This is a genomic window from Kitasatospora cinereorecta (assembly GCF_024172095.1).
GTDB classification, from domain to species: domain Bacteria; phylum Actinomycetota; class Actinomycetes; order Streptomycetales; family Streptomycetaceae; genus Kitasatospora; species Kitasatospora cinereorecta.
The window spans coordinates 449,293-500,000 of sequence record NZ_JAMZDX010000003.1; the positions used below are offsets into that span (position 1 = coordinate 449,293).

Sequence of the window (50,708 nt, forward strand, 5' to 3'; positions counted from 1 at the left end):
AGGGGCGCGAGGAACTGCGCGCGGCGGAAGGCTTCGACGTGTGCCCTCCCGCTGCGCGCAGTTCCTCGCGCCCCTGGGTTGACCAATCCTGAAGGATCACCCAGTTGAGCCTCCTCATCACCAACGTCGGCAGCCTGGTCACCAACGACCCCTCCCACGGCACCGGCCCGCTGGGCCTCCTCGCCGACGCCGCCGTGGTCGTCGAGGGCGAGCGGATCGCGTGGGTCGGCCCCGCCGCGTCCGCGCCCGCCGCGGACGAGCGGTTCGACGCCGCGGGCCGGGCGCTGCTGCCCGGCTTCGTCGACTCGCACGCCCACCTGGTCTTCGCCGGCGACCGCACCGCCGAGTTCAACGCCCGGATGTCCGGCCAGGCGTACACCGCCGGCGGTATCCGTACGACGGTGGCGGCCACCCGCGCCGCCACCGACGCCGAGCTGGACGCCAATGTGCTCCGGTTCGTCACCGAGGCGCTGCGCCAGGGCACCACCACCGTGGAGTGCAAGTCCGGCTACGGCCTCACCGTCGAGGACGAGGCCCGCGCGCTGCGGATCGCGGCCGCGCACACCCCGGAGACCACGTACCTGGGCGCGCACGTGGTCGCCCCCGAGTTCGCCGACGACCCGGCGGGGTACGTCGACCTGGTGACCGGCGCGATGCTGGACGCGTGCGCCCCGCACGCCCGCTGGGTGGACGTGTTCTGCGAGCGCGGCGCCTTCGACGGCGACCAGGCGCGGGCCGTGCTGACGGCCGGCGCGAAGCGCGGCCTGCTGCCGCGGGTGCACGCCAACCAGCTGTCGTACGGCCCCGGCGTGCAACTGGCGGTCGAGCTGGGCGCGGCGTCGGCGGACCACTGCACCCACCTGACCGACGAGGACGTGGCGGCACTCGCGGGCAGTGACACGGTGGCGACCCTGCTGCCCGGCGCCGAGTTCTCCACCCGGGCCGCGTACCCCGACGCCCGGCGGCTGCTGGACGCGGGGGCGACGGTGGCGCTGTCCACCGACTGCAACCCGGGCTCCAGCTTCACCACCTCGATGGCGTTCTGCCTGGCGGTGGCCGTCCGCGAGATGGGGATGACCCCGGACGAGGCGGTGCACGCGGCCACCGCCGGCGGCGCCCGCGCGCTGCGCCGGACCGATGTCGGCACGCTCGCCCCCGGCGCCCGCGCCGACCTGCTGCTGCTGGACGCGCCGTCGCACGTCCACCTGGCCTACCGTCCGGGCGTCCCGCTCACCGCGGCGGTCTGGCGCGCGGGCGTCCGCGCCGTCTGAGCGGTCCGCACCGAACGCGACGGGAACGGCCCGGCACCCACCAGGGGTGCCGGGCCGTTCCCGTCATGCGTCGTGGTGCGTCAGTGCACGTCGCCCATCAGCTTGACGACGCGCTTGCGGTACATCGCGAGGCCGACGCCGGCGAGGATCGCCATCACGCCCTGGACGGCGAAGTACCAGGTCGAGCCGACCACGCTGTCGCCGAGGCCGAGCTGGAAGATGGCCGCGACGCAGTCGCCGGCGGTGACGGCGAGGAACCAGACACCCATCATCTGGCTGGCGTACTTGGCCGGGGCCAGCTTGGTGGTGACGGAGAGGCCGACCGGGGAGAGGGTCAGCTCGCCGACGGTCTGGATCAGGTAGACCAGCGCCAGCCACAGCGGGGTGACCTTGGTGCCACCGGCGGCGGCGGCCATCGCCAGCATCATGACCAGGAAGGAGCCGCCGATCATCAGCAGGCCGAAGGCGAACTTCATGGTGGTGCTGGGGTTCTTGCCGCGGCGGGCGAGCGCCACCCACAGCCAGGCGAAGACCGGGGCCAGCGCCATGATGTAGAGCGGGTTCAGCGACTGGAACCAGGTGGACGGGAAGTGGATCCCGGCCAGGGTGGACGCGGTGTTGTTGTCCGCGAACAGGCTCAGCGTCGAACCGGACTGGTCGTAGATCATCCAGAACACGGCGGCGGCCACGAAGAACCAGATGTAGCCGCTCATCTTGGACTGCTCGGCCTGGTCGAGGTCCTTGTCGCGCTTCACCTTGGCGAAGACGAAGATCGGGATCGCGATGCCTGCGATGGACAGCGGCCAGATCGCCCAGTTGATGGTGAAGTGGCCGGTCAGGGCGACGATGCCGTAGAAGACCACGGCCAGCGCCAGCCAGAGGCCCGCCTTGCGGAACACGGCGCGCTTCTCGGCGGCCGGGATCGGCGAGGTGACCACGTCGCTCTGCGGGCTGAGGTGGCGGGTGCCGAACAGGAACTGGGTCAGGCCGAGCGCCATGCCGATGCCGGCGAGGGCGAAGCCGAGGTGCCAGTTCACGCTCTGGCCGACGGTGCCGATGACCAGCGGAGCGGCGAAGGCACCGAGGTTGATGCCCATGTAGAAGATGGTGAAGCCACCGTCGCGGCGCGGGTCGTTCGGGCCGTCGTAGAGGTGGCCGACCATGGTGGAGATGTTGGCCTTGAGCAGGCCGGAGCCGACGGCGATGAACGCCAGGCCGACGAAGAACGACACGCTCATCGGCACGGCCAGCATGAAGTGGCCGGCCATGATGATCACGCCGCCGACGGCGACGGTCTTGCGCGCGCCGAGGAAGCGGTCCGCGATCCAGCCGCCCGGCAGGGCGAGCAGGTAGACCATGGCGGTGTACACGCTGTACACGGCTGCGGCGACGGCCGCCTTCATGCCGAGCCCGCCGTCCGCGACGGCCGCGGTCATGTAGAGCACCAGCAGGGCACGCATGCCGTAGTAGCTGAAGCGCTCCCACATCTCGCTCATGAAGAGAGTGGCGAGGCCCCGGGGGTGCCCGAGGAAGGTCTTGCCGCTGGCGGGGGCCGGCTTGAGGCCGGGCTCCAGGGTCGTAGACGCCATGTGTAGTGGTTCCTTGCCTGACTTCGTCCGCCAAGGGGGGTGGAGGCGGACGGGGACTCAGCCACTGTACGTGTCGTGTTTGCCTGACATGTGCCGACAAAAGGCACAATTTAGGTAAAGCACCCCAATGGGCGAGTGTGACATTCGTTGGCCGGAGAGCGAATCTTCCTTCGAACCAAAGGCCCAACGCTAACATTTTCACCCGAGGGCCTCGCAAACCGGCTTCGGCGCGGACCTGGCAGCCCGTGGATAACGATCACGCTCTGTGAACTACTTCACAGCATCACTCGGCCGCCCGGGGCCCCTCGCCACCCCCGCAGGTCATGCGGAGGTCAAGGCCGCCATCGCCCTCTGATCAGGGACGGCGCGGCGGTCTACCATCCCCCTTATGACCTGTGTGCTGCTGGCCGAGGACGACCCGGCAATCTCCGAACCGCTGGCCCGCGCCCTGCGCCGCGAGGGCTATGAGGTGCTCGTCCGCGAGGACGGCCCGGCCGCCCTGGGGGCCGGCCTCAGCGAGGACGTCGACCTGATCGTCCTCGACCTCGGCCTGCCCGAGATGGACGGCCTGGAGGTCTGCCGCCGCCTGCGGGCGGACGGCAAGAGCTTCCCGGTGCTGGTCCTCACCGCCCGGGCCGACGAGGTCGACACCGTGGTCGGCCTGGACGCCGGCGCCGACGACTACGTCACCAAGCCCTTCCGCCTTGCCGAACTGCTCGCCCGCGTCCGGGCCCTGCTCCGCCGCGGCAACGTCGACCAGCTCACCACCGGTGCGCACGGCGTGAAGATCGACATCGAGTCGCACCGCGCCTGGCTCGGCGACGAGGAGCTCACCCTCTCCGCCAAGGAGTTCGAGCTGCTCCGGGTCCTGGTCCGGGACGCCGGGCGGGTGGTCACCCGCGAGGAGATCATGCGCCAGGTCTGGGACACCACCTGGTGGACCTCCACCAAGACCCTCGACATGCACATCTCCTGGCTGCGCAAGAAGCTCGGCGACGACGCGGCCAACCCCCGCTACATCGCCACCGTGCGCGGCGTGGGCTTCCGCTTCGAGAAGAACTAGGCACCACCGGCGTGAAGCGCAGGATGATCAACTCACTGCTGGGCGTCGTCCTGGTGGTGGTCGCGGTGTTCTGCGTACCGCTGGCCCTGATCGAGAAGCAGTCCATCGTCAACGCGGCCAACGACCGGGTCGACGCCGCCGCCGTCCGGGTGCTCGGCCTGGTCGAGAGCCGGCTCGCCGCGGGGGAGCCGGTCACCGGGGAGAAGTTCGCCGCCCAGGTCACCGACGGCTCCTTTGTCACCGTCGACATCCCCGGCCAGCCGCTGATCGCGGCCGGCCGGCCGGTCGACGGACCGGCGCTGACCGCCACCGAGGAGGGCGCCAGCGGGGAGACGGTCACCGTCTCGCAGTCCCGCACCGACGTCGACCACGAGATCGGCAACATGCTGCTGCTGCTCGGCGTGGTTGCGCTGCTCGCCGTCCAGGCCGCGGTGGCCCTCGCGGTCTGGCAGGCCAAGCGCCTCGCCCGGCCGCTCACCGACCTCGCCGAGACCGCCGAACGGCTCGGCTCCGGCGACCCCCGCCCGCAGGGCCGCCGCTACGACGTCCCCGAACTCGACCGGATCGCCGAGGTGCTGGACACCAGCGCCGAACGGATCGCCCGGATGCTCACCGCCGAGCGCCGGCTCGCCGCCGACGCCTCCCACCAGCTGCGCACCCCGCTCACCGCGCTCTCCATGCGCCTGGAGGAGATCACCGCGCTCGCCGAGGAGCCGGACACCGTCCGCGAGGAGGCCACCATCGGTCTCCAGCAGGTCGAGCGGCTCACCGACGTGGTCCAGCGGCTGCTCACCAACCAGCGCGACCCCAACAGCCCGACCGCAGTCACCTTCCAGCTCGACGACGTGATCAAGCAGCAGGTGGAGGAGTGGGGGCCGACCCTGCGCGAGGGCGGCCGCCGGCTGGTGATCGAGGGGCTGCAGGGCGCCGAGGTGATCGGCACCCCCGGGACGGTCGCCCAGGTGCTGGCCACCCTGATCGAGAACTCGCTCATGCACGGCGACGGCACCATCACCGTCCGGGTCCGCCGCTCGGGCACCTCGGTGGTCACCGAGGTCCAGGACGAGGGCGCCGGCGTCCCGCCCGCGCTCGGCAACCGGGTCTTCGAACGCGCGGTCAGCGGCCGCAACTCCACCGGCATCGGCCTCGCCGTCGCCCGCGACCTCGCCGAGGCCGACGGCGGGCGCCTGGAACTGCTCTCGCTGCACCCGCCGGTCTTCGCCCTGTTCGTGGCGCACAGCCGCGAGGACGACTGAGCGACTGGCTGCGGCAGGCCCGCCGGGCTCAGTTGGTGTACGCGGGCCGGTCCTCGGCGGCCAGCAGCAGCTCGGCCTCGGCCACGATCTCCGGCTCCTCCAGGTCGGGCAGCGCCTTGAACACCCAGGTGCGGTAGGAGACGAACCGGAAGACCGTGGCCACCGCCAGGCCGGCCACCTTGGCGCCCAGCTGCTCGTAGTGCGAGTCCAGGCCGAGCACGTACACCGAGAAGCCCAGCACACCGGTCTCGATCAGCATGCCGATGCCGCTGAACAGCAGGAACAGCGTGATCTCGCGCTTGCGGGAGGCTGCGTCGCGGTCCTTGTACAGCCAGTAGCGGTAGCCGAGGTAGTTGGTGGCGATCGCCACCACGGTCGCCGCGATGTTGGAGCGCAGCGACGCCAGGCCCAGCCCGTTGACGCAGATCCAGAACACCGCGAAGTTGACGACCACGCCGGAGAGGCCGATCAGGGCGAAGCCGACCGCCTCCAGGGAGACGCCTCGCATCCGCTGGTTCAACGAGGGGCGCGGCTCCGTGCTGGTCGTCATCGCGGCGGTCTCCGTATCGGCGCAGGAACGGGAGAGCGGAAATTCCGGCTCGGCCAACCAGGCTACCCGCGTGGATACGGCACCTCCTACCCGCCCGGATATCCTGGGCTGCGTGACTCACCCGGGCAACACAACCTTTCCAGTGGTCGGCATGATCGGCGGCGGGCAGCTCGCCCGCATGGCACACCAGGCGGGGATCCCGCTCGGCATCCGGTTCAAGCTCCTCGCGGACACCCCCCAGGACTCCGCCTCGCAGGTCGTCGGCGACACCGTCCTCGGCGACTACCGCGACCTCGACACCCTCCGCCGCTTCGCGTCCGGCTGCGACGTGGTCACCTTCGACCACGAGCACGTACCGACCGAGCACCTGCGCGCGCTCCAGGCCGAGGGCATCGCCGTCCGGCCCGGCCCCGACGCGCTGGTCAACGCCCAGGACAAGGGCGTGATGCGGGCCAGGCTGGACTCCATCGGCGTCCCCTGCCCCCGGCACCGGATCGTCGCCGACCCGGCCGACGTCACCGCCTTCGCCGAGGAGGGCACCGGCTACCCGGTGGTCCTGAAGACCGTCCGCGGCGGCTACGACGGCAAGGGCGTCTGGGTGATCGACAGCGAGGCCGAGGCCCACGCCCCCTTCCTGGCCGGCGTCCCCGTGCTCGCCGAGGAGAAGGTCGACTTCGTCCGCGAGCTGGCCGCCAACGTGGTCCGCTCGCCCAGCGGCCAGGCCGTCGCCTACCCCGTGGTGGAGAGCGTCCAGGAGAACGGCGTCTGCGCCGAGGTCACCGCGCCCGCCCCCGACCTGGACCCGGCGCTGTCCGACGAGGCCCAGCAGCTCGCCCTGCGGATCGCCGGCGACCTCGACATCACCGGCCACCTCGCGGTCGAGCTGTTCCAGACCCGCGACGGCCGGATCCTGGTCAACGAGCTGGCCATGCGGCCGCACAACTCCGGTCACTGGACCCAGGACGGCGCGGTCACCTCGCAGTTCGAGAACCACCTGCGGGCCGTCCTCGACCTCCCGCTCGGCGACCCCCGCCCGCGCGCCAAGTGGACCGTGATGGTCAACGTGCTCGGCGGCGACTACCCCGACATGTACCACGCCTTCCTGCACTGCATGGCCCGCGACCCGGGCCTGAAGATCCACATGTACGGGAAGGACGTGAAGCCCGGCCGCAAGGTCGGCCACGTCAACGTCTTCGGGGACGACCTCGACGACGTCCGCGAGCGCGCCCGTCACGCGGCCGCCTACCTGCGAGGAACCATCACCGAATGACCACTCCCCTTATCGGCATCGTCATGGGCTCGGACTCCGACTGGCCCGTGATGGAGGCGGCCGCCCAGGCCCTCGACGAGTTCGAGGTCCCCTACGAGGTGGACGTGGTCTCCGCCCACCGGATGCCCCGCGAGATGGTCGCCTACGGCGAGCAGGCCCACGCCCGCGGCCTCAAGGCGATCATCGCCGGCGCCGGCGGCGCCGCCCACCTGCCGGGCATGCTCGCCTCGGTGACCCCGCTGCCGGTCATCGGCGTCCCCGTCCCGCTGCGCTACCTCGACGGCATGGACAGCCTGATGTCGATCGTGCAGATGCCCGCCGGCGTGCCGGTGGCCACCGTCTCGATCGCCGGCGCCCGCAACGCCGGCCTGCTCGCGGTCCGGATGCTCGCCGCCTTCGACCGCGAACTCGCCGAGAAGATGGTCGAGTTCCAGGCCGAGCTGAACAACCAGGCCACCGAGAAGGGCCGCAAGCTGCGCGCCAAGGTCGCGGGCAGCTCCTTCGGCTTCGGCAAGTAGCTTCAGCGCGTCGTCCGGCGCGTAGTAGAACGGGGGCATGACCCCCGAACTGCTCGACCGCGCCAGGGCCGTCCTCCGCAACACCCCCGTGGTGGACGGCCACAACGACCTCCCCTGGGCGATGCGCGCCCAGGCCGGCTACGACCTCGACGCCGTCGACCTGACGGCCGACCAGAGCAGCCGACTGCACACCGACTTCGCCCGCCTCACCGCCGGCGGGGTCGGTGCGCAGTTCTGGTCGGTGTACGTCCCGGCCGAGTTGGCCGGCGACCACGCGGTCAGCGCCACGCTGGAGCAGATCGACTTCGTCCGGATGCTCACCGAGCGCTACCCCGACCGGCTGCGCCTCGCCCTCACCGCCGACGACCTGGAGCAGGCCCGCGCCGAGGGCCGGATCGCCTCCCTGATGGGCGCCGAGGGCGGCCACTCCATCGACTGCTCGCTCGCCACCCTGCGCGCACTCCACCGGCTCGGCGTCCGCTACCTGACGCTCACCCACAACTCCAACCTCCCCTGGGCCGACTCCGCCACCGACGAACCCGTCGCCGGCGGGCTCACCGCCTTCGGCGAGGAGGTCGTCCGGGAGATGAACCGGCTCGGCATGCTGGTCGACCTCTCGCACGTCTCCGCCGACACCATGCGGGCCGCCCTGCGGGTCAGCGAGGCCCCGGTGGTCTTCTCCCACTCCTCCGCCCGCGCCGTCTGCGACCACCCGCGGAACATCCCCGACGACGTACTCGCCCAACTCCCCGCCAACGGCGGCGTGGCGATGGCGACCTTCGTCCCCAAGTTCATCCTGCCCGCCGCCATCGAGTGGACCCTCGCCGCCGACGCCAACATGCGGGCCAACGGCTTCCACCCGCTGGAGACCACGCCCGCCGCGATGGACGTCCAGCGCGCGTACGAAGCCGCCCACCCCCGCCCGCTGGCCACCGCCGCCACCGTCGCCGACCACCTCGACCACATGCGCGACGTCGCCGGCATCGACCACATCGGCATCGGCGGCGACTACGACGGCACCGCCTTCACCCCGGCCGGCCTCGACGACGTCGCCGGCTACCCCAACCTGATCGCCGAACTCCTCCACCGCGGCTGGTCCGAGACCGACCTGGGGAAGCTCACCTGGCACAACGCCGTCCGCGTCCTGCGCGACGCGGAGACGGTCGCGGCGCGCCTGCAGGCGACGCGGCGGCCCTCGATCATGAAGGGCTGACTCCGGCCCGTGTACGTCTTGACCTTGACCCTGGGGGAGACGGGAGCGTGAACGTCGTGGAGGACGACGAACTCCTGGCCATCGGCGCGTTCGCCCGCCGGGCCAGGCTCTCGCAGAAGGCCCTGCGCCTGTACGACCGCCAGGGCCTGCTGCCGCCCGACCGGGTCGATCCGGTCACCGGCTACCGGTACTACCGGGCGAGCCGGTTGGCCGAGGCACGCCTGATCGTGCGGTTGCGCGGGCTGGACATGCCGCTGGCCACCGTCGCCGAGGTGCTGGCCCTGCCGGGCGAGCAGGCGGCGGAGGCGGTCGCCGGGTACTGGGAGTCCGTCGAACGGCGGCTCGCCGCACAGCGCGAGCTCGCCGCCTACCTCCGCATCCAACTGTCAGGTGATGAGGGGATGATGGACATGTACGAGATCCAGCAGCGCGAGGTGCGGGAGCAGCTGGTGCTGATCGAGCAGCGCAACGCCAGGCCGGAGGACCTGCCGACGTGGATCCCGGCGGCGACCGACCGGCTGGTGGCGCTCGCGGCGCAGCACGGGGGAGTGTTCGACCACCCGTTCGTGGTCTACCACGGCGAGGTGACCGAGGACAGCGACGGTCCGGTGGAGGTGTGCGTGCCGATCGACCCGGCGCGGGCGGCCGAGGTGACGGCGGCGCACCGGATCGAGCCGGCGCACCGCGAGGCGTACACCCGGATCACCAAGGCGCAGGTCCAGTACCCGCAGATCCTGGCCGCCTACGACGCCGTCCACCACTGGATCGGCAAGCAGGGCCTCGACGTCGGGGCCGATCCCCGCGAGGTCTACTTCGCCGACTGGGGCCCGGCCGGCCCGGCCGACGAGGTCTGCGACATCGCCTTCCCGATCGGCGTGCAGCCCTAGCGGACCCTAGAGCAGCGGCAGCTCGATCGCCGGGCACTTGTCCATGACCATGTCGAGTCCGGCGTCGGTGGTGCGCTGGTAGGCGGCCTCGTCGATCACGTCGAGCTGGAACCAGACCGCCTTGGCGCCCACCGCCACGGCCTGGTCGGCGATGTCGCCGGCCAGGTCGGAGTTGACGAAGACGTCGACCACGTCGACGGGGAAGGGGATGTCGGCCAGGGTGGCGTACCCGGGCTCGCCGAGGACGGTCTCCGCCTTCGGGTGCACCGGGACCACCCGCTTGCCGGCCCGCTGCAGCACCCGGGCGACGCCGTGCGCGGCGCGCCGGGTGTTGTTGGACAGCCCGACCACCGCCCAGGTGTCGCCCGTCTCCTTGAGGATCCGCCGGACCGTCGCGTCGTTGCCGTAGCTCATGGACGGTTCAACGACCCGGCGGCCCGGCTCATTCCGGGCCGGTCACTCCCCGGGGCGGCCCATCGCCCGGTAGCTCCAGCCGGCGGCGCGCCAGCGGGGGCCGTCGAGCACGTTGCGCCCGTCGAGCAGCCGGCGCTCGGCGACCACGGCGCCGACCTCGGCCGGGTCGAGGTCGCGGAACTCCTGCCACTCGGTCAGGTGCAGCACGACATGGGCGCCCTCGCAGGCCTCCAGCGCGCTGTCCGCGTACGCGAGGCTGGGGAACATCTTGCGGGCGTTGTCCACGGCCTTGGGGTCGTAGACGGTGACCTGGGCGCCCTGGAGCTGGATCTGCCCGGCGACGTTGAGCGCCGGCGAGTCGCGGATGTCGTCCGAGTTGGGCTTGAAGGCGGCGCCGAGCACGGCCACCCGGCGGCCGAGGAAGCCGCCGCCGCACTGCTCGCGGGCCAGCTCGACCATCCGGGAGCGGCGCCGCATGTTGATCGAGTCCACCTCGCGCAGGAAGGTGAGCGCCTGGTCGGCGCCGAGCTCGCCGGCCCGGGCCATGAAGGCACGGATGTCCTTGGGCAGGCAGCCGCCGCCGAAGCCGAGGCCGGCGTTCAGGAACTTGCCGCCGATCCGCTCGTCGTAGGAGAGCGCCTTGCTGAGCTGGACCACGTCCGCGCCGGCGCTCTCGCAGACCTCGGCCATCGCGTTGATGAATGAGATCTTGGTGGCCAGGAAGGAATTGGCGGCGGCCTTCACCAGCTCGGCGGTGGCGAAGTCGGTGACGACGAACGGGACGCCCTCGGCGACCGGGGTCGCGTACACCTCGCGCAGCAGCTGCTCGGCCCGCTCGCTGCGGACGCCGACCACCAGCCGGTCGGGGTGCAGGGTGTCGCCGACGGCGTAGCCCTCGCGCAGGAACTCGGGGTTCCAGGCCAGCTCGGCGCCCTCGCCGGCCGGGGCCAGCACGGCGAGCCGCTCGGCCAGCCGACCCGCGCTGCCGACCGGCACGGTGGACTTGCCGACCACCAGGGTGGGCCGGGCCAGGTGCGGGGCGAGCGAGTCCAGGGCCGCCTCGACGTAACTCATGTCGGCGGCGAACTCGCCCTTGCGCTGCGGGGTGTTCACACAGATGAAGTGGACGTCGCCGAACTCCGCGACCTCCTCGTAGGAGGTGGTGAAGCGCAGCCGGCCGGTCGAGCCCTCGTGCCCCGGGACGTGCTTCACCAGCAGTTCGGCCAGTCCGGGCTCGTACATCGGGACCCGGCCCGCGGAGAGCATGGCGATCTTCTCCGGGTCGATGTCCAGGCCGAGCACCTCGAAGCCCAGCTCGGCCATGCACGCGGCGTGCGTCGCGCCGAGGTAGCCGGTACCGATCACGGTGATGCGGAGGGCCACGTGCTTCCCCTTGTCGCTCGGGTGGTCGGGCCGCCTGTGGGTGCCGGCGACCGCAGCCACCGATGGTATCCGCCCGCCAGGGCGCTGCGAAGGCGCGCGGGATGCACCGGGGGCGCCCATCGGTGGTCCGGCGGATAACGAATCGGGGTACGGAGCGTTTCGGCCGCGTCCGGAGTTTGCCAAGCCGCCGGTGGGCGGCGGCCTTCGGCGGAACAATGCCGCACATGGATGCGAAGGAGCACGAGGACGAACCGACCGGACTGAGCCTCTTCGACGACCCGGACGATCCGGACGACCCCGACGAGGACGGCTCCGACGGCTCCGACGGCCCCGAGGGGTCGGACGGCTCCGAGCAGGCCGAGACGCGCCGCAGGCGCCGTAGCCGCCGCCTGCTGGTGTGGACCCTGGCGGTGCTGCTGGTCCTGCTCGGGGGCGGTGTCGGCGGCCTCTACTGGACGGCCGAGCACTACGCGTCCTCGGTCGAACGCATCCCGAACGCGTTCCCCACCGTGCCGGAGTCCGAGCAGCCGAAGCCGGTCCCGCACGCCGGTCAGACCTTCCTGCTGGTGGGCCTGGATGCCCGCTCGGACGTCCCCACCACCGGCGCCACCGCCAAGGCCCCGGCGTGGAAGGAGGGTGCCCAGCGCAGCGACACCATGATGCTGATGCACATATCGGCCGACCGGAAGAGCGTCGCGGTGGTCTCGATCGCCCGTGACACCTGGGTGGACATCCCCGGCCACGGCAAGTCGAAGATCAACGCCGCCTACTCCTGGGGCGGTCCGCCGCTGATGGTGCAGACCGTGCAGAACCTCACCGGCATCCGGATCGACCACGTCGCGGTGATCGACTGGAACGGTTTCAAGGCGCTCACCGACGCCGTCGGCGGAGTCGACATCACCATTCCCAAGACCATCGAGGCGCGCGGCGACGCCCGCCAGTGGGACCAGGGCACCCACCACATGGACGGCGCCGAGGCCCTGCTGTACGTCCGCGAGCGGCACGGCCTGCCCAACGGCGACCTGGACCGCACCAAGCGCCAGCAGAACTTCCTGCGCGCGCTGATGAACCAGACCATGAACTCCGGCACCCTCTCCAACCCGAGCCGCCTCGCCGGCCTGCTGCAGAGCGTCGGCGACGTGGTCAGCGTCGACGACCGGCTGAGCAACACCGACCTGTACGACCTGGGCTGGAGCATGCGCGACCTGCGGGCGGACGGCGTCCGCTTCATGAACGCGCCGTTCGGCGGCTACGGCGACGAGGGCGGCCAGGCCGTGGTCTACCTGGACAGCGGCGCGGCCGACCCGCTCTGGGCGGCGATGCGAAATGACCGGATGGACGACTACCTCGCCCAGCACGCGACCAGCAGCGACACCCTCGGCGAGTCGGTCCGCTGACCCGGGTCGGGTCCCGAAACGCCCGGCCGGTCCCTATATTGGATCTACTTAACGGTAATTAACCTGAGGGGCGAGACAGATGGCGGGCAACTCCGGAGCGGACTTCGACCTTTTCCGTCTCTCCGAGGAGCACGAGATGCTCCGGGAGTCGGTGCGTTCGCTGGCGGAGGCGAAGATCGCGCCGTTCGCCGCGGAGGTGGACGAGCAGGGCCGCTTCCCGCAGGAGGCGCTGGACGCGCTGCAGGGCAACGACCTGCACGCGGTGCACGTGCCGGAGGAGTACGGCGGCGCGGGCGCGGACGCGCTGGCCACCGTGCTGGTGATCGAGGAGGTCGCCCGGGTGTGCGCCTCGTCCTCGCTGATCCCCGCGGTCAACAAGCTCGGCTCGCTGCCGGTCCAGCTGTCCGGCTCGGAGGAGCTGAAGGCCAAGTACCTGGGCGCGCTCGCCCGCGGCGAGGGCATGTTCTCCTACTGCCTGTCCGAGCCCGAGGCCGGCTCCGACGCCGCCGGGATGAAGACCCGCGCGGTGCGCGACGGCGACTTCTGGGTCCTCAACGGCGTCAAGCGGTGGATCACCAACGCCGGCGTCTCCGAGTACTACACCGTCATGGCCGTCACCGACCCCGAGCTGCGCTCGCGCGGCATCTCCGCGTTCGTGGTCGAGAAGGCCGACGAGGGCGTGTCCTTCGGCGCCCCGGAGAAGAAGCTCGGCATCAAGGGCTCGCCGACCCGCGAGGTCTACTTCGACAACGTCCGGATCCCCGCCGACCGCATGATCGGCGCCGAGGGCACCGGCTTCGCCACCGCGATGAAGACCCTCGACCACACCCGCGTCACCATCGCCGCCCAGGCCATCGGCATCGCCCAGGGCGCCCTCGACTACGCCAAGGGCTACGTCAAGGAGCGCAAGCAGTTCGGCAAGGCCATCGCCGAGTTCCAGGGCGTCCAGTTCATGCTCGCCGACATGGCCATGAAGCTGGAGGCCGCCCGCCAGCTCACCTACGCCGCCGCCGCGCGCTCCGAACGAGTGTCGAGGGCCCAGCGCACCGACGGCGACCTGACCTTCTTCGGCGCCGCGGCCAAGTGCTTCGCCTCGGACGTGGCGATGGAGATCACCACCGACGCCGTCCAGCTGCTCGGCGGCTACGGCTACACCCGCGACTACCCGGTCGAGCGGATGATGCGCGACGCCAAGATCACCCAGATCTACGAGGGCACCAACCAGGTCCAGCGCATCGTCATGGCCCGCAACCTCCCGTAGTCTCCCGCAGCCCCGACCGGGCCGCACTGCGCGACGAAGACCGCCCCTCCGGATGTGTGTCCGGAGGGGCGGTCTTCGTCGCGCGGGCCTCACTTGGTGTCGGGCACCGCCGTGTCGTTCTTCAGCGCGTCGAAGACCGCCTTCGACTTGGTCGGGTCCCACTTCACCGCGGACTCGCCGGTCGGGGTGTGGAAGTCCGGGTTGCCGATCGGCACCGTGATGGACTTCCCGTCGCCGCTGGTGACGCCCTTCATCGACAGGAACAGCGAGCCGAGGTCGGTCAGGCCGGCGTCGTCGTCCACGATCAGGGTGCCGAGGCCGGAGGAGACCATCGGGTAGAAGGTGAACGGGTCGAGCAGGGCGGCCGGGGAGGCGGCCTGCTTCGCCAGTGCGCTGAGGAACTTCTGCTGGTTGCGCATCCGGCCCAGGTCCTGGTCGGCCATCTGGTGCCGCTGCCGGACGAAGGCCAGCGACTGCGCGCCGGTCAGGGTCTGGCAGCCGGCCTTCAGGTTGAGGCCGGAGTCCTTGTCGGAGACGTCCTTGTCGATGCACATGTCCACACCGCCGACCGAGTCGACGATGCCGACGAACCCGGCGAAGCCGATCTCCGCGTAGTGGTCGATGTGGAGGCCGGTGTTGGTCTCGACGGTCTGCACGAGCAGGCGGCCGCCGCCGGTGTTGAAGGCGGCGTTGATCTTCCGGGTGGCGGCCGGGACGGTCTTGCCGCTGCCGCTGGTGTCCGTGTGCTGCGGGATCTGCACCCAGGAGTCGCGCGGGATCGACATCAGCGTGTTCCCGTGGTCGCCCACGTGCAGGATCATCATCGAGTCGCTGCGCTTGCCCTCGGCGGAGCCGGTGTGCAGCGAGTCCTCCTGGGCGTCGGTGAGCCCCTGGCGGCTGTCCGAGCCGACGATCAGCCAGTTGGTGCCCTTGCCGGCGGCCGGCCGGCCGGGGTAGTCGGCCAGCACGTTCTCGTGGTTGAGCTTGGAGTCCGCCCAGAAGTAGGTGCCGACACCGGTCGCGATCAGCGCGCCGACCAGCGCCAGCAGCGAGACCTTGACGATCCGGCGGCGCGGCCAGCGCGAGCGGGCGGCCGCACCGGGCGCGGCCGGTCCGTTCGGACCGCCGGGCGCGGCGGGCCCCTGCGGCGGCTGCCCCTGGCCGGGACGGCCGTACGGTGCCTGCCCGGGGACCACCGGCTGCCCGTACCCGGCCGGCCGGCCCTGCTGCCCGCCCTGTGCCTGCCCGCCCTGCGCCTGCCCGCCCTGGGCCTGCCCGGCCATCGGGTCGACCAACGTCCGGTCGAGACCGCCGCCGGCCCCGCCCGCCTGCGGGGGTCGGCCAGCTCCCTGCGCCGGCCGGGAGAGCGGCACACCCGGCCCGCGCGGGTTCAGCCCCGGGGGCAGCGGCGGCTCCGCGGATCCGCCGCCGTAGCCCTGACCGGCGTCGCCCCGACCCGCGCCGCCCCGACCGTTCGAGCCGCCGCCCGGGCGGTCCTCCTGCCAGTTGTTCATGGGGGGAAGGATGCCCGAAACCGGTGGTCCCCAGTGGTCCGGGGACCCGTGCAGGGCCTGTTGTAGCCGTTTTGATGCAGGGGGCGGACGGTTCCGCGCAATGTTCACCTGACGGAACCAACCTTGACCCGCCGAAACCGCCCGTGCTTGCATTTCCGGCATGGAGCAGCGCGAGATCCTCACCCGTCGACGCCACGTCGACCTGGGAAGAGTGTCCGGTTCGCTGTGTCGTGGCTGAGCCCGCCCGCCGCCCGACACCCCTCCCGCCCCGGTGCCCCGAAGGCACCGACCACCCCGAGGTGAACTCCATGGCCACCGTCCTGTCCGTCTCCGGCTCGCCGTCCCGGACCTCCCGCACCACCCGGCTGCTGCGCCACGTCGACGCCCGGCTCGCCGCCCACGGGCACGAGGTGATCCCGCTGGAGGCACGCGAGCTGCCCGCCGAGGCGCTGCTCGGCGCCGACACCTCCCACCCCGAGCTGGCCCGCGCCCTGGAGCTCTTCGAGCAGGCGGACGGCGTGGTGATCGGCACCCCGGTCTACAAGGCCGCCTACTCCGGCCTGCTCAAGGCCCTGCTGGACGTGCTGCCGCAGTACGGGCTGCGCGGCAAGGCAGTGCTGCCGCTGGCCACCGGCGGCTCCACCGCGCACGTGCTCGCGGTGGACTACGCGCTGCGGCCGGTGCTGAGCTCCATGGGGGCCGGGCACGTCACCCAGGGCTGGTTCGTTCTCGACCGTGACATCACGGTGCGGGAGGACGGCTCCACCGCGATCGAGCGCGAGACGGACGTGCTGCTCACACCGGTGGTGGACGCCTTCGCGGCGGCGCTTCCCCGGCCGCTCCGGGTGCCCGCGCAGGCCGCCGCCCGGGCCTGACCCCGAGGGCGTCCCCCTGGTCCCCTAGGGGTAGCCCGCGCGCAGCCCGTACATCTCCCGGTGTCCCCCCTTCCTCCCGGGGGACGATGACCCGCCGACCGGCCATCTCCTACGGTGGTGTCCAACCCCGCAGACCCCCCGCCGGATGGTGGTGCTGGCACCAGTCCCAAGACGGATGCCTCCACCATTCCGCGGCCCGGGTCGCAGCCGCCAGGCTTGGGGCGAACGGGTGGACACCACATTGAGGAGATTCCAGTGACGACGGCAGCGAAGGCCGTGCAGACAACCGGTACCACCGCGGCATCCGCGCGGCAGGTCACCAAGACGTACGGTGCCGGGGAGACCCGGGTCACGGCGCTGGACTCGGTCGATGTGGACATCCAGCGGGGCCGCTTCACCGCGATCATGGGTCCGTCCGGCTCCGGCAAGTCGACCCTGATGCACTGCCTGGCCGGGCTCGACACGGTGACCGAGGGGCGGATCTGGATCGGCGACGCCGAGATCACCGGGCTGAAGGACAAGCAGCTCACCAAGCTCCGCCGCGACAAGATCGGCTTCATCTTCCAGGCGTTCAACCTGCTCCCGACCCTGAACGCGCTGGAGAACATCACGCTGCCGATGGACATCGCCGGCCGCAAGCCCGACAAGGCCTGGCTCGACCAGGTGGTCGAGACGGTCGGCCTCGCCGACCGGCTGAAGCACCGCCCGACCCAGCTGTCCGGCGGCCAGCAGCAGCGCGTCGCGGTGGCCCGGGCGCTGGCCGCCCGACCGGAGATCATCTTCGGTGACGAGCCCACCGGCAACCTCGACTCCCGCTCCGGGGCCGAGGTGCTGACCTTCCTGCGCCGCTCGGTCGACGAGCTGGGCCAGACCATCGTGATGGTCACCCACGACCCGGTCGCCGCCGGCTACGCGGACCGCGTGCTGTTCCTCGCCGACGGCGCCATCGTCGACGAGATGCTCGCCCCCACCGCCGACTCCGTCCTCGAGCGCATGCGCCGTTTCGACGGCAAGCGCACCAGCTGACGCGGGGTCGGGAATCATGCTGCTCAAGACCTCACTGCGGAGCTTCTTCGCCCACAAGGGCCGGATGGTGCTCTCCCTGCTGGCCGTCGTCCTCTCGGTGGCCTTCGTCTCCGGCACCCTGGTGTTCTCCAACACCGCCACCGCCACCTTCGACCGGCTCTTCGCCTCCACCGCCTCCGACCTCACCGTCCGCCAGGCCGTCGACAAGCTCGCCGCCGACGCCCACCAGGGCGGCAAGACGCGGACGGTCCCGGTCGACACCCAGCGCAAGGTGGCCGCCGAACCCGGCGTGAAGGCCGCCATCGGCTCGGTCTTCACCGAGACCGCCACCCTGGTCAACCCGGCCACCAACAAGTCGGTCAGCCCCACCGGCGGTGCCCCGACCCTGGCCGGCAACTGGACGGACTCCCCGCGCAAGTCGGTCGACATCACCTCCGGCCACGCCCCGCAGGGCTCCGACCAGATCGTGCTGGACGCGGACACCGCCAAGAAGTCCGACCTCGGCGTCGGCGGCCACCTCCGGGTGGTCACCATGACCGGCAACTACGACTTCACCATCTCCGGCATCGCCACCTTCCGCACCACCAACCCGGGCGCCGCCCTGGCGTTCATGGACACCCCGACCTCGCAGAAGGTCCTGCTCGGCGAGACCGCCTACACCTCCATCGAGGTCTTCGGCGACGGCTCCCGGACGGACGACCAGCTCAAGACGGCCGCCCTGGCCGACCTGGGCAGCGGCTACGAGGCCAAGACCGCCGCCGAGCAGAAGGACGAGAACGCCAAGGGCGTCGGCTCCTTCCTCGGCTTCATGAAGTACGCGATGCTCGGCTTCGCCGCCATCTCCCTGCTGGTCGGCGGCTTCCTGATCATCAACACCTTCTCCATGCTGGTCGCCCAGCGCACCCGGGAGATCGGCCTGCTGCGCGCCATCGGCGGCAGCCGCCGACAGGTCAACCGCTCGGTGCTGATCGAGGCGCTGATCCTCGGCGTGCTCGGCTCCACCCTCGGCCTCGGCGCCGGCCTCGGCCTCGCCGAGCTGCTCATCCAGCTGATGAAGGCGGTCGGGATGAACCTCGACGCCTCCTCGCTGGAGATCACCTGGACGGTCCCGGTCGCCTCCTACCTGGTCGGCATCCTGATCACCGTGCTGGCGGCCTGGATCCCGGCCCGCCGGGCCGGGAAGATCTCCCCGATGGCCGCCCTGCGCGACCACGGCACCCCGGCCGAGGCCGCCGCCAACCGGATCCGCGCCGCCGTCGGCATCGTGGTCACCGGGATCGGCGCGGCCGCCCTCACCGGCGCCGGCTCGGTCGACTCGGCCGCCAACGGCGGCATGCTGCTGGGCGTCGGCGTGGTCTTCACACTGATCGGCTTCGTGGTGCTCGGCCCGCTGCTGGCCACCGGCATCGTCCGGGTGCTCGGCGCCGCCCTGCCCGCCCTGTTCGGCCCGTCCGGCAAGCTTGCCCAGCGCAACGCCATGCGCAACCCGCGGCGTACCGGTGCCACCGCCGCCGCCCTGATGATCGGTCTGGCGCTGGTCTCCGGCGCCTCGGTCGTCACCTCCTCGATGGTGAGCTCCGCCAAGGCCAAGGTCGACAAGTCGGTCGGCGCCGACTACGGCATCAACTCCCGCGGCTCCAGCTTCACCCCGGCGATGGTGGACGCGGTCCGCGCCACCAAGGGCCTCACCGCGGTCACCGAGCAGAAGTCCCTGCCGGCCCGCGTCACCGGCCCCGACGGCAAGGCCGCCGAGACCGAGGTGCTCGCGGTCACCGCGGCCACCTTCGGCGAGAACTTCAAGCTCCCGGTCGTCTCCGGCAACACCGACACCGCCCTCGCCGGTGGGATCGCCTTCCCGGAGGGCTTCGCCACCGACCACAACCTCAAGGTCGGCGACTCCGTCTCGATCGAGTACGCCGGCGGCCGCACCCAGAGCCTGACCGTCGGTGCCGTCACCGAGAAGGGCAGCCTCTTCGACGGGCCGTTCACCACCATCGAGACCGTCGGCAAGGCCGTCCCGGCCGCCGACCTGCCGGCCGACGAGTCCCTCTACGGCAAGGCAGCCGCCGGCGCCGACAAGGCGACCGTCCTGGCCGACCTGCAGAAGTCCATGGAGCAGTACCCGCAGGTCGTCGTGCTGGACCAGGCCGGCTACAAGGACCTGATCCAGCAGCAGGTCAACCAGCTGCTGTACATGGTCTACGGCCTGCTCGGCCTGGCGATCGTGGTCGCGGTCCTCGGTGTGGTCAACACCCTGGCGCTGTCGGTGGTCGAGCGCACCCGGGAGATCGGCCTGCTCCGCGCGATCGGCCTCTCCCGGCGCCAGCTGCGCCGGATGGTCCGCCTGGAGTCGGTGGTGATCGCCCTCTTCGGCGCCGTCCTCGGCACCGGTCTCGGCCTCGGCTGGGGCATCACCGCGCGCCAGGTGCTGGCCGGCCAGGGCCTGGAGATCCTGACCGTCCCCACCGGCACCATCGTCACGATCCTGGTCGGCTCGGCGGTGGTCGGCCTCCTCGCCGCCCTCGTCCCCGCCTTCCGGGCCGCCCGGATGAACATCCTGGCCGCCATCGCCACGGACTGACACCCGTCGCACCACCACGCCGAGGGGCGTGGGGCTCTGCCCGGCAGAGCCCCACGCCCCTCGGCGTGTCACTCAGCGGCGCGGGGACCTGCGCGAACCGGCAGACTCGGCGGCGCGCTCCGGACGTTCCCGAACACCCCGCCCACCAAGCCCCATCCAGCCGCCGGGTGCCGCCGGGCGCCTAGGACGAGCAGCCGATCGCCGCCCCGGTCTCCGCCACCACCGCTGCACCGCTCGCGCTGACCGCCGCTGTGGGCGTACCCGTGGGCGCGGAACCGGCCACCCCCGCCACGCCCCGGTAGTCGGTCCCCGCCACCACCTCCAGGGTGGCCCCGAGCCCCGACACCGCCACCAGCTCGGCGCCCGGCAGGGCGGCGGCCAGCGTCTTCACCGACTCGTCCCACCGCGGGTCGTACCGCACCACCGTCCGGACGGCCGACGGCGTCCCGCTGCCCGGGTGCGGTGAGGGCGCACCAGCGGCGTTGGACGGGGTCCCGGTGGTCGCGAAGCCGGCCTTCCGCAGGTCGCTATCGACCCGGGATCCGAGCCCCTGCACGCCCGTCCCGTTGAGCACCTGCACCCGGATCTGCCCGGGCGCCACCGTCCCGGCCGCCATCGGCGACGCGGCGGCCCCCGCCGCCGAGCCGGCCCCACCGTTCGCCCCCTCCGTGCCCCCCGAGCCCGCCGGGCGGCCGGTCAGCGGACGCCCCTGCCGGACCGCCTCGAACAGCGCCTTGGCCCCCTTCTCGTCCCATTTCACCGCCGACCCCCACCCCGGGGCCTGGTAGTCGAGATCGGCGAGCGGGACGGTGGCGAAGTCGGCGTTGGAGGCGGAGAGGTCCTTCAACCGGGTGGCGAGGCTCAGCAGGTCACCGGAGGAGAGGTCCTTGTCGGCCTTGACGGAGGCCAGCACGCTGTTCGCCACCCCGGCCAGCCGGGCCGGGTCGAGCAGCAGCCCGCCGGAGGCGGCCTGGTGCAGCAGTTGGGCCAGCAGGCGCTGCTGGCGGTGCATCCGGCCGAGGTCCGAGGTGCCGTCGACGTGTCGGGCCCGGACGTACTTGAGCGCTCCCGCCCCGTCGAGGCGGGTGGTGCCGGCCGGCAGGTCGAGTCCGGAGTAGTCGTCCTTGAGCGGCTTGGTGGTGCACACCTCCACCCCGCCGAGCGCGTCGACCGCGGCGACGAAGCCGAGGAAGTTGACCTGCAGGTAGTGGTCGATCCGCAGGCCGGTGTTCTGCTCGACGGTCCGTACGGTGAGTGGTGCGCCGCCCATCCCGTACGCGGCGTTGATCTTCCCCTTGCCGGCCGGGACCTGCCGGCCGGTCGCCGGGTCCTGGTGGGCGGGGATGTCGACGTAGGAGTCGCGGGGGATGGAGACCACACTGGCCCGGCCGCCGTCGTCGGCGAGCTGGACGACCATCATGGTGTCGGTGCAGTGGCAGGACTCGCCGCCGGCGTGCAGCACGTTCTTCAGGGTGTGCTCGGGGATGCCGTCCCGGTCGTCGGTGCCGACCACCAGGAAGGTGGTCATTCCGTCGTCGGTGGGTCGGCCCCGGTCGCCGTCGAAGGCGTCGACCCGGCCGATGGAGTCGCCGATCCCGTGCAGGACCGCCCAGCCACCGCCGGAGGTGGCCAGGACGGCCAGTGAGACGGTGCCCGCCGCCCAGCGGCCCCAGCGGCGGCCGGGGGACTGCGGGGGGTCGTACGGCGGCGGGTCGTACGGCGGCGGGGCGGAGCGGTCGTACGGCGCGGTACGGGGCATCCTCCGGATGGTAGGGGCCCGACCGGTCCTTTCCGGGGACGGCGCGCCGCCCGTCGGCCGGGTCGGCAAAACGTTCCCTCGGGGCGGGCGCACACCGGGGCCGCACACGATCCACACAGCCCGGGATGTGGTCGGGGCCACCCGCATCTGACAAGGCCAGGGCCGCGCCGGTACGCTCGGGCGCGATGAACACCAAGGCTGCTGAGGAGCTGCCGGCGGTCTCCGTGATCATGCCGGTGCTCAACGAGGAACGTCACCTCCGTACCGCCGTCCGGCGCATCCTGGAACAGGAGTACGCGGGCGACCTCGAGGTGGTGATCGCGCTCGGCCCGTCCACCGACCGGACCGACGAGATCGCCGCGGAACTCGTGGCCGAGGACCCGCGGGTCCGTACCGTGCCGAACCCCACCGGCCGGACCCCTGCGGGCCTCAACGCCGCGATCCGCGCCTCGCGCCACCCGATCGTGGTCCGGGTCGACGGCCACGGCCTGCTGACGCCCGGGTACATCGCCACCGCGGTCCGCCTGCTGGACGAGATGGACGCCGCCAACGTCGGCGGCATCATGTTCGCCGAGGGTGAGACCGAGTGGGAGAAGGCGGTCGCCGCCGCCATGACCTCCAAGATCGGCGTCGGCAACGCGGCCTTCCACACCGGTGGCCTGGCCGGCCCGGCCGACACCGTCTACCTGGGCGTCTTCCGCCGCGAGGTGCTGGCCCGGCAGGGCGGCTACAACGAGGAGTTCATCCGCGCCCAGGACTGGGAGCTGAACTACCGCATCCGCCAGGACGGCGGCCTGGTCTGGTTCACCCCGCAGCTCAAGGTGACCTACCGTCCCCGGCCGAGCGTCCGGGCGCTGGCGAAGCAGTACAAGGACTACGGCCGCTGGCGCCGGGTGGTGACCCGCTACCACCGGGGCTCGGTCAACCTGCGCTACCTGGCCCCGCCGAGCGCCCTGCTCGCCGTGGTGCTGGGCCTGGTGCTGGGCGTCGCGGTGCACCCCGCCTTCCTGGCGCTGCCGGCCGGCTACCTGCTGGGGATCCTCGGCGGTTCGGTGGTCGAGGGCCGCGGCCTGTCCCTGCGGGCTCGGCTCCAGCTGCCGGTCGCGCTGGTCACCATGCATCTGAGCTGGGGTTTCGGCTTCCTGACCTCCCCGCGCTCGCTGGCCCGGAAGGTGATCGACAGCAAGGCCCCGACCCCGATGGCGCCGGCCCACCCGTAGTCACCGGTTCCCGCGCGTAGGTCCCGCCGCGTACTCGCCGGTTCCCCCGCGCCCCCGCCCGCCCGACCGCTATCGTCGCGGCATGGGGAGCACCGAGGGGGTGTCGGCCGCCCGGATCGAGCCGAGCGCGGACGTCGACGAGCGGGCCGAGATCGGCCCGGGCAGTACGGTCTGGCACCTGGCGCAGGTCCGCGAGCACGCCCGGATCGGCGCCGACTGCATCGTCGGGCGCGGCGCGTACGTCGGTCCGGGGGTCCGGATCGGCGACCGGGTGAAGCTGCAGAACCACGCGCTGGTCTACGAGCCGGCCGTGGTCGAGGACGGGGTGTTCGTCGGCCCGGCGGCCGTGCTCACCAATGACCTCTACCCGCGCTCGGTGGATGTGGACGGCCGGCTCAAGCGCGGCGACGACTGGCACGCGCGCGGGGTGACCCTGCGCGAGGGCTGCTCGATCGGCGGCCGCGCGGTGCTGGTCGCCGGGGTGACGGTGGGCCGCTGGGCGCTGGTCGCGGCCGGCGCGGTGGTCCACCGGGACGTCCCGGACTTCGCCCTGGTGGCCGGCGTCCCGGCCCGGCGGATCAAGTGGGTCGGCCGGGCCGGCGAGCCGCTGGAGGACGTCGGCGACGGCCGCTGGCGCTGTCCGCGCACCGGCGAGCAGTACGTCGAGAAGGACGGCCTGCTCGCCGAAGCCGCGGAGCGCTGACCCGGCACCGGCCTCACTGCTTCAGCGTGCCGGTCTTCCCCTGGGTGCAGCTGGTGTCGTCGCCCTGATGGACCTTCACGTCCGTCGGTACGGCGCTGGGCACGGCAACCGGCGCCGCGGCGCCGCCGCCCGCCGCAGGGGCCTGGAAGTCCGTGCCCAGGGTGACGGTGACCCCGCGCCCCGAGCCGCCCGCGACGACCGCCGACGCGGGCAGGCCGAGCGCGGTGGCGACCGCCTCGGCGGCCGGCTTCTGGTCGGCCTGGGCGTAGCGGACGGTGCTCCGGGCGGTCCTGCCGGTGTCCGATCCGGGGGAGGCCTGGTAACCGAGTCCGCCGAGGGTCTTGGCGGTGCTGGTGGCGACCATCCCGCGGCCGGTGCCGTTGACCACGGTGACGTTCACCGAGGCCGGGTTGACCCCCGTCGCGGCGGCGGGAGCGGCCGGTGCCGACGAGCCCGCGTCCGGTGAGCCGGACGGTGCGGCGGCCCCGCCGGTGTGGTCCTCGTCGCCGGACAGCGTCCGGTCGGCCAGGATCAACGCGAACAGCTGGTCGGCCTTCGGCTGCACCATCTCGGCCTTGCCGCGCAGGTCCGGGTCGGGGTCGTCGGTGGTGTACGCCATCACCGGCTGGACGAAGGAGACGTCGGCCGGCTTGACGTTGCGCAGGTCGGTGGCGAGTCCGACCAGCTTGGTGGTGCCGGCGATCGGGTCGTCCACGGTGATCGACTTGGTCGCCGCCTCGATCACCGGGAAGGCCTTGGTCGGGTCGAGCAGCGTGCCCTGCGCGGTGATCTTGCGCAGCAGCGAGGAGAGGAACGCCCGCTGCATGGAGAACCGGCCGATCGCGCTGCCGTCCTGCACCCCGTGGCGGGTCCGGACGAACTGCAGTCCCTGTTCCCCCGTCAGGTGGCTCTGCCCGGCGGGCAGGTCGAGGTGGGAGTCCGGGTCCTTGATCGCGGTGCACAGGTCGACGTCCACCCCGCCCACCGCGTCGGTCAGCTCCTTGACGCCCTCGAAGTTGACCAGCGCGTAGTGGTCGATCTTGAGCTTGGTGATCGACTGGACGGTGTCGGTGACGCAGCCGGGGCCGCCGCGCCCGAGCGCCTCGTTCAACGGCCGGTGCTTCTTGGCGGGGTAGACCTTGCCGTCCGGCGAGGTGCACTTGGGGAGGTCGACCAGCGAGTCGCGCGGCAGGTCGAGCGCGACGGCGGCCCGGCGGTCCGGGTAGACGTGCAGCAGGATGTTGACGTCGTTGTTGCCGTCGCCGGTGTTCTGCCGGTCGCCGTACGCGCCGTTCAGGCCCTTCCGGCTGTCGGTGCCGATGATCAGGATGTTCATCGCCACCCGGCCCTGGGCGTCCGCCTGTCCGGCCGGGGGCGGGGCGTTGCCGGCGCCGAGCGGGGCGTGCGAGATGTTGGCGTCCAGGTGCCGGACGTACAGGTAGGCGCCGCCGCAGCCGGCCACCACCACCAGTCCGGTGGTGAGGGCGACGGGCCGCAGCCAGCGCCGGACACCGCTCGGCCGGCGCCGGCGCCGCCCGCCGCGGGAGCGCCGTCCGGCTCCGGGTATCTCCCGCACCGATTGGTCGATCGTCATACCGATGACCACGTTCCGGCGGGCAACTTGGTTACGGCCGGGACGACTTCGTAGCGAAGTCAGGACGGAGTGCGAACGATCCCGATCACTTGGCGCACAGGTTCTCGTCGTCGGCCTGCACCCGCTGCAGGTCCTTCGGCGCCTCGGTCGGCACCGCCGCGGCGGGCGCGCCGCCACCGGCGCCGTAGTCCTTGCCCAGCGTCACGACCAGCGCGTCCTTGGCGCCCAGCTTGGAGCTCTGCTGCGCGGCGGTGTCCGGCAGCCCCAGGGCCGCGGCCAGCGCCGCCGCCTGGTCGGCCTTGCCCGCCGGATAGGAGATCACACTGGCGGCGCTCGGCTCGGCGTTGCTGCCGGGACCGGCCTGGGTGAAGCCCTTGCCCTGGAGCGCGGTGACCGCCTTGGCGGCCTGCCCGGTGGTCCCGGTGCCGTTGCGGACGGTGACCCGCACGCTCTTGGCGTCCACCTGCGGGGCGGCTGGCGCCTCGGTGGTGGGCGCGGCGGAGGGTGCGGCGGCCGCGCTCGCGTCGGCCTGACCGGGGACGTCGGTGAGCGACTTGTCCCCGGCGATCATCCCGAAGAGCTGCTTGGCGTCCGGCTCCTTGAGGACCAGTCGGCCGCTCTCGCCCTTCTCGGTGGAGTCCAGCACCGGCACCGTGGTGAAGGTGATGTTCTTGGTGTTGACGCTGCTGAGGTCGAGCGCCAGGTCCTTGAGCTTGTTGACGTCGTTGATCTTGGAGTCGACGGTCAGCGCCTTGGTGGCGGCGTCCGCGAGGTTCCACAGCTTGGTCGGGCTGGTCAGGGTGTCGCTGCTCTTGATCTTGCGGATCATCGAGCTGATGAACTGCTGCTGCAGCGGAATGCGGGTCAGGTCGCCGCCGTACCCGACCGCGTGGCGGGTGCGGACGAAGGCCAGCGCCTCGTCGCCCTGCACCACGTGCTTGCCCTTGGACATCTTCAGGTGCGAGTCGGGGTCGTTGATGTCCTTGGCCGCGCACACCTCGACGCCGCCGACGGCGGTGGAGAGCGTCTTCACGGCCTCGAAGTTGACCATCATGAAGTGGTCGATGTGGATGCCGGTCATCTTCTCGACCGTCGTCCAGGTGCAGCCCGGGTCGCGGCCCTCCTGGCCGAGGCTCTCGTTGAACATCGCCCGGGCCGTGCCGGCGATCTTCTTCGTGCCGGTCTGGCACTCCGGGATCGGCACCATCAGGTCGCGCGGGATGGACATCACCGTCGCGTTGGAGCGGTCCTTGGAGACGTGGAACAGCAGCGTGGTGTCGGCGTGCCCGGGGCTGCCCTCGTCGCCGTACTCGCGGCCCAGGCCGACCCGGCTGTCGGTGCCGATCACCAGGATGTTCATCGCACCCTCGGCCGCCTTCGGACGGTCGGCGTCATTGCCGACCTGGACCTCGACCGAGGAGATGTTCTTGTTGAAGTGCTGGTACGCGTAGTACGCGCCGCCGCAGCCGGCCACCAGGACCAGCGCGGCCACGCCGGCGGTCCACTTCAGCGCCCGGCGGCGGCGCGGCTTGCCGGCCTTCCCGCCGCGGCGGCGGGCCGCCCGGCCACCGGGACCGTCGTCGCCGCCGGAGCGAGGGCCGTCATCGGGCCCGGAGCGCTCCGGCGTGGCGCCGGGCGCGGTCCGCGGCGTGCGGGGGGACATCGGGGTGCGCGCGGCCGGGACGGTGGCCGCGGTCAGGTCGAGGCGGAACTCGCCGGTCTCCGGGTCGAGCACCCACTGATCGGCCGGGTCGATGTCCTGGGGGAACGAGTCCGCCAGGTTGTTCCGGTTCCGGTGTCCGCTGTTCACCCCGGACACCCTAGACGAGCCGGAAGCTCGGTCCCCCCGTCCTGTGACACCCCTCACGCGAAGGATGGGTGCTAAATGGGGCAATCCGTCTGACATCTCTTCACACCGCCCGCGCAACTCCGTGACCGGCCGGGGACCATTCCCGAGGTCAGTGCAGTGCGCAGACGTCCTGGTCGGCCGTCCGGCCCTCCAGCGTCGGACTCGTTCCGGGGACCCCGCTCGCGGAGGCTGACGGCACCCCGGTCGGCGCACCGGTCGGCACCCCGCTCGGCGCATCGCTAGGCCCGGAGCCCGGTTCGGAGCCCGGTTCGGAGCCCGGCCCGGAGCCGGGCCCGGGGGTCGGCTCGGCGCTCCCGGCGGCGCCCGGCACCGTGTCCACGCCGGTCCCCACCGCGTCCGCGCCGGCCGCCACGCTCGCGCCCGCCCGCACGCCCGGGTCGCCGCCGGGGCTCGCACCACCGGGGCTCGCACCGCCGGGACTCGCGCCGCCCCCGCCGGGCCCGGGGCTCTGACTCGGGCCCGGCACCACCTCCACCTGCCGGTCCGCCCGCAGCATCGCGAACAGCTGGTCGGTCTGCGGCTGCACGAACTCGTCCCGGTTCGCGTCGAGCCGGTACGCGCGGCGCGGCACGGTGAGGAACGCCACGTTGGCCGGCGACATCCCGCGCACCTCCTGCGCCAGGTCGTACAGCGAGCCGAGCGAGCTCAGCCCCGGGTCGGCCTTGATCGCCGAGGTGGCCGCGTCCAGCAGGGGCCACAGCCGGGCCGGGTTGAACAGCACGCCCTGCGACTGCACCTTGCGCAGCAGCGAGGCCAGGAACTGCTGCTGACGGCCCATCCGCTGGGTGTCGCTGCCGTTGCCGATCGACTCCCGCACCCGGACGTAGCCGAGCGCCTGTTCCCCGTGCAGCACCTGCCGCCCGGCGGGCAGGTCCAGTTGCGCGTCCCGGTCGTGGATCGGCTGCGGGACGCAGACCTCCACGCCGCCGACCGCGTCGACCATCTTCTTGAAGCCGGTGAAGTCCAGGATCAGGTGGTGGTCGATCCGGATGCCGGTGAGCCGCTCCACGGTCCGGATGGTGCACGCCGGGCCGCCGGTCTCGAACGCCAGGTTGAACTGGGTGAACGCCGGCCGGGTCCGGCCGCCGTCCGGCAGGTCGCAGGCCGGCACGTTCACCATCACGTCGCGCGGGATGGAGACCGCCGACGCGTGGTGCCGGTCGGCGGCCAGGTGCAGCAGGATCGTGGTGTCCGAGCGCTGCCCGCCGGAGCCGCCGTACGCGCTGTTGGCGCCGCTGCGGTCGTCGCTCCCGATCAGCAGGATGTTCTCCGCCTCGGTGGCGCCCCGGTCCGGCCGGTCGCTGGCCCGGCCGAGCAGCGTCCCGGTCACCCGGTCGGTCCCGATGTTGCCGTTCAGCTTCCGGTACGCGAGCCACGCCAGCGTCCCGGTGGTGAGCATGGCCAGCGTCAGCACGCCGCCGGTCAGCGCCAGCCAGTGCCGGCGCACGAAGGAACGGCGGGCGAACGCGCGGCGCCCCCCGTCCTGGTCGGCCGGGGGGCGCGCGCCGGTGTTCTGCTCCTCTGCCATCGCGGGATCACTACCCCGCGGGCCGGGACGGGGGGATCAGCCGAGACGAAGAGTCACTCGTTCGGAGTCGATCCGCTTCTCCCACTGCTCGTCGGTCAGCTTCTCCGAGTTCCGGCAGAGCACCACCGAGGCGCCCGCCGCCAGCGGGGCCAGCAGCCCGGCCTCCAGGCCGCTCCAGTCGTCGAAGGAGAGCGTCGACAGCACCCGGCTCTCGGTCCCGAGGCCGAGCCGCGCGGCACCCTCACGGGCCAGCGCGACCGCCTGCTCACCGGTCAGCTTCAGCGCCAGCCCGTCCACCAGGGTCTCCAGCGCCGGGGCCTGCGGGTCCACCGGGGAGTACGGGGCGAAGCGGTCGCCCTGGCCGGGCACCTCGGCGGCGTAGTCGAGGAAGCCGTCCGGTCGCTGCGGGAACCGCCCGCCCAGCGGGCGCAGCGCGAGCGCCACCCGCTCGCCCGAGCACTCGTGCGCCGCCGTCAGCCCGTCCGGCCCGCTGACCACCAGGTCGGCCTCGGCCGGATCGCCGCCCGGCACCGCGGTGACGCCCACCGACCAGCAGGCCAGCAGCCACACCGCGGTCTGCCAGTGCGCCGGCAGCAGCAGCGACGCCCGGTCGTCCGGACCGGCGTTCAGCTCGTCCTGCAGCAGGTTGGACGTCTTGGCGACCCAGTTGTCGAACGTCTTCGCCGACAGTTCGACTCTCTCGCCGGTCGAATCGTCGTAGAAGGTGATCAGGGGGCGGGACGGATCGGCATCGGGGGCCCCGGCGCGCAGATAGGCGTGCAGCAGCTCGGCGGGCGTGCGGGCGTCGGCAGCGAAGAGCGCAGTCATGGTGCGGTCCACCCTAATCCCTGCGAGCCCGCGCCCGGGAGACCACCGGCCCCCTCTCCACAGCACCTCCCACACCCCCGCCGCACCCCCGCCGCGCCCCGCTGCCCGGCGCGGCGCGATCCTCCGTATCGTTCTCCCCGAGGTTCGCGGAAGGCGGTGGCACGGCATGCCCCAGGCGGTACGGCGTTGGCGGCCGGGCTACCCGCTCGACCTCGGCCGCACCCTGTTCCCGCTGCGCCACGGCCCGGCCGACCCGGCCTACCGGAGCACGCCCGACGGCGCGTTCTGGCGCGCCTCCCGGACCCCGGCCGGCCCCGGCACCCTGCGCCTCGCGCCCGCCGCCGCGGGCGAGGTCGAGGCCCAGGCGTGGGGCCCCGGCGCCGACTGGCTGCTCGACCGCGTCCCGCAGCTGCTCGGCGCCGACGACGACCCGGCCGCCCTGCTGCTCCCGCCCGGCCCGCTGCGCGAGGCCCAGCGCTCGTACCCGGGCCTGCGGCTGGGCCGCACCGGCCTGGTGATGGAGTCGCTGATCCCCTCGATCCTGGAGCAGAAGGTCACCACCGACGAGGCGTACCGCGCCTGGCGCACCCTGCTGCGCGACTTCGGCACCCCCGCCCCCGGCCCGGCCGGCGCGCAGGGGATGCGGGTGGCGCCCTCGGCCCGCGAGTGGGCGCTGATCCCGAGCTGGGAGTGGCACCGGGCGGGCGTCGACCCGAAGCGGTCGGCCACCGTGGTCCGGGCGGCCCGGCTGGCCGCGCGCCTGGAGGAGGCGTCCGGCTTCGACCACGAGCAGGCGTTCGCCCGACTCACCGCCGTCCCCGGGATCGGGATCTGGACGGCCGCGGAGACGCTGCAGCGCTCCAACGGGGACGCGGACGCCGTCTCGGTCGGCGACTTCCACCTGCCCAACCTGGTCGGCTGGGCCCTCGCCGGCCGCCCGCGCAGCGACGACGCCCAGATGCTCGAACTGCTGGAGCCGTTCCGCCCGCACCGCTACCGGGTCTGCCGGCTGCTGCGGCTGACGGCCTCGCACGCCCCGCGCTACGGCCCCCGCCTGACCCCGAACGACCACCGCCACCGCTAATACGATCCGGTCAGCGCACGGTGAGATACGCCTCCGCGTCGCGGGCGGGCCGGTGGCGCGGGCTCTCGGCGGGGCGTCCGACCGCGACGGCGCCCATCGGGTCCCAGGTCTCCGGCAGGTCGAGCACCGCCCGTACGGTGTCGCGGCAGAACATGGTGGAGGACACCCACGCCGAGCCGTAGCCCTCGCCGGCCAGGGTGACCAGCAGGTTCTGCACGGCGGCGCCGATCGCCACGGTGAACATCTCCCGCTCGGCGGCGCTCCGCCGCGGGTCGGGGTACTCGTGCGAGCCGTCCATCACCAGGCAGGGCACCACCAGGTACGGCGCGGCGCGCAGCACGTTGCCGCGGGCGGTGCGGCGGGCGATCTTCTCCTCGTCCCAGCCGTCCAGTTCGCGCAGGTCGCGCTGCCAGGCGGCGAGCATGGCGTCGAGCAGCCGCTCCCGGACGTCGGCCGATTCGAGCAGGACGAAGCGCCAGGGGGTGGTGTGGTGCGGGGCGGGTGCGGTGACCGCGGCGGCGACCGCGCGGCGGACGGCGGCGGGGTCGACCGGTTCGGCGGTGAAGGCGCGGACGGTCCGGCGGAGGGTGACGGCCTGCCGCAGCGCCTCCGAGGTGCCGAGCCGGAACATGTCGTCCGCGGCGGGCCGGATCAGTGCGCGGGCGCCGTCGCCGTCCTCGGTGGTGACCAGCGCGCCGAGGCCGCGGACCACGGCGACGGGGGTGCCGGTGGCCTTGCCCTTGACCAGGTCGCCGGCGGCGGCCAGTTCGTCGGCGGTGGCGGTGACGGTCAGGGTGAGTTCGTTGCCGTGGGCGTCGCGGCGGCCGCGGTGGTCGGCCAGGACGGCGAGGCCGGCGGCGCCGATCGCCACGTCGGTGAGGCCGTTGCGCCAGGGCCGCCCGAAGGTGTCGGTGACGACGACGGCGAGCCGGCGTCCGGTGAGCTGCTGCAGCCGGGCGCGCAGCGCGCGGGCGGAGGCGTCCGGGTCCTCGGGCAGCAGCAGGACGGTGCCGGGCGGGGTGTTGGAGGCGTCGACGCCGGCGGCGGCGAGCACCAGGCCGTTGCGGTTCTCGACGATCCGGGCGGCGCCGCGGCGGGCGACCAGCCGGACGGTCTCGGCGTCGATCGCCGCCTCCCGGTCGGCGGCCCGGAGGATCCGCCCCTCCGCCTTGCTGACGATCTTCGAGGTGACCAGCAGGATGTCGCCGTCCTCGTACGAGCCGGCCTTGGCGATCAGCTCGGCCAGGTCGGCGCCGGGCTCGATCTCCGGCAGCCCCTCGACCGGCAGCACCCTCACGCCCGGACCTCCGCGGCCAGCGCCAGCGCGGCCCGGGCCATCCCGGCGGTCGCGGGGACGTCGCTCATCAGCAGCGGGACGGCCCGGCAGCGGATGCCGGCCGCCTCCACGCCGGCGACCGCCTCGGCGTCGGAGTCGTCGACCAGCCAGCCGTCCAGCAGCTCGGACCCGTAGTGCCGGGCGACCGCCTCGGCCGAGGTCTCCACGCCGACCGCGGCCAGCACCTTGTCGGCCATGCCGCGCACCGGCGCCCCGCCGATGATGGGGGAGAGCCCCACCACCGGCGCGGAGGCGTCGCTGACGGCCTGTCGGATGCCGGGGACGGCCAGGATGGTGCCGATCGACACCACCGGGTTGGACGGGGGCAGCAGGATCACGTCCGCGGCGGCGATCGCCTCCAGCACGCCGGGCGCCGGCTTCGCGGTGTCCGCGCCGACCGGGATGATCGCCTCGGCGTCGACCGCGGCGTGCAGCCGCACCCAGTACTCCTGGAAGTGGACCACCCGCGGGCCAGCCTCGTCGGTGATCCGGACGTGGGTCTCGACCCGGTCGTCGCTCATCGGGATCAGCCGTACGCCGGGCCGCCAGCGCACGCAGAGCGCCTCGGTGACCTGGCTCAGGCTGTAGCCGGCCGAGAGCATCTGGCTGCGCACGAGGTGGGTGGCGAAGTCGCGGTCGCCGAGCCCGAACCACTCGGGGCCGACGCCGTACTCCTTCATCTCCGCCTTGATCGACCAGGTCTCGTCGGTCCGGCCCCAGCCCTGGTCCTCGTTGATGCCGCCGCCGAGGGTGTACATCACGGTGTCCAGGTCGGGGCAGACCTTCAGCCCGTAGAGGTGGATGTCGTCCCCGGTGTTGCCGATGACGGTGATCTCGTCGCCGGGGGCGACGGCCTCCTTCAGCCCGCGCAGGAAGCGCGCCCCACCGATTCCGCCTGCCAGTGCCACGATCCGCATGGGGATCATCCTGCCAGGCGGTCGCGCACTTCCTCGCTCGCCCGGCGCTCGTCCGCGCCGTACTGGTTCATCTCGACCAGGCCCGGCGTGTAGAGGTGGATGCTCACCGCGGGCTCCAGCGCCGCGTTGACCACCTCGTGCAGATAGCCGGAGGAGTACACCCGCTGCCGGCCGGGGGCCAGCACCCGCGAGTCCTCGCCCTCGCCGGTCAGCGAGCGCTCGACCAGGGCGCCCTGCACCACGGTCATCACACCGGCGGCGGCGCCGTGGTCGTGGAAGCCGGTGGACTGGCCGGGCAGCCAGCTGAGCAGCCACACCTCGTACCCGGGGCCGGTCTCCAGCCGGGCGTACCAGCGGGTCAGCGCGTCGTAGCGGACCAGCGGCTCCCACCGGGACCGGTCGGCGGCGATCTCGCGGACCAGTCGGGCGTAGTCGCCGATCCCGGTCGGGTGGGCGGGCAGGTCGGTGCGGGCCAGGTGCGGGAAGGCGAGCGGGTCGCCGGCGATGGACACGTCGCTCAGCCCGTCCGCCCAGTCGGCGGGTGCGGGTGCGGGTGCGGGCGCGGGGGCGACGGCCGCGGCGGCGGGGAGGGGGATGCGGGCGACGGGCTTGTTGCGATCGCGGTTGCGCTTGCGGAGTCGGGGCATTCGCACGGTCTGACGTCCTCGGGAGTCGGCTGTTGGCTGGAGCAGCCGACTGCGCGGAGCGTCAGGGGGGACTGTCGCGCGCGGGCGGCCTCTGATCCGGGGCGGCGCGCGGTGGGACGCGGGCGCCTAGATACAGCGGTGACAGCGGCGACAACAGGAGGACGAGCTCGCGGCAGCACGGAACACCGCCGGGCGGCGGCTCTCGGGTGCGGCGAACTCTGACATGCGTGCAAGCAGACCGCACGGGGCGGGGGCGTGTCAACCCGATCTGGCGGACATTCAGGTCACTTCACTCCTGAACCACCGGATGGGGTGATAAATCACCCTCTATGTTTCGATGCGAAGATCGCCGGGAAGGGAGGCGGTGACCCCATTGGTCCAGGGAGTCCCGGGCAACCGGATCGGCCACCCCAGGCGTCTTCCTTCACCCAGGGGGTGGCGCGCGGACCCGTGTTGACGGCAGGTCAACAACCAGGCCGGATGTCCGGGTTGTCCGGATATGTACACTAATCGTGAAGGCTTGGTTCCGGGGAGTGAATCCTCGGCCCAATACCAGAGCTCGGCTTGACTGGGCCAGAGTGACGCAACTGTAATTTCCCTCGTGTCGTTCCGCCGCTCCAGGCAACGGCAACCACGGGGACGCCAAGAGGGGCAGAGGAGGCGCGCCAGATGAGCGAGCTCTTTGAGCTGTTGATCGGTGAGGACATCGCGGAGGACGAGGAGGAGCTCGGCTGGCAGGAGCGCGCGCTGTGCGCCCAGACCGACCCCGAGTCCTTCTTCCCCGAGAAGGGCGGCTCCACCCGGGAGGCCAAGAAGGTCTGCCTCGCCTGCGAGGTCCGGTCCGAGTGCCTGGAGTACGCCCTCGCCAACGACGAGCGCTTCGGCATCTGGGGCGGCCTGTCCGAGCGTGAGCGCCGACGCCTGAAGAAGAGCGCGGTCTGACCGCCGGGCAGCACCACCTGCCCCGTGCCGGCGCCTCACCTGGTGGTGGGGCGCTTTCGCATGTCCGCACACCCTGCTCCCGGCTTCCCTCCCCCTCTTGCACACACTCCGAGGGCAACGAGGTCACCCGGAGCCGTTAGTGTGGTGCGTCATCTGCCGTCAAACCCGAACCGGTGGTCCGCGCACCCGATGACTGTCTACAGCCACCAGAGCGGCTTCTCCGCTGCCAGGCCGCCCGCGTATCCGCGCCATCTGGTCACCGCGGTGATCGTTTCGCACGACGGCGCCCGCTGGCTCCCCCAGGCCCTGGCCGGCCTGCTCGGCCAGGACCGCCAGGTGCAGCGCATCCTGGCCGTGGACACCGGCTCCACCGACGCCTCCCCCCAACTGCTGCAGGACCACCTCGGCGAATGGCTGCCCGAGAGCGGCCCGCTGATCCTCGGCCGCCGCTCCGGCTTCGGCAAGGCGGTCGGCGAGGCGGTCTTCAACAGCGCCCCGCTGCGCCCCGAGGACCTCAGCTACAGCCTCGACCCCTCCGGCTACGACCCGGTCACCGGCGGCTGGGACGACTTCGGCGACCCGCTCGGCGCCGAGGACGACCTCGGCCGCGGCGGCCCCCGGGAGAGCACGCCCGTCGAGTGGCTCTGGCTGCTGCACGACGACTGCGAACCGCAGACCGACGCCCTGCGCCGCCTGCTCCAGGTCGCCGACTCCACCCCGAGCGCCGCCGTGGTCGGCCCCAAGCTGCGCAGCTGGTACGACCGGCGCCAACTGCTCGAGGTCGGCGTCACCATCGCCCGCTCCGGCCGCCGCTGGACCGGCCTGGACCGCCGCGAGCAGGACCAGGGCCAGCACGACCAGGTCCGCCCGGTGCTCTCCGTCTCCACCGCGGGCATGCTGGTCCGCCGCGACGTCTTCGAGGAGCTCGGCGGCTTCGACAAGGCGCTCCCGCTGATGCGGGACGACATCGACTTCTGCTGGCGGGTCAACGCCGCCGGCCACCGCGTGGTGATCGCCCCCGACGCCGTGCTGCGGCACGCCGAGGCGGCCAGCCGCGAGCGCCGGGCCATCGACTGCGCCTCCGCCCACCCGCACCGGGTCGACAAGGCCGGCGCCGTCTACACCCTGCTCGCCAACTCCAAGGGCACGCTCTTCCCGTACGTGCTGCTCCGGCTGGTCCTCGGCACCCTGCTGCGGGTGATCGCCAACCTGGTCGGCAAGGACCCGCGCCAGGCGTACGACGAGGTCGCCGGCCTCAACCACGAACTCATCCGGCTGCCCCGCCTGCTGGCCGCGCGCTCGCGCCGCAAGCGCACCCGCGCGGTCGACGCGCTGGACGACCGCACCCTCTTCCCGGCCCCCGGTGCCACCGCGCGCCTCGCCGTCGAGAACGCCGTCGCCTCGCTCGGCATCGGCGGCGGCGACGACACCGGCGGCCGGCACGGCTCGGTGGAGTCCGGGCCGGGCGACGAGGACGCCGACGACCTGGTGGTCGAGCAGTTCGCGCTGATCAAGAAGCTCGCCCGGCGCCCCGCGCCGGTGCTGTTCACCGCACTGCTGCTGTTCGCCCTGGCGGCCGGCCGCAACCTGATCGGCAGCGGCCTCCTGCAGGGCGGCGCCCTGCTGCCCGCCGCCGACGGCGCCTCCGGCCTCTGGTCCATGTACGCCGACTCCTGGCACCCGGTCGGCACCGGATCCACCGCCGCGTCGCCGCCCTACCTGGCGGTGCTCTCGATCCTGTCCTGGGCGCTGTTCGGCAACGCCGACCTGGCCGTCACCGTGATCGTCCTGCTCGCCGTACCGCTGGCCGCGGTCAGCGCGTACCTGGTCTCCCGGCCGCTGATCCAGTCCAAGCTGGTCCGCTCCTGGGCCAGCGCCACCTACGCGCTGCTGCCCGCCGCGACCGGCGCCCTCGCGCAGGGCCGGATCGGCACCGCGGTGGTGGCCGTGCTGCTGCCGCCGCTGGCCCGCGCCGCCGCCATCACCGCCGGCCTCGGCATCCGCGCCGAGACCGCCGCCCGCGGCGGCCGCCCCGGCTGGCGGTCGGCCTGGATGGCCGTGCTGATGCTCACCGTCTGCACCGCCTTCGTCCCGCTGACCTGGGCCATAGCGCTCCCGCTCTGCCTGGCCGCCCTGGTCCACGCGGTGCTGCGCGGCGGGGCGTTCGGCTCCGGCGGGCAGGCGCTGCGCCTGCTCGGCCTGCGCGTCGTGGTGATCCTCGGCGTCCCCGTGCTGGTGCTCGCTCCCTGGTCGCTGCACGTCCTGGCGCACCCCTCCCGGCTGCTGCTGGAGGCCGGCGTGGCCGGCTTCAACGGTCCGTCGGCCGGTTCGCTCGGCCTGGTCCTGGTGAACCCGGGCGGCGCCGGCGTACCGCCGATCTGGCTCTCCGTCGGCATCGTCCTGGCCGCCCTGGCCGCCCTGCTGCGCGCCGACCGCCGCCGCGCGGTGCTGGCCGCCTGGGGCGCCGCCGCCGCCGGACTGGTCTTCGCCGTGGTGGTGGCCGGTACCACCGTCACCCCCGCCTCCGGCGGCCCGGCCACCGGCGCCTGGGCCGGCCCGGCCACCCTGCTCGCCGGCGTGGCCCTGCTCGCCGCGGCCGCGATCGGCGCCGACGGCGCCAACGCCCGCGTCTCCGGCATCGCCTTCGGCTGGCGCCAGCCGGTCGCCGCGCTGGTCCTCGCCACGGCCGTGCTCGCCCCGTTCGGCACCGCCGTGTGGTGGGCGATCGTCGGCGCGGACGGCCCGCTGCACCGCGCCCCGGCCGCCCAGGTGCCCGCGTTCGTCGCCGAGGAGGCCGACACCGTCGACCGGGCCCGCACCCTGGTGCTGACCGGCGACGCCGACGCCGCCTCGGTCCGGTACGCCCTGGTCCGCGGCGCCGGACTGACCCTCGGTCAGGCCGAGGCCACCGTCGACGCCCGGGCCGACCAGGGCCTCGGCGCGCTGACCGGCAAGCTGCTGGCCGGCTCCGGCGGCGACCAGGCCCGCGCCCTGGCCGGGTACGGCATCGGCTACGTCGAGGTCAAGGACCCGATGATCGCCAAGGTCGGCGACGTGCTGGACACCACCCCGGGCCTGATCCGGCTGTCCAAGGACAACGGCATCGCGCTGTGGCGGGTCACCGGCGCCCCCGGCGCCCGGGCCGTCATCACCGCGCCGAACGCCGCCCCGGTCCAGATCCCGGCCGGCGCCCACGACATCTGGACGGACATCCCGGCCGGAGCCGGCGAGCGCACCCTGCGCCTTGCCGAGCAGGCCGACCCCGACTGGCAGGCCACGCTGGACGGCAAGCCGCTGGAGTCGGTCACCGTCGACGGCTGGGCCCAGGGCTTCAAGCTCCCCGCCGAGGGCGGAAAGCTCGACGTCACCCGTACCGGCAGCCTGCTGCACACCGGCTGGATCGCCGCCCAACTGCTGCTCGGCGCCACCGTCCTGGTGCTCGCCCTGCCCGGCCGGCGCAACCACAACGACGACGACCTGCCGGAGGAGGTGGTCGCCGCCCAGGCGCTGGCCGCCGCCGCCCAGGCCCAGGCCCCCGCCCCGGGCAGCCGCCGCGCCCGCCGGCTCGCCGAGCGCGGCGAGGGCGAGGACGGCGCCGAGCAGGAGGCCGGCGTCTACACCGCCGCCGTCCCGGTCCAGGCCGCTGCCGAACCCGAGCCCGAGCCCGCCTACGCCGCCGACGAGGACGCCTACGCCGACCCGTACCAGGCCGACCCCTACCAGGGCGCCTACCAGGGCGGCGACGGCTACGGCTACGACCCGTACGCGGCCCAGCAGCCGGTCGGCGCGCCCTACCAGCAGCCCGGCCAGGACGGCGGCTACGTCGACCAGTACGCCCCGTACGGCTACGAGCAGCAGCCTGCCGCGCCCGGCTACGAACAGCAGCAGCCCGCCGCGCCCGGCTGGGGCGACCCCGCGCAGAACGCCGGCTGGGCGGACCCGCACGCCCAGCAGCAGCCGTGGGTGCCGGGTCAGCCGCAGCACGAGACGTACTACGACCCCAACGACCCCTATGGCGGCCACCCCGGCCCGCACGGAACGGGGAACTGACCCGCCATGAAGAAGCCCAACCTCAAGGCTCCGAGCCTCAAGGCCCCGAACCTCAAGGCCCCCAAGCTCAGCGGGCTCAAGACGCCCGACCTGGGCGCCATCGCCGGCGGCAGCCGCACCGGGCAGTCCCTGCTGGCCGGCGCCGCGGTGCTGGCCCTGGTCTTCGGCGTCGCCGAGCTGCGCTCCCCGGTCACCAAGGCCGCCACCGGGCACGGCAGCGGGGCCACCACCACCCAGGTCGAGCGGACCTCACTGGTCTGCCAGCCCCCCACCCAGGGCCTGATCGGCTCGACCACGTACACGATGTTCACCCCGGGCGGGGCGAGCGCCACGGACGGCACCGCCGTCCTCAACGACGTCACCCCCCAGTCGGTCGCCGCCGCCCAGGCCCCGGCCGCCCAGGCCGCGCCCCAGCCCTCCGGCAGCGGCGCCCCGGCGAGCGGAGCCCCCGCCGCGCCCCAGGCCGCCGACGCCCGGCTGACCGCCACCAAGCCCGGCGTCCCGGCCGCCGGCCCGGCCGCCAACGGCGAGGCCGCCCCCGGCGCCTTCGCGGTGGCCGCCGGCGCGTACGCCCCGGGCTTCACCATCACCCAGACCACCTCGTCCGAGCAGGCCGGACCGGCCCTCTCCGGCGTCGACTGCATGCCCTCGGGCACCAACTTCTGGTTCGCCGGCGCCGGTACCGGCACCAGCGACCGGGTCGACTACGTGACCCTGGTCAACGCCGACCCGGTGCCCGCCGTGGTCGACGTGCGGATGTACGGCGACAAGGGCCTGATCGACAACGAGCTGGCCACCGGCATCGCGGTCGCCCCCGGCAGCGCCCAGTCCATCCGCCTGCCCGGCCTCACCAAGGGCCCGGTCAACGACCTCGCCATCAACGTGGTCGCCCGCAGCGGCCGGGTCGGGGCCGGGGTGCACGCCCTGGACGGCCCGCGCGGCGCCGACTGGCTCCAGCCCTCCGCCGACCCGGCGCCCAGCGTCACCATCCCCGGCGTCCCCGCCGACACCGCCTCCGCCCGCCTGGTGGTCGCCGCCCCCGGCGAGGACGACGCCGACCTGAAGATCCAGGTCTCCGGCAAGAACGGCTGGATCACCCCGGCCGGCCACGAGACCATCCACGTCAAGGCCGGCATGGTGGAGGCGGTCGACCTCGGCCCGTTCACCCACGGCGAGTCCAGCGCGGTCAAGCTCACCCCCAGCGACCCGGCCCACCCCTCCCCGGTCGTCGCCGGCCTGCGGGTGGACCGCACCAACAAGGGCAAGTCCGACGCCGCCTGGCTCTCCGGCGCCGCCCCGATCGGCGCCCGCGCCAGCATCGCCGACAACCGGGCCGGCCAGTCCGTGCTGCTGCTCACCGCGGTGGACGGCGAGGCCAAGGTGAAGGTCAGCGCCTCCGCCGGCAGCGGCGGCGGCACCCCGGTGGTCAAGGAGGTCCCGGTCCCCGCCGGCGCCACTGTCCAGGTCGACGGCATCGAGCCCGCGGGCCTCAACGGCCCCTACGGCATCACCGTGGAGACCGAGTCCGGCGGCCCCGTCACCGCCGCCCGGATCCTCACCATCCCGGTCAAGGACGTCCCCGCCTTCACCGTCCAGGAACTCCGCGACGACCACTCCACCGTCCGCATCCCCGCCACCGCCGACGACCCCGGCGTCGTGGTCGGCTGACGAGAACCCGGAGGGGCGCGAGGAACTGCGCGACCGGCCACGGCTCCACGTGAGTGCATGGCCGGTCGCGCAGTTCCCCGCGCCCCTACTGGTTGGCCCTATTCGTCGCCGTACCGCGGATCGATCGAGTCCGGCGACAGCCCCAACAGCTCCGCCACCTGCTCGATCAGGATCTCGTGCACCAGCGCAGCCCGGTCCTCCCGCGACTTCGCCCGGATCTCCACCGGCCGCCGGTAGACCAGGATCCGGCTCTTGCGCCCCTGCCGCCCCGGGATCACCCGCCCGAGCGGTACCCCGTCCGGATCCGGCTCGCCCTTGCCGGGCAGCGGCACCTCCAGGACGGCGAACTCCACGTCCTCCAGCTGCGGCCAGCGCCGTACCAGCCGCTCCATCGACTCCCGCACGTAGTCGTCGAAGAGCTCCGACCGCGTCAGCGAGATCGGCACCTGGGGCGGTGCCAGCGGCCCGCGCAGGCCGCGCCCGTGCCGGTCGCGGTGCCGGGGGCGGCGCGGTGGCCCGCTCGGCGACTGGGGTGTCGAGGGTGTCGAGCTGTCCATATCAGTGTCGAGAGTAGTCCCTGACCGCCGGGAAGTGGACCATCTCGGCACTGCGCGTAGCCACCCGAAGACACGCTCGGTGGGGGAGGGTCTTCGCGGGCCGGTCGGGAGTGCGGTACCGTCCACCCTCGTGAGCTCTGTACGTCGTTGTTCGCGGACCGCGTGCGGCCGTCCGGCCGTGGCGACGCTGACGTACGTCTACGCCGACTCCACCGCCGTGCTGGGCCCGCTCGCCACCTACGCCGAACCGCACTGCTACGACCTCTGCGCCGAGCACGCCGAGCGGCTGACCGCCCCGCGCGGCTGGGAGGTGGTGCGCCTGGCCGCCGACGCCGGCCCGGTCCGCCGCACCAGCGACGACCTGGAGGCGCTGGCGAACGCCGTCCGCGAGGCGGCCCGCCCGCAGGAGCGCACCGCGCCCCTGCGGCCCGGTCCGGCCGAGGGCGAGAGCGGCCGCCGCGGCCATCTGCGGGTCCTCCGCTCGCCCGAGAACTGAGCCGCGGCCGCCCCGACGGCCGAGCCCGGACGCCTCCGCCCGGTACAGTGCCCCTCGACCGAGCACGACGTACATCCGGGAGCAGTCAGGTGCGGGACCTCAAGCAGCTTGTGAAGGCCTACGACGTCCGGGGCACCGTGCCCGACCAGTGGGACGAGTCGCTGGCCCGCGCCTTCGGCGCCGCCTTCGTCCGCGTCCTGGGCGACGCCGCCGGCGCGCCCGTCCGGGCGATCGTGGTCGGCCACGACATGCGCCCCTCCTCCCCGTCGCTCACCCGGGCGTTCGCCGAGGGCGCCGCCGGGTACGGCGCGGACGTGGTCGAGATCGGCCTGTGCTCCACCGACCAGCTGTACTACGCCTCCGGCAGCCTGGACCTGCCCGGCGCGATGTTCACCGCCAGCCACAACCCGGCCGAGTACAACGGCATCAAGCTGTGCAAGGCCGGCGCCGCCCCGGTCGGCCAGGACACCGGCCTGTCCGACATCCGCGAGCTGGTCGAGTCCTGGCTGGACGAGGACGGCGCCGTCACCGTCCCGGCCGCGCCCGAGGGCACCGTCCCCGGCACGCTGTCCGCCCAGGACACCCTGGCCGGCTACACCGAGCACCTGCGCTCGCTGGTCGACCTGACCGCGATCCGCCCGCTGAAGGTCGCGGTCGACGCCGGCAACGGCATGGGCGGCCACACCGTGCCGACTGTCTTCGCCGGCCTGCCGATCGACCTCGTCCCGATGTACTTCGAGCTGGACGGCACCTTCCCCAACCACGAGGCCAACCCGCTCGACCCGAAGAACCTGGTCGACCTGCAGGCCAAGGTCCGCGAGGTGGGCGCCGACCTGGGCCTGGCCTTCGACGGCGACGCCGACCGCTGCTTCGTGGTGGACGAGAACGGCGACCCGGTCTCCCCGTCCGCGATCACCGCCCTGGTCGCCGAGCGCGAGATCGCCCGCGCCCGCAAGGCCGGCGAGGACGAGCCGACCGTCATCCACAACCTGATCACCTCCTGGAGCGTCCCCGAGGTGGTCCGCGAGCTCGGCGCCGTCCCGGTCCGCACCCGCGTCGGTCACTCGTTCATCAAGCAGGAGATGGCCGTCACCGACGCCGTCTTCGGCGGCGAGCACTCCGCGCACTACTACTTCCGCGACTTCTGGCGCGCCGACACCGGCATGCTGGCCGCGCTGCACGTGCTCGCGGCGCTCGGCGGCCAGCCGGAGACCCTCTCCGCGCTCACCGCCCGCTACAACCGCTACGCGGCCTCCGGCGAGATCAACTCGACCGTGGCCGACCAGCAGGCCCGCACCGAGGCGGTCCGTGCCGCGTACGCCGGCGGCGAGGACGTCAGCGTCGACGAGCTCGACGGCCTGACCGTGGCCGGGAAGGACTGGTGGTTCAACCTGCGCGCCTCCAACACCGAGCCGCTGCTGCGCCTCAACGTCGAGGCCAAGGACCCGGCCCGGATGGCCGAACTGCGCGACGGCGTCCTGGCCATCGTCCGCGCCTGATGCGTCCCGGAGTGCCCCGGCCGGTAGGGTTGCCACCGGCCGGGGTACTCCTATGTCCCGGAGACCCCCGTTCGAATCTGGAGAGCCCGAACGCCATGAGCCTGCCGCCCTTCCTGCTGGAGATCCTGGTCTGCCCGCAGTGCCACGCCCCGCTCGCCGAGAGCGCCGGGGACGAGGACCGCGAGCTGCGCTGCACCGCGGAGAGCTGCGGCCTGGTCTATCCGGTCCGCGACGGCATCCCCGTCCTCCTCGTCGACGAGGCCCGCCGCCCCTCCTGACGTCCCTTCGGTAGCCGCTGGAGGCCCGCGCATGCTCGACGACTCACTGCTCGACGATCCGGCCGGTCTGCAGCGGGCCGACCGGCAGCACGCGCTGCTCGCCCTCGCCGGGGCGGGCGCGCGGGTCCGGATCGCGCTGCGACTCGCCGCGACGGCCGGCGTCAACGGGCTGCGCCCGGACGGCCGGCCGCGCACCGTCCTGGTGGCCGGCCACGGCAGCGTGCTGACCGCCGCCGGCGTGCTCGCCGCGGTGACGGTGCCCAGCTGCCAGGCGGTCCCGCTGCCCCCGGCCGACATCCGGCCCTCCGCGCCGTACTACACCGACGGCCAGTCCTGGCAGCTGCCCGGCTGGGCCGGACCGCTCGACCTGATCGTGGTGGCCAGCTCGGGCGGCCGCGAGGGCGGCCTGATCAACCTCGCCGAGCAGGCGTACGCCCGCGGCTGCGCCATCGCCGTGATCGCCCCCGAGGGCAGCGAGCTGGCCGAGGCCGCCCTCCAGGTCCGCGCCCTGCCGCTGCCGTACGCGCCCAGCGGGATCGAGCCGGACGACGAGGGCGCCGAGCCCGACCTGCCGCCCGAGGACCCGGCGGCGCTCTGGGCCTTCCTCGCCCCGCTGCTCGCGCTCGCCGATCGGATCGGCGTCGCGCAGGTGGCACCCGGTGCGCTGGAGGCCGTCGCCGACCGGCTGGACGAGGTGGCGGTCCGCTGCCGCCCGGACGCCGAGGCGTACGGCAACCCCGCCAAGGGCCTGGCCGGGCAGCTCGCCGACACCGTTCCACTGCTGTGGGCCGACAGCCCGGTGACCGCCGCCGTCGCGGCGCGGTTCGCCGCCATGCTGGCCGACCAGGCCGGAATGCCCGCCTCCACCGGGTTGCTGCCGCAGGCGCTCACCGCCCACCGGGGCATGTTCAGCGGCCGGCTGGGCGCCGCCGGTGTCGACCCGGACGACTTCTTCCGCGACCGCGTCGACGAGCCGGGCCCGCTCCAGCTGCAGGTGGTGCTGCTGCGGCACACCCCGGGCGTCGAGGAGCTGGAGGAGCCCGGTTACGCGGTGTCCCGAGCCCGGCGACTGGCCGACGCCCACGAGGTCCGGCTCACCGAGTACACCTCCAGCGTCGAGGAGCCGCTCGGCGCACTCGCCGAACTGGTCGGCCTCACCGACTTCGCCGCCGTCTACCTGGGCCTCGCCACCTAGGCACTCGCACCCGGAGCCACGATGGGCGGTCGCCGCCGGACGCGAGTGCCTCGGGGACCTGACGCCGCGATAGGGTCCCCACGGCATACCCAACGGGAGGTAAAGACGTGAGCACCGAAGGCGGCACCAAGGCACTGGTCGCGGCACTGTCCGCGAACCTGGGCATCGCGCTCAGCAAGTTCGTGGCCTTCGCCTTCTCCGGCTCCTCCTCGATGCTCGCCGAGGGCGTCCACTCGGTCGCGGACTCCGGCAACCAGGTGCTGCTGCTGATCGGCGGCAAGCGCGCCCAGCGCGAGGCCACCCCGGAGCACCCCTTCGGCTTCGGGCGCGAGCGGTACATCTACGCCTTCCTGGTCTCCATCGTGCTGTTCAGCGTCGGCGGCATGTTCGCCGTCTACGAGGGCTACGAGAAGATCGCCCACCCGCACGAGCTGGAGAACTGGTACTGGCCGATCGGCGTCCTGCTGTTCGCCGTCGCGCTGGAGGGCTGGTCGTTCTGGACCGCCTTCAAGGAGGCGGGCAAGGACAAGGGCGGCCACGACTGGACCGCGTACATCCGCCGGGCCAAGGCCCCCGAGCTGCCGGTGGTGCTGCTGGAGGACACCGGCGCGCTGATCGGCCTGGTGCTGGCGCTGATCGGCGTCGGCCTCACCGTGATCACCGGCAACGGCGTGTGGGACGGCGTCGGCACCCTGTGCATCGGCCTGCTGCTGATCGTGATCGCGCTGGTCCTCGCCCTGGAGACCAAGTCGCTGCTGATCGGCGAGTCCGCCCACCACGAGGTGGTCGCCGAGATCCGGGACGCGCTGGTCGACCACGACACCGTCAGCGACGTCATCCACATGCGCACCCTCCACCTCGGCCCGGAGGAACTGCTGGTCGCCGCGAAGATCGCGGTCAATGCGGAGGACAGTGCGGCACAGGTCGCCGAGGCCATCGACCAGGCCGAGGCCCGGATCCGGCGCGCCGTGCCGATCGCCCGGGTGATCTACCTGGAGCCGGACATCTACAGCGCCGAGAAGGCCGCGGCCGGCCCCGACCCCGAGGCCACCCCCGGCGGGCGCGGCCCGAACACGCACTGAGCGCCGTCCCCTCGGTGTAGATTCGTCACCAGAGCCAAACGTCGCTGCTGATGGCGGTCGATCGGCGCCCGTTGTGTGCCGGTCGAGGGAGAGAGGTCCTCCGACGGATTGTGCCGCAGCAGAGGGCCGCCCACGGTGCCCCTCTGCCGCTCAGCACACCCGTAAAGTCGACCCACGCAGCGAGGAGAATCCCGCATGTCCGACTTCAAGGTCGCCGACCTCTCCCTGGCCCCGTTCGGCCGCAAGGAGATCGAGCTCGCCGAGCACGAGATGCCCGGCCTGATGGCGATCCGCAAGGAGTACGCCGCCTCCCAGCCGCTCGCCGGCGCCCGCATCACCGGCTCGCTGCACATGACCGTGCAGACCGCCGTGCTGATCGAGACGCTGACCGCGCTCGGCGCCGAGGTCCGCTGGTGCTCCTGCAACATCTTCTCCACCCAGGACCACGCCGCCGCGGCCGTCGCCGTCGGCCCGAACGGCACCGTGGACAACCCCCAGGGCGTGCCGGTCTTCGCCTGGAAGGGCGAGACCCTGGAGGAGTACTGGTGGTGCACCGAGCAGGCGCTCACCTGGCCCGACGGCCAGACCCCGAACATGATCCTCGACGACGGCGGTGACGCCACCCTCCTGATCCACAAGGGTGTCGAGTTCGAGAAGGCCGGCTCCGCGCCGGACCCGTCCACCGCGGACAACGACGAGTTCCGGATCATCCTGGAGCTGCTCAACCGCACCCTCACCGAGTCCCCCTCGAAGTGGACCGAGGTCGCCGCCACCATCAAGGGCGTGACCGAGGAGACCACCACCGGTGTCCACCGCCTGTACGAGATGCACCGCGACGGCAAGCTGCTGTTCCCGGCGATCAACGTCAACGACTCGGTCACCAAGTCGAAGTTCGACAACAAGTACGGCTGCCGCCACTCGCTGATCGACGGCATCAACCGCGCCACCGACGTCCTGATCGGCGGCAAGGTCGCGGTCGTCTGCGGCTACGGCGACGTCGGCAAGGGCTGCGCCGAGTCGCTGCGCGGCCAGGGCGCCCGGGTCATCGTCACCGAGATCGACCCGATCTGCGCGCTGCAGGCCGCGATGGACGGCTACCAGGTCACCACCCTGGACGAGGTCGTCGAGACCGCCGACATCTTCATCACCACCACCGGCAACAAGGACATCATCCTCGCCTCGCACATGGCGCGGATGAAGCACCAGGCCATCGTCGGCAACATCGGCCACTTCGACAACGAGATCGACATGGCCGGCCTCGCCCAGCTGCCCGGCGTGGTGAAGACCGAGGTCAAGCCGCAGGTCCACGAGTGGCGCAAGGCCGACGGCCGCACCATCATCGTGCTCTCCGAGGGCCGCCTGCTGAACCTGGGCAACGCGACCGGCCACCCGTCCTTCGTGATGTCCAACTCCTTCGCGAACCAGACCATCGCGCAGATCGAGCTGTTCACCAAGACCGCGCAGTACCCGATCGGCGTCTACGTCCTGCCCAAGCACCTGGACGAGAAGGTCGCCCGCCTCCACCTCGACGCCCTCGGCGTCAAGCTCACCACCCTCACCCAGGAGCAGGCCGACTACATCGGCGTCCCGGTCGAGGGCCCGTACAAGGCGGACCAGTACCGCTACTGATCCTCACTCGTACGGCACCCGTACGACGGCGTGAGCCCGGTGCCCCCCGGCACCGGGCTCACGCCTTTCCCCGCTCGGGACCTCAGCCCGGGAAGTCCGTCGTCCACTGGCTCGGGTCGGTGCCCAGCAGGGTCACCCGCTCCAGCACGCCCGCCGGACCGCCGGCCGGGTCGAGCATCGCCGGGGACTGGAACACCCGCACACAGACCTTCGCGCCCTTGTCCGTCCGGCAGGTCGCCGTGTCGGACGGACTGAGCGGCGGGGGCGTGCCCTCCAACCCCGGAGGGGCGGGGTGCAGCACCGGAGCCTCACCGTCCGGGGTCACCGTGATGCCGAAGTACTGGTCCGGCCCGGCCGAGTAGCCGATCTCGTACGTCCACCAGGACTTCCCCTGGACGGTCATCCGCTCGAACGACACCCCGGTCACCGTGAACGCCGCCGGCATCCCGGCGAGCTTCGCGGGCAGCGGCACGGAACGCTTCCCGAGGTGCACGTCCCGGGCGATCCGCAACGGCACCTGCTCCCGGTCGGCCTTCGCCAGGTACTGGCACGTCACCTCCAGCCAGCGCCCGTCCGGCCCCCGCCAGCGCAGGATCACATCGTCCGTCCCCTGCCCGTTCGTGACCCAGTACGCCTCGCTCCCGTTCACGTCCGGCGCCGGGGACTTCACACCCTGCTGCGCCAGCGAGGTCTGCGACACCTCGGGCACGACCCCGGGCGGGTACACCTTCAGCCGGTAGATCGGCGTGAACCCGGTCTTCCCGTAGACGTCGGCCCGCACGTCCGCCCCGTACTGCGCCTGTTGGTACCGCTCGCCGTTCGCATCGTCCGGCAGCCACCCGAAGTCCGCCTCCGGGCTCAGCGCGTCGTGCCCGTTGTGCGGCGCCTGCGACCCGGACGCCGCCGCGCCCGTGCCGAGCGGCACCGGATGCCTGCCGGTCGGCGAGGGCGCCGACGGCGATGCCGAGGGCCCGGCCGGACCGGCCGGGAGCGGCGCCGGGCCGCCACCGGGGCGCAGCGACACCACCGCGCTCACCGCCAGCACCATGGCCACCGTCGTCCCCACCACACCAAGCCGGCGTCGCCGCAGCCGGGCCCGCCCGGTCCGCGCGGCCAGCTCCACATCCACCCTGCTCGTCGGCACCGCACCCTCCACCAGCCCGGCCAGCCGCTCCCGCAGACCGTCGATGTCCTCGTTCATCCCCCGGCCCTCCCTGCCCGCAGTGCCGCCGAGCCGCGCAGCGCGTCCAGCGCCCGCGAGCTCTGGCTCTTCACGTTGCCGCTGGAACACCCCATCGCCTCCGCGGTCTGCTCGACCGAGAGGTCGCAGAAGTAGCGCAGCACTACGGTCGCCCGCTGCCGCGGCGGCAGCGCCGCCAGTGCCTGGCGCAGGTCCAGCGCCGCGTCCAGGTCCGCCCCCGTCGCGACCCCGTCGGCAGCCTCGAATCCGGTCCGGGTCCGCCGCCACCAGGACGTCCGCTGCTCGGCCAGGAACGTGTTCACCAGCACCGTCCGGGCATAGCCGTCCAGGTTCTCCGCCCGGGCCGCCCGCGACCAGTTGGTGTAGAGCTTGGTGATGCTCTCCTGGACCAGGTCGTCCGCCCGATGCCAGTCCGCGCAGAGCAGGTACGCCACGTTGCGCAGCCACGCCGCCCTGGAGCCCACGTACGCGGTGAAGTCGACGTCTCGCGACTCCTTCGCCATCCCAGGCCCCTCCCTCCCTCGTCCGGCGTCCGCCCACGCGGTCACCGCCTCACTGATGCGGTCGACCCGCCGGGGGGTTGCACCCGAATCCCCGGCGCCGGGATCGCGCTCGGACCGGCCACGTAGGCTTTCGGGCATGCCCAACGGCCGCTACTCGCTGCACGACACCCACGACCACGTCCCGCTGGGCGAGGAACGCTTCAGCTGCGCCCCGGGCGCGGCGGGCTGGCGGTACGTCTCCAAGACCTACGGCCCGGACGGCACCGTCCTCGCCACCACCGACCTGACCCTCGACTCCCGCAGCCGCCCGCTCCGCCTCGAACTGCGGTCCGGCGGCTGGCAGGTGCGCGGCGGCGCGGTCGACGGCGTCGCCTGGGTCCGCGCCGCGGCCGACGACCCCACCGCCCGGTACGCCACCGAGGACCACGACCGGGCGCACGCCTTCACCGGCGCCTCGCCCGCCTTCCTGGTCGCCACCGCCCGGCTGCTCCACCTGGACCCCGGCGCCAGCGCCCGGGTACGGCTGGTCTCCTTCACCGGACCCGTGCTCGCCCCGCGCACCCTCGACCAGGGCTGGCTGCTGGAGGCCGTCGACACCCACGACACCGACAGCGGCCCACTGCGCGTCGAGCGCTACCAGGTCGCCGACCTGGAGACCGGCGAGCAGCAGATCGTCCACCTCGCGGGCGACGTCGTCCTCGCCGCGGGCGGCATCGAGCTGGAGGAACTGGAGTCCCCGCCCAACACCTGGCCCACCGAGTACGGCGGCTGACCACTCACGCCGCCTGACCGCTCACGCCCGCTGACCGCTCACGCCGGCGGCGCGAACCCGCCCGCGGACGGACCGGCCTGGGTGGGCGGCTGCTCGGGCACCGGGGGCGCCTGCGGCGGGAGGGGAACCTGCGGGGGAGCGGGAACCGGGGCACTCGGCTGCGGGTAGCCCAGCACGCGCGCGGGCGGAGCCCCGTACGGGACGGGCACCGGACCGTACGGGACGGGCGAGGCCGCGTAGGGCGGCGGGAAGCCGGGAACCGCACCGCTGGCCACCGCCCGGGCCCACTCCCGGCGCTGGCGCTCCGCCAGCACCGCACCCAGGTACGCCACCGGCTGCAGCCCGTACGGCACGGCCCGCCCGGTGTGCCCGGCCAGATCGCCGGCCAGCCGCTGCGCCATCCCGGCCGCGACCGCCGGGTCGAGCTGCGCCAGCCGTCCCAGGAACTGGCGGATCGCCAGCCAGAGCCCGTCCGGCACAGCCGACAGGTCGAGCGAGACCAGGTCGCCGCCCAGCGCGTTCATCAGCTCCGGCGACACCGGCGGCAGCGCGCCCTGCTCCCGGGCGACCTTCGGCAGCCGCTCGCGGACCACCAGGGTGCCCGCGAAGATGTCGCCCAGCCGGCGCCCCTGCGTGGAGACCAGCGAGGTGATCGTCGCCGGCGCGGCCATCAGCCCGAACTCGACCACCCCGACCAGCCCGCGCACCAGGGCGTGCCGGAACCGCACCGGACCGCCGTCCTCCCGCACCACCCGCAGGCCGAACGCGGCCTTCCCGAGCGAGCGCCCGTGGGAGAGCGTCTCCACCACGACCGGAACGACGACGGTGAACAGCACGAAGACCGACAGCGAGACCGCCTGGACCGCCGCCTCCTCCAGGTCGGGCGCCGCCACCGCCAGGACGACGATGGCGATCACGAAGCCGAAGAACTGCACCGCTGCGTCCAGCAGGCGGGCCAGTGCCCGACTCGGCAGCTTGGCCGTCCGAAGCCCGAGGACGACCGCCTCGCCCGTCACCAGGTCGCTCACCGCACCCACCCGTTCCCCAACTCATGGCTCCGCCGGCCGCCCGAGTGCCGTCCGGGCCCGAACCCCCGCGATCTCAAGCCGCCAACATACGGGTGCCCGCCCCACCCGGGAAGCCCGGCCCTCGCCTCGCGCCGGGCGACCGGACCTCCGTCGTCCGGGCGACCCGGGAATCTCCCGCCGGGCCGCCCCTCGCCTCTGGCAAGCTAGGCCGCGCTTCCATCCCCCGTTCCCGAACTTCCTGGAGTGAGCCGCAT

General features: G+C 73.1%; 43 protein-coding genes. 26 read left to right on the forward strand and 17 right to left on the reverse strand.

The features are described 5' to 3' along the window. Positions 1 to 104: 104 nt before the first annotated feature. On the forward strand, positions 105 to 1,271 hold the full coding sequence (gene hutI / locus FHR36_RS15650) for an imidazolonepropionase (protein ID WP_253797836.1): 1,167 nt from the start codon (positions 105 to 107) through the stop codon (positions 1,269 to 1,271). 80 nt (positions 1,272 to 1,351) lie between these two features. Here hutI and FHR36_RS15655 read toward each other — a convergent pair whose 3' ends face one another. Continuing rightward, a complete protein-coding gene (locus FHR36_RS15655) occupies positions 1,352 to 2,860 on the reverse strand; it encodes a peptide MFS transporter (RefSeq protein ID WP_253797837.1) in 1,509 nt (502 codons plus the stop codon). 388 nt (positions 2,861 to 3,248) lie between these two features. On the opposite strand from FHR36_RS15655, the gene FHR36_RS15660 reads away from it, so the two are divergent. Then, positions 3,249 to 3,923: a response regulator transcription factor gene (locus FHR36_RS15660; protein WP_253797838.1), complete on the forward strand. Its 675-nt coding sequence runs from the start codon at positions 3,249 to 3,251 to the stop codon at positions 3,921 to 3,923. 11 nt (positions 3,924 to 3,934) lie between these two features. Beyond that, positions 3,935 to 5,179, forward strand: a complete 1,245-nt coding sequence (locus FHR36_RS15665) for a sensor histidine kinase (protein ID WP_253797839.1) — start codon at positions 3,935 to 3,937, stop codon at positions 5,177 to 5,179. Positions 5,180 to 5,207: 28 nt separating this feature from the next. Here the strand turns inward: FHR36_RS15665 and FHR36_RS15670 are convergent, their stop codons facing one another. Then, a complete protein-coding gene (locus tag FHR36_RS15670) occupies positions 5,208 to 5,729 on the reverse strand; it encodes a GtrA family protein (protein ID WP_253797840.1) in 522 nt (173 codons plus the stop codon). Between the two features lie 151 nt (positions 5,730 to 5,880). Between FHR36_RS15670 and FHR36_RS15675 the strand changes: the two genes are divergently transcribed. The 4 genes from FHR36_RS15675 to FHR36_RS15690 are packed head-to-tail and all read left to right on the forward strand — an operon-like array spanning position 5,881 to position 9,617. Beyond that, the gene (locus tag FHR36_RS15675; protein ID WP_253799298.1) at positions 5,881 to 6,999 is read left to right on the forward strand and encodes a 5-(carboxyamino)imidazole ribonucleotide synthase; all 1,119 of its coding nucleotides are present in this window, start codon (positions 5,881 to 5,883) and stop codon (positions 6,997 to 6,999) included. Next, positions 6,996 to 7,517 carry a 5-(carboxyamino)imidazole ribonucleotide mutase gene (purE, locus tag FHR36_RS15680; RefSeq protein ID WP_253797841.1) on the forward strand — a complete coding sequence of 174 codons (522 nt, stop codon included), beginning with the start codon at positions 6,996 to 6,998 and terminating at the stop codon, positions 7,515 to 7,517. The genes FHR36_RS15675 and purE overlap by 4 nt, the downstream gene beginning before the upstream one ends. A 37-nt stretch (positions 7,518 to 7,554) precedes the next feature. Continuing rightward, positions 7,555 to 8,730, forward strand: coding sequence for a dipeptidase (locus tag FHR36_RS15685; RefSeq protein WP_253797842.1), 1,176 nt, complete (start codon positions 7,555 to 7,557; stop codon positions 8,728 to 8,730). 47 nt (positions 8,731 to 8,777) lie between these two features. After that, the gene (locus FHR36_RS15690) at positions 8,778 to 9,617 is read left to right on the forward strand and encodes a MerR family transcriptional regulator (RefSeq protein WP_253797843.1); all 840 of its coding nucleotides are present in this window, start codon (positions 8,778 to 8,780) and stop codon (positions 9,615 to 9,617) included. A 6-nt stretch (positions 9,618 to 9,623) separates the two neighbouring features. On the opposite strand, the gene FHR36_RS15695 is transcribed toward FHR36_RS15690, so the two are convergent. Both FHR36_RS15695 and FHR36_RS15700 read right to left on the reverse strand, forming a co-directional pair. Beyond that, positions 9,624 to 10,031 carry a CoA-binding protein gene (locus FHR36_RS15695; RefSeq protein ID WP_253797844.1) on the reverse strand — a complete coding sequence of 136 codons (408 nt, stop codon included), beginning with the start codon at positions 10,029 to 10,031 and terminating at the stop codon, positions 9,624 to 9,626. A gap of 42 nt (positions 10,032 to 10,073) precedes the next feature. Continuing rightward, entirely contained in the window at positions 10,074 to 11,414 is a 1,341-nt protein-coding gene (locus FHR36_RS15700; RefSeq protein ID WP_253797845.1) for a UDP-glucose dehydrogenase family protein, read from the reverse strand. A gap of 224 nt (positions 11,415 to 11,638) precedes the next feature. Between FHR36_RS15700 and FHR36_RS15705 the strand changes: the two genes are divergently transcribed. Together FHR36_RS15705 and FHR36_RS15710 are read left to right on the forward strand one after the other, a co-directional pair. Then, a complete protein-coding gene (locus tag FHR36_RS15705) occupies positions 11,639 to 12,811 on the forward strand; it encodes an LCP family protein (protein ID WP_253797846.1) in 1,173 nt (390 codons plus the stop codon). A 79-nt stretch (positions 12,812 to 12,890) separates the two neighbouring features. Beyond that, positions 12,891 to 14,072, forward strand: a complete 1,182-nt coding sequence (locus tag FHR36_RS15710) for an acyl-CoA dehydrogenase family protein (protein WP_253797847.1) — start codon at positions 12,891 to 12,893, stop codon at positions 14,070 to 14,072. A gap of 89 nt (positions 14,073 to 14,161) precedes the next feature. On the opposite strand, the gene FHR36_RS15715 is transcribed toward FHR36_RS15710, so the two are convergent. After that, positions 14,162 to 15,586: an LCP family protein gene (locus FHR36_RS15715; RefSeq protein WP_253797848.1), complete on the reverse strand. Its 1,425-nt coding sequence runs from the start codon at positions 15,584 to 15,586 to the stop codon at positions 14,162 to 14,164. 160 nt (positions 15,587 to 15,746) lie between these two features. Between FHR36_RS15715 and FHR36_RS40295 the strand changes: the two genes are divergently transcribed. The 4 genes from FHR36_RS40295 (at position 15,747) to FHR36_RS15730 (ending at position 20,068) form a co-directional block, all read left to right on the forward strand. Continuing rightward, positions 15,747 to 15,824, forward strand: a complete 78-nt coding sequence (locus FHR36_RS40295; protein WP_380232169.1) for a putative leader peptide — start codon at positions 15,747 to 15,749, stop codon at positions 15,822 to 15,824. 70 nt (positions 15,825 to 15,894) lie between these two features. Beyond that, complete coding sequence (gene ssuE / locus FHR36_RS15720; RefSeq protein WP_253797849.1) at positions 15,895 to 16,461, forward strand: NADPH-dependent FMN reductase; 567 nt, start codon at positions 15,895 to 15,897, stop codon at positions 16,459 to 16,461. A gap of 255 nt (positions 16,462 to 16,716) precedes the next feature. Next, the gene (locus FHR36_RS15725; protein ID WP_253797850.1) at positions 16,717 to 17,487 is read left to right on the forward strand and encodes an ABC transporter ATP-binding protein; all 771 of its coding nucleotides are present in this window, start codon (positions 16,717 to 16,719) and stop codon (positions 17,485 to 17,487) included. A 13-nt stretch (positions 17,488 to 17,500) separates the two neighbouring features. Further along, positions 17,501 to 20,068, forward strand: a complete 2,568-nt coding sequence (locus FHR36_RS15730; RefSeq protein ID WP_253799300.1) for an ABC transporter permease — start codon at positions 17,501 to 17,503, stop codon at positions 20,066 to 20,068. Between the two features lie 181 nt (positions 20,069 to 20,249). Here FHR36_RS15730 and FHR36_RS39345 read toward each other — a convergent pair whose 3' ends face one another. Next, positions 20,250 to 21,827 (reverse strand): LCP family protein, encoded by a 1,578-nt coding sequence (locus FHR36_RS39345; protein WP_301330260.1) that lies wholly within the window; start codon positions 21,825 to 21,827, stop codon positions 20,250 to 20,252. A 185-nt stretch (positions 21,828 to 22,012) separates the two neighbouring features. On the opposite strand from FHR36_RS39345, the gene FHR36_RS15745 reads away from it, so the two are divergent. Together FHR36_RS15745 and FHR36_RS15750 are read left to right on the forward strand one after the other, a co-directional pair. Further along, a complete protein-coding gene (locus FHR36_RS15745) occupies positions 22,013 to 23,047 on the forward strand; it encodes a glycosyltransferase family 2 protein (protein ID WP_253797851.1) in 1,035 nt (344 codons plus the stop codon). An 82-nt stretch (positions 23,048 to 23,129) separates the two neighbouring features. Beyond that, entirely contained in the window at positions 23,130 to 23,750 is a 621-nt protein-coding gene (locus FHR36_RS15750; protein ID WP_253797852.1) for an acyltransferase, read from the forward strand. A 13-nt stretch (positions 23,751 to 23,763) separates the two neighbouring features. On the opposite strand, the gene FHR36_RS15755 is transcribed toward FHR36_RS15750, so the two are convergent. The 4 genes from FHR36_RS15755 to FHR36_RS15770 form a co-directional block, all read right to left on the reverse strand. After that, the gene (locus tag FHR36_RS15755) at positions 23,764 to 25,344 is read right to left on the reverse strand and encodes an LCP family protein (protein ID WP_253797853.1); all 1,581 of its coding nucleotides are present in this window, start codon (positions 25,342 to 25,344) and stop codon (positions 23,764 to 23,766) included. An 85-nt stretch (positions 25,345 to 25,429) separates the two neighbouring features. Next, positions 25,430 to 27,154, reverse strand: coding sequence for an LCP family protein (locus FHR36_RS15760; protein ID WP_253797854.1), 1,725 nt, complete (start codon positions 27,152 to 27,154; stop codon positions 25,430 to 25,432). A gap of 148 nt (positions 27,155 to 27,302) precedes the next feature. Continuing rightward, positions 27,303 to 28,742, reverse strand: coding sequence for an LCP family glycopolymer transferase (locus tag FHR36_RS15765; RefSeq protein WP_308199365.1), 1,440 nt, complete (start codon positions 28,740 to 28,742; stop codon positions 27,303 to 27,305). Between the two features lie 36 nt (positions 28,743 to 28,778). Next, complete coding sequence (locus FHR36_RS15770) at positions 28,779 to 29,570, reverse strand: TIGR03089 family protein (protein ID WP_253797855.1); 792 nt, start codon at positions 29,568 to 29,570, stop codon at positions 28,779 to 28,781. A 166-nt stretch (positions 29,571 to 29,736) separates the two neighbouring features. On the opposite strand from FHR36_RS15770, the gene FHR36_RS15775 reads away from it, so the two are divergent. Continuing rightward, a complete protein-coding gene (locus tag FHR36_RS15775) occupies positions 29,737 to 30,654 on the forward strand; it encodes a DNA-3-methyladenine glycosylase family protein (RefSeq protein WP_253797856.1) in 918 nt (305 codons plus the stop codon). Positions 30,655 to 30,664: 10 nt separating this feature from the next. Here the strand turns inward: FHR36_RS15775 and FHR36_RS15780 are convergent, their stop codons facing one another. From FHR36_RS15780 to FHR36_RS15790, 3 genes are read right to left on the reverse strand one after another with little or no spacing between them, the layout of a single operon-like run. After that, positions 30,665 to 31,951, reverse strand: a complete 1,287-nt coding sequence (locus FHR36_RS15780) for a coenzyme F420-0:L-glutamate ligase (protein WP_253797857.1) — start codon at positions 31,949 to 31,951, stop codon at positions 30,665 to 30,667. Further along, on the reverse strand, positions 31,948 to 32,907 hold the full coding sequence (gene cofD / locus FHR36_RS15785; protein WP_253797858.1) for a 2-phospho-L-lactate transferase: 960 nt from the start codon (positions 32,905 to 32,907) through the stop codon (positions 31,948 to 31,950). The genes FHR36_RS15780 and cofD overlap by 4 nt, the downstream gene beginning before the upstream one ends. 5 nt (positions 32,908 to 32,912) lie before the next feature. Further along, positions 32,913 to 33,554: a cysteine dioxygenase gene (locus tag FHR36_RS15790; protein ID WP_301330354.1), complete on the reverse strand. Its 642-nt coding sequence runs from the start codon at positions 33,552 to 33,554 to the stop codon at positions 32,913 to 32,915. Between the two features lie 669 nt (positions 33,555 to 34,223). Here FHR36_RS15790 and FHR36_RS15795 point away from each other — a divergent pair. The 3 genes from FHR36_RS15795 to FHR36_RS15805 all read left to right on the forward strand — a co-directional run bounded on the left by FHR36_RS15795 (position 34,224) and on the right by FHR36_RS15805 (position 40,214). After that, the gene (locus FHR36_RS15795) at positions 34,224 to 34,496 is read left to right on the forward strand and encodes a WhiB family transcriptional regulator (protein ID WP_253797860.1); all 273 of its coding nucleotides are present in this window, start codon (positions 34,224 to 34,226) and stop codon (positions 34,494 to 34,496) included. Positions 34,497 to 34,685: 189 nt separating this feature from the next. Further along, entirely contained in the window at positions 34,686 to 38,546 is a 3,861-nt protein-coding gene (locus tag FHR36_RS15800) for a glycosyltransferase (RefSeq protein ID WP_253797861.1), read from the forward strand. A 6-nt stretch (positions 38,547 to 38,552) separates the two neighbouring features. Then, positions 38,553 to 40,214: a DUF5719 family protein gene (locus tag FHR36_RS15805; RefSeq protein ID WP_253797862.1), complete on the forward strand. Its 1,662-nt coding sequence runs from the start codon at positions 38,553 to 38,555 to the stop codon at positions 40,212 to 40,214. Between the two features lie 98 nt (positions 40,215 to 40,312). On the opposite strand, the gene FHR36_RS15810 is transcribed toward FHR36_RS15805, so the two are convergent. Continuing rightward, positions 40,313 to 40,771, reverse strand: coding sequence for a metallopeptidase family protein (locus FHR36_RS15810; protein ID WP_253797863.1), 459 nt, complete (start codon positions 40,769 to 40,771; stop codon positions 40,313 to 40,315). Positions 40,772 to 40,850: 79 nt separating this feature from the next. Between FHR36_RS15810 and FHR36_RS15815 the strand changes: the two genes are divergently transcribed. From FHR36_RS15815 to ahcY, 6 genes are all read left to right on the forward strand, one after another. Then, entirely contained in the window at positions 40,851 to 41,267 is a 417-nt protein-coding gene (locus tag FHR36_RS15815; protein ID WP_253799306.1) for a DUF3499 domain-containing protein, read from the forward strand. An 89-nt stretch (positions 41,268 to 41,356) separates the two neighbouring features. Beyond that, on the forward strand, positions 41,357 to 42,766 hold the full coding sequence (locus tag FHR36_RS15820; RefSeq protein ID WP_253797864.1) for a phosphomannomutase/phosphoglucomutase: 1,410 nt from the start codon (positions 41,357 to 41,359) through the stop codon (positions 42,764 to 42,766). 95 nt (positions 42,767 to 42,861) lie between these two features. Beyond that, complete coding sequence (locus FHR36_RS15825; protein WP_253797865.1) at positions 42,862 to 43,044, forward strand: Trm112 family protein; 183 nt, start codon at positions 42,862 to 42,864, stop codon at positions 43,042 to 43,044. A 31-nt stretch (positions 43,045 to 43,075) separates the two neighbouring features. Then, complete coding sequence (locus FHR36_RS15830) at positions 43,076 to 44,239, forward strand: SIS domain-containing protein (RefSeq protein WP_253797866.1); 1,164 nt, start codon at positions 43,076 to 43,078, stop codon at positions 44,237 to 44,239. Between the two features lie 107 nt (positions 44,240 to 44,346). Beyond that, entirely contained in the window at positions 44,347 to 45,321 is a 975-nt protein-coding gene (locus FHR36_RS15835) for a cation diffusion facilitator family transporter (protein WP_253797867.1), read from the forward strand. Positions 45,322 to 45,516: 195 nt separating this feature from the next. Further along, positions 45,517 to 46,950, forward strand: coding sequence for an adenosylhomocysteinase (ahcY, locus tag FHR36_RS15840; protein ID WP_253797868.1), 1,434 nt, complete (start codon positions 45,517 to 45,519; stop codon positions 46,948 to 46,950). An 82-nt stretch (positions 46,951 to 47,032) separates the two neighbouring features. On the opposite strand, the gene FHR36_RS15845 is transcribed toward ahcY, so the two are convergent. Both FHR36_RS15845 and FHR36_RS15850 read right to left on the reverse strand, forming a co-directional pair. Beyond that, positions 47,033 to 48,151 (reverse strand): hypothetical protein, encoded by a 1,119-nt coding sequence (locus tag FHR36_RS15845; protein WP_253797869.1) that lies wholly within the window; start codon positions 48,149 to 48,151, stop codon positions 47,033 to 47,035. Further along, positions 48,148 to 48,654 carry a SigE family RNA polymerase sigma factor gene (locus FHR36_RS15850; RefSeq protein ID WP_253797870.1) on the reverse strand — a complete coding sequence of 169 codons (507 nt, stop codon included), beginning with the start codon at positions 48,652 to 48,654 and terminating at the stop codon, positions 48,148 to 48,150. Before FHR36_RS15850 ends, FHR36_RS15845 begins: the two co-directional genes overlap by 4 nt. Positions 48,655 to 48,790: 136 nt before the next feature. On the opposite strand from FHR36_RS15850, the gene FHR36_RS15855 reads away from it, so the two are divergent. Next, positions 48,791 to 49,426 carry a hypothetical protein gene (locus tag FHR36_RS15855; RefSeq protein ID WP_253797871.1) on the forward strand — a complete coding sequence of 212 codons (636 nt, stop codon included), beginning with the start codon at positions 48,791 to 48,793 and terminating at the stop codon, positions 49,424 to 49,426. 38 nt (positions 49,427 to 49,464) lie between these two features. Here FHR36_RS15855 and FHR36_RS15860 read toward each other — a convergent pair whose 3' ends face one another. Then, the gene (locus FHR36_RS15860; protein WP_253797872.1) at positions 49,465 to 50,454 is read right to left on the reverse strand and encodes an RDD family protein; all 990 of its coding nucleotides are present in this window, start codon (positions 50,452 to 50,454) and stop codon (positions 49,465 to 49,467) included. Between the last annotated feature and the right edge of the window lie 254 nt (positions 50,455 to 50,708).

Coding starts and splice junctions, on each gene's coding strand:
- FHR36_RS15655 (WP_253797837.1), bottom strand. CDS start 2,860: ATGGCGTCTACGACCCTGGAGCCCGGCCTCAAGCCGGCCCCCGCCAGC.
- FHR36_RS15660 (WP_253797838.1), top strand. CDS start 3,249: ATGACCTGTGTGCTGCTGGCCGAGGACGACCCGGCAATCTCCGAACCG.
- FHR36_RS15670 (WP_253797840.1), bottom strand. CDS start 5,729: ATGACGACCAGCACGGAGCCGCGCCCCTCGTTGAACCAGCGGATGCGA.
- FHR36_RS15675 (WP_253799298.1), top strand. CDS start 5,881: ATGATCGGCGGCGGGCAGCTCGCCCGCATGGCACACCAGGCGGGGATC.
- purE (WP_253797841.1), top strand. CDS start 6,996: ATGACCACTCCCCTTATCGGCATCGTCATGGGCTCGGACTCCGACTGG.
- FHR36_RS15685 (WP_253797842.1), top strand. CDS start 7,555: ATGACCCCCGAACTGCTCGACCGCGCCAGGGCCGTCCTCCGCAACACC.
- FHR36_RS15695 (WP_253797844.1), bottom strand. CDS start 10,031: ATGAGCTACGGCAACGACGCGACGGTCCGGCGGATCCTCAAGGAGACG.
- FHR36_RS15705 (WP_253797846.1), top strand. CDS start 11,639: ATGGATGCGAAGGAGCACGAGGACGAACCGACCGGACTGAGCCTCTTC.
- FHR36_RS15710 (WP_253797847.1), top strand. CDS start 12,891: ATGGCGGGCAACTCCGGAGCGGACTTCGACCTTTTCCGTCTCTCCGAG.
- FHR36_RS15715 (WP_253797848.1), bottom strand. CDS start 15,586: ATGAACAACTGGCAGGAGGACCGCCCGGGCGGCGGCTCGAACGGTCGG.
- FHR36_RS40295 (WP_380232169.1), top strand. CDS start 15,747: ATGGAGCAGCGCGAGATCCTCACCCGTCGACGCCACGTCGACCTGGGA.
- ssuE (WP_253797849.1), top strand. CDS start 15,895: ATGGCCACCGTCCTGTCCGTCTCCGGCTCGCCGTCCCGGACCTCCCGC.
- FHR36_RS39345 (WP_301330260.1), bottom strand. CDS start 21,827: ATGCCCCGTACCGCGCCGTACGACCGCTCCGCCCCGCCGCCGTACGAC.
- FHR36_RS15745 (WP_253797851.1), top strand. CDS start 22,013: ATGAACACCAAGGCTGCTGAGGAGCTGCCGGCGGTCTCCGTGATCATG.
- FHR36_RS15750 (WP_253797852.1), top strand. CDS start 23,130: ATGGGGAGCACCGAGGGGGTGTCGGCCGCCCGGATCGAGCCGAGCGCG.
- FHR36_RS15755 (WP_253797853.1), bottom strand. CDS start 25,344: ATGACGATCGACCAATCGGTGCGGGAGATACCCGGAGCCGGACGGCGC.
- FHR36_RS15765 (WP_308199365.1), bottom strand. CDS start 28,742: ATGGCAGAGGAGCAGAACACCGGCGCGCGCCCCCCGGCCGACCAGGAC.
- FHR36_RS15770 (WP_253797855.1), bottom strand. CDS start 29,570: ATGACTGCGCTCTTCGCTGCCGACGCCCGCACGCCCGCCGAGCTGCTG.
- FHR36_RS15775 (WP_253797856.1), top strand. CDS start 29,737: ATGCCCCAGGCGGTACGGCGTTGGCGGCCGGGCTACCCGCTCGACCTC.
- cofD (WP_253797858.1), bottom strand. CDS start 32,907: ATGCGGATCGTGGCACTGGCAGGCGGAATCGGTGGGGCGCGCTTCCTG.
- FHR36_RS15790 (WP_301330354.1), bottom strand. CDS start 33,554: ATGCCCCGACTCCGCAAGCGCAACCGCGATCGCAACAAGCCCGTCGCC.
- FHR36_RS15795 (WP_253797860.1), top strand. CDS start 34,224: ATGAGCGAGCTCTTTGAGCTGTTGATCGGTGAGGACATCGCGGAGGAC.
- FHR36_RS15800 (WP_253797861.1), top strand. CDS start 34,686: ATGACTGTCTACAGCCACCAGAGCGGCTTCTCCGCTGCCAGGCCGCCC.
- FHR36_RS15805 (WP_253797862.1), top strand. CDS start 38,553: ATGAAGAAGCCCAACCTCAAGGCTCCGAGCCTCAAGGCCCCGAACCTC.
- FHR36_RS15810 (WP_253797863.1), bottom strand. CDS start 40,771: ATGGACAGCTCGACACCCTCGACACCCCAGTCGCCGAGCGGGCCACCG.
- FHR36_RS15825 (WP_253797865.1), top strand. CDS start 42,862: ATGAGCCTGCCGCCCTTCCTGCTGGAGATCCTGGTCTGCCCGCAGTGC.
- FHR36_RS15830 (WP_253797866.1), top strand. CDS start 43,076: ATGCTCGACGACTCACTGCTCGACGATCCGGCCGGTCTGCAGCGGGCC.
- ahcY (WP_253797868.1), top strand. CDS start 45,517: ATGTCCGACTTCAAGGTCGCCGACCTCTCCCTGGCCCCGTTCGGCCGC.
- FHR36_RS15845 (WP_253797869.1), bottom strand. CDS start 48,151: ATGAACGAGGACATCGACGGTCTGCGGGAGCGGCTGGCCGGGCTGGTG.
- FHR36_RS15850 (WP_253797870.1), bottom strand. CDS start 48,654: ATGGCGAAGGAGTCGCGAGACGTCGACTTCACCGCGTACGTGGGCTCC.
- FHR36_RS15855 (WP_253797871.1), top strand. CDS start 48,791: ATGCCCAACGGCCGCTACTCGCTGCACGACACCCACGACCACGTCCCG.